The sequence below is a fragment of the Erythrobacter sp. YT30 genome, assembly GCF_001542875.1.
Taxonomy (GTDB): Bacteria; Pseudomonadota; Alphaproteobacteria; order Sphingomonadales; family Sphingomonadaceae; genus Erythrobacter.
Genome location: NZ_LMAF01000003.1, coordinates 284,294 through 335,646, shown reverse-complemented (window position 1 = coordinate 335,646; position 51,353 = coordinate 284,294). Strand labels below are relative to the sequence as shown.

Sequence of the window (51,353 nt, the reverse complement as noted above, 5' to 3'; positions counted from 1 at the left end):
TTTGACACCGGAGCATGATCCGGGTGGAAGGGTGGAGGGCGCGGGTGGCTACGGCACGACAATTATGCCTTCGCCAAGGCCTCTGCGATCAGCTTGCGGGTCGGTTCGATACCATAGAGCGCGATAAAGCTGCCCATGCGCGGGCCTTGTTCTGATCCGAGCAGAGTTTCGTACAAAGCGCGGAACCAATCACGAAGATTTTCAAAGCCGTATTCTTCGTTCTTGCCAATCTCGTACACCATCGTTTGAAGCGCTTCTGCGTCCGCTTCTGATGGGGCTGCGGCGAGTTGCGTATCAAGCTGCGTCAAGGCCAAGATCTCGCCGCCTTGCGGCGCGCGCTTTGCCAATGTGGGCGCGACGAAATCGCGGTTGTAGTTCACTGCGCTTTCAATGAGCGCCATCAGCGCCGGATCTGTCACAGGCTTGCCGGTATAGCTAGCGACATATTCTGCAAGGTTTTCCGCCGTCGCCTCTAGGCCCAAAACGCTGACGAGGTTCAACAAGAGGCTGTAAGGCACCGAAAGGCTATCTCCCGCACCCGGAGCCTGTGCGCCCTCATACCGCTCATTCGCGCGCAGCAAATGCCACACGGCATTGCCGAGCTGCTTGTCGAGAGCCTGATCGGGCAGGCGTTCGCGGAATTGCCAATAATCGTCGATCGCCTTGGGGATAACCCCCTCGTGGAGCTGCTTTGCGCTCTTGGGATTGGAGAAGATGTAAAAGCCAAGGCTCTCCTCGCTGCCATAGGTCAGCCATTCCTCAATGGTGAGGCCATTGCCTTTGGACTTCGAGATTTTCTCGCCCTTGGCATCAAGGAAGAGCTCGTAGATTAGGCCTTCAGGCTTGTTTCCGCCAAGGACGCGCGCAATCTTGCCAGATTGCACGCCGCTATCGGTCAAGTCCTTGCCGTACATTTCATAGTCAACGCCCAGCGCGACCCAGCGCATCGCCCAATCGACTTTCCATTGGCACTTGGCCATTCCGCCGAGCGCTGATTGTTCGACAACGCTGCCATCAGCATCGGTGAAGCGGATCATACCCGCATCGGCGTCAACCACTTCGATTGGCACTTGAAGCACCGCGCCGGTCGTCGGTGAGATCGGCATCAGAGGTGAATATGTCTTGCGCCGTTCCTCGCCGAGCGTGGGAAGCATGATGTCGAGGATCGCCTGAAAGTTCGTCAACACCCCGCGCAGCGCATCATCAAATGCGCCCGAATTATACCGGTCTGATGAGCTCACGAACTCGTAATCGAACCCGAAACGATCAAGAAACTCGCGCAGCATCGCGTTGTTGTGATGCGCGAAACTTTCGTACTTTTCGAATGGATCAGGGATACGCGACAGGGGCTTGCCGAGATTTTCGGTCAGCAATGCCTGATTGGGCACATTGTCAGGCACTTTGCGTAGGCCGTCGAGGTCATCCGAGAATGCAACCAGCCGCGTGGGCGCGCCGCCTGTGAGAGTTTCGTAAGCGCGGCGGACCAAAGTTGTGCGCAGCACCTCTTGGAAAGTGCCGATATGCGGCAGGCCCGATGGGCCGTATCCTGTCTCAAACATAACCGGCTGCGCCTCATCGCGCGGTTTCGAGCCCTTGCCATGCAGACGTTTGTAGAGGCGTTGTGCCTCCTGAAACGGCCAGGCCTTGGATGTTTGGGCTGCTTGGATGAGTTCACTGTCGGTCATAGGGTTTGCGCATTTGCATTAAGGTAGGTCGCTCTTCAAGCGCGAATCCCCGCAGTGTGGTTCCCGAAAGGCGTTGGTCGAAGGTGGGTTGCCGCACGCGTAGCGCTCGCTATGGGATCGCAACCAGACTTTATGCATCACCCTCACCGTCCCTTTCTCTTGGCAATCATGCTGCTTGCGATTGGTCTTCGCACAGCTCTTGGTGCGCCATGTTGCGCCCCGCTTCCGCAGATGGAGGCAGCTGCATTGGCGAGCGACCATGGTGCTCATTCGATCCATGCGCACGCACTTGCAGATGCTGGCGATCACGCAGAACACGCAAATGGTCATGTGAATGGGCATGGCGATGATCCAAGCGCCAATTCGTGTTGTTCCGCTTGTGGCCCAACGATCCCGCCAGAGCCCGGCCAGTTCGCCGCCGCCGCGCTGATCCGCGAAATCCCTGAGCCTGCGCCCATTCGCGCGCTCGCCACTCGTCCCTCCTACCCCGCATACGAAGCGACAGGCCCGCCTCTCCTGATCTGAACGCCAAAAGTTTCAGATTTTCAGGAGAATACCATGTTTTCGCTTCGCAAAGCGGGCGTCTCGCTCGTTGCTATCAGCAGCGCTTTTGCTGCAACGTCAGCCTATGCTGATGAGGGGCACGATGGTGCCAGTTCCGGCATCAATGCCCTCGATCATGCGCCAATCGGTGTGATGGGTGACCACCGCCATGCCAAAGGCGAATGGATGATCAGCTACCGCCTCATGCATATGGATATGGAGGGCATTCAGATCGGCACAGATGACGTGACACCTGAACAGGTGGCGACCACGGTGCCAAATCGATTCTTCGGTGCGCCCGGGCAGCCGCCAACCCTTCGCATTGTGCCCACAAGCATGCGCATGGATATGCACATGGCGGGCGTCATGTATGGGCTATCCGATCAAGTGACGCTGATGGTGATGGGCAATTACATCACCAAGGAGATGGACCACATCACTTTCCAAGGCGGCATGGGCGATACGCGGCTCGGCACGTTCCGCACCCGCACAAGCGATTTTGGCGATACCAAGGTGGCGGCGCTAATCGGCATTACCGAAAATGTGCACCTCAACGCAGGCGTCTCAATCCCCACGGGCACTGTTACGGAAGGGGCCGAAATCCTCACACCCATGGGCATGCGGCCCACTGTGCGCACTCCCTATCCGATGCAGATTGGATCGGGGACATGGGATCTGGAGCCAGGCATAACCTACCGCGATCAGAACGAAGACTACGGCTGGGGAGCTCAGGTTCGCGGCACCATTCGGCTGGGCGATAATGATGAAGGCTATGCCTTTGGCGATACCTACCAGGCAACCGCGTGGCTTGCGGCATCTCTGACGCCAAGCGTCGCGCTGTCCGGCCGCATTCATGCGCAAACCTTGGGCCGAGTTGACGGGATTGATCCCAATATCGTTGGGCCAGTCCAAACGGCAAATCCCGATTTTCAGGGCGGGGATAGCGTCACCTATTTCACCGGGCTGAATTTCGCGGCAACCGGCGGCGCGCTCAAAGGCTGGCGGCTTGGCGTTGAAGCTGGCGTACCCATCGTGCAGGATCTCAATGGCCCACAAATGCCGACGGATTTCACGCTGACGGTGGGCGTTCAGAAAGCCTTTTAACCGGCTCTGCCCATTACCATCCGTTCACATCGATTGGCATGTCGCAATGATGCAATCCAGCACGTCTACACAGAGGCAATTGTCGATCCAACGGTTGCCCTAAGAATTGCCCCTCAATCCCCCGGGGGGCCTTAGGGTCGCAAGGGAGGGGCGGCGCAGCGTCCGTGAGCTGCGTCGTCCCTCTTTGCATTTGTGCTGCAGCGTTGCTGAACCTCAGTTGCTCCAGCCATTCGACGAAAGATACGTGATCTTGCCGTCGATGACTTCGTATTCCGAATAGGAATAGAGCAGTTCCTGGCCGCTTTTGTCGACATAGGCGGCGGTGATGAAGACAAAGGGGCCGCTCATGCCGCTTTCCTTGATCTTGATGCGCGGCGCGCCGGGCGCAAAGTTCAGCGCGTAAAGCGCCCTGATCTGCTTGTGTCCCTTGGCAACCATACCCTCAGCGTAAACTTCCGCATCGCTTGCAAAGGTTGCTACAAACCGATCGAGATCGCGCGCGCGGTAGGCATCGACATTGCGTTGAACGGCCTTGGCCTTGGCTTGAGCATCGGCCTGTTGCTGCGTTTGTTCAACAGGAGCCGCAGCTGGTTCCTCAGCGATGGCGGGCACGGCGCCAAACGCGATGAGGGTGGGCAGAATGGCTTTCCTAATTACGCTCAGCATGTCGCCTCCTCTTTCCTTGTTCTCATCGCCTAATGTTCACAGATCAAGAAAACACGCCCGTGTAAGCGTGGGCTGCTTTGAAACGCCGCATCATTCCTGGAATGAGGAACAGGTCCGCGATGATCCAGATAATCCAAGCAATAATCCCGACTGCGCCGATCGGTGGAAAGACGAATAGCGTCACGAGGCTGCCGATAAACAGCGCGATCTGAAACCATGCGCTCTCTGACTGCCCGCAATAGAACCGATGGATCGACAGCTGGCCGAGGATGAACCACAACACATAGGCGAGCCCAACGCTGCGTCCGCTTGGTTCGCCAAAGACAAAACCTGATGATGAACCGCTGCGCGCTCTTGCCGCACGCTGCATGTCCAATTGCTGCTCCGGTGTCGGCATAGCGGTTGCGCTGGCGCTTGCGTGCGCGCCCATTGGCGCTGCTGGCCGCGCATCATTGCGCAGATGGGCCATCGGATCGCTCGCATATTCGCCGTTTGCATCGGGCAGGCTTCCGCCGCCAATCTCTTCCAACTTGCGTGCACGTTCTGATGCGATGAATGCTTCGCGCTTGGCTGCCATTTCATCATCGGCACTTGGCGCAGCAGGTGCACTCGCTGCGCTAGGCTTCGCTGCGCGGCCAAAGCCGCCAGCTGGTTGAGGTGCTGCCTGCCCGGGCTGCAAACCTTTTCTACCAAAACTCATCGTCTGCGCGCCCCTTCATTTTATCCGCAAAACGCTCACTGTGAGGTATATGTTACAAGGGGTTAAAGAGGTCTTATGGCTTTCTCCGTGCGAGATGCGATTGCAAGTGGTGGGCAGCGCATCACGCGCCGTTTACTTATCGCGTGGTCTTGCGCATCGTGGCTTTCGTAACTGATGCTATGACTTCGCCTGCGCCCCTCCCCCTTCCCGCTTTGCATTCGAGCCATTCGGGCAATTGGCTGTGCGCTGCTGCGGGTGAGACAGAGGCTGTGTCAAAAGGCGATGCGATCATGGCGGCGGCGGATACGCCCGCGCTGTTGATCAACGCGCCCTTGATTGCGAACCGGCTGGGCTATCCTGATCTTTCTGGGCTTGATCTTCTGGAGCTGTTTGCATTCGTCCATCCTGCGCGGTTTTGCGTGCCAACGCCGCGTGGCCTCGCGCAGGCATTGGAAATTGAAGAGCCTTCAAAAGATGCGGATGTGCCCGCCTTTCTGCAACTAGCTGCGGGCGCCTTGGTGGAGATGTGCGAAGAGCCTGAATGGTTCGAACGCGAGGGAGCGTGGAGCGCGCTTCAATCCATGCAGAAGCTTCGGTGGCCTTGGGCTAATGTCTTAAAGCCGCATATCAAACGGCCAGAGCGAGCGGAAAGGTGGCTGTTTTCCGCACTGCGCGAATGGGAGGAGGCAGGCGAACGCCCGCCGCCCCGGCAAGTGGAATTGCCCAATGCCGACGTTTTGTCCCAGCTCGATGATCTGACCGGTGAAGGATCCGAAAAACGCGAAGGACAACGCGATTACGCGCAGGATGCCGCGCGCATCTTTGCCCCGCGCAACCGCGATGAGCAGCCGCATATTGCCTTGGCGCAAGCGGGCACCGGGATCGGCAAGACGCTGGGCTATCTCGCCCCCGCCTCGCTTTGGGCAAGCGCATCGAGCGGCACTGTCTGGGTCTCCACTTTCACGAAAAACCTGCAACGCCAATTGCGCGCCGAAAGCAGGCGAGCCTGGCCTGCCAAGCGCGAGGATGGAACGCGCCCTGTCGTGGTGCGCAAGGGCCGCGAGAATTATCTGTGCCTGCTCAACCTCGAAGACGCGCTGCAAGGCGGTTTTGCAGGCCGCCCCGCGATCCTTGCGCAATTGGTGGCACGCTGGGCCAGCTATACCCGCGATGGCGATATGATTGGCGGCGATCTGCCCGGATGGCTCGGCACGCTTTTTCGCAAACGTGGCATTGCCGCCCTCACCGATCAGCGCGGCGAATGCATTTATGCAGGCTGCCCACATTACCGGAAATGCTTTATCGAACGCGCGGGCAGAGACAGCGCGCAGGCCGATCTCGTCATCGCGAACCACGCGCTGGTGATGATCAACGCGGCGCGCGGAAGAGATCACGCGCAGCGCCCCACTCGCGTTATCTTTGATGAGGGCCACCACGTCTTTGACGCTGCCGACAGCACCTTTGCTGCAACTCTGTCGGGACAAGAGGCGATTGAACTTCGCCGCTGGATTATGGGGCCTGAACGCAAGAACCGGGGGCGAAGGCGGGGCCTATCCGCGCGGCTCGCTGATGTCGCAAGCTACGATGATGAAGGCGGCGAAGCCATTGAGGCGGCATGCGAAGCCGGCCAACTGCTCCCCGCCGATGGCTGGCTCCAACGCGTGGCAGAGGGTGAACCGGCGGGCCCCGTTGAAACCTTGCTCGCCGCGGTGCGCACTGCGACTTATGCGCGCGATGAAAGCGGCGGCCAGGAAGCGGGATATGGCATCGAAACCGAAGCTGCAGGTCTTCCCGGCGAGGTGATTGAGGCAGCAGGTCACGCGGCGCAGGCGCTATCGGATATACGCACGCCATTGATGCGTCTGGGCGCAAGGCTCGAAGCAATCATCGCTGACCCGCCCGATTGGCTGGACGGTCAAGGCCGCGCACGCATTGAAAGCGCCAGGTTCGCGCTTCAGTGGCGGGTTGATCTGATCGCGGCGTGGGAAGCGCTGCTTGCGCGTCTGGGCGGGCCTGCTGATCCCGACTTTGTCGATTGGCTTGCCGTCGACCGTTCCGATGCGCGCGAATTTGATGTCGCAATCCACCGCCGCTGGCTCGATCCGATGAAGCCGTTTGCGCGCACTGTGCTCGAACCCGCCCATGGCGTGATGCTGACAAGCGCAACCCTCACCGACAGGGTCGAAGATGACGAAAAGGCGTGGCAAACCGCCATCGCCCGCTCAGGCGCATCCTATGTCGAAACCCAGCCCATGCTTTCGGCTGCGCAAAGTCCGTTCGATTACAGTTCCTCTGCCGAAGTTCTGATCGTCACCGACATCAAGAAAGGCGATCTCCCCGCACTCGCTGGAGCATACGCCAAGCTGATCGAAGCATCGGGTGGCGGCGTTCTGGGACTTTTCACCGCCATACGCCGCCTACGCGCTGTGCATGGCCGCATTGCAGATCGCTTGGCGCGCGAGGCTCTCCCGCTGTTCGCGCAGCATGTCGATCCCATCGATACCGGCACCTTGGTCGATATCTTCCGCGATGATCCACGTGCTAGCCTGCTGGGCACCGATGCCTTGCGCGATGGCGTTGATGTGCCAGGCCAATCGCTGCGCTGCGTGGTATTGGAAGCCGTGCCATGGCCCCGCCCTGATATCCTCCACAAGGCCCGGCGGTTGGCGGCGAAAAGCGAGGGAGAAACAGCAAGCGCATACGATGACCGGATTATCAGAGCGCGGCTCGCGCAAGGGTTTGGCAGGCTCATCCGCAATCGCGATGACAAGGGACATTTCGTGGTCCTGTCCGCCGCCTTCCCTTCACGCCTTCTTACCGCCTTTCCCGAAGGCACACAGGTCCACCGCGTCACGCTGGATGAAGCGGTACAGCGCATTGCTGACGGGCTGATCGGCGAAAGCGGCACACTACCTGTCGAAACCACTGGAATCCTTGATGACGATATTCCAGATAGGCTGCGATGATTTTGGAGCTCAACTATCTCATCCGGATAATCACGGTCGGCGCTGCTCTCATGTTGCTTGCGCAGATCAGCGCAAATGACATTCGCAAGGCACTAAAATGGCCCATGATCGGGATGATCGTCGGGGCGCTTGCTTACCTTATCAATTCGACTCCGCTTGCAGCATCGCAGGGCATATGGGATCCGTGGGTCGATCTGGTGTCGATTACGACCACAGCCTTCATCTGGCTGTTTGCACGCAACCTGTTTGAACGGGAGCCACCGCGCAATTGGATATTAGGTGTCGCGGCGCTGTTTCTGCTTGGATGGTTCCTGTCGAACTTTGTCGAACCGCGCGTGATGCCGGGGTTCTATATCGGCTTCTTCATCCTGCATATCGCATCGCTCTTACTGATCGCTGATCTTATCCGCGTCGGCTTTTTTGGGCGGGACGATGATCTGATCGAGGAGCGCCGCGCGATCCGGGTCTGGTTGCCGCTTTTGCTGGCGGCGCAGGCTGCCGGCATCTTGATCTTCGAAATCGCCGAAGTGGTGTCTGATATTGATGGCCGCTCACCGGTCGCTGAATTGATCAACTCGTTTCTTATTTTTGTGCTGATCCTTTTCTCCGGCCTCGCCTTCCTGCGCAGCGATGTGCAACTGCTCGTCGAAGAGGGCTCGGAAAACACGAGCGAGGACGAAACTGAGCCGCTTGACCTGTCACCATCGGAAACCGTGCTTCACGAAAAGCTGACCGCTGCCATGGCACAGGGCGTCTACCGCACTCCCGGCCTTTCGATCGCTGGTCTGGCGGATCAATTGGACACGCCTGAACATCGTCTGCGCGCCCTCATCAATCAAAAATTAGGCTACCGCAATTTTTCAGCCTTCCTCAATCGTCATCGTATCTCAGAAGCGCGTGAGCACCTTGTCGATAAGGAACGGGTGGACTTGCCTGTTCTCACAATCGCGATGGATTTGGGATACAATTCGCTACCCACATTCAACCGCGCATTCAAAAGCGAAACCGGTACAACTCCGAGCGATTACAGACGGTTAGGGTTGAGCGAGAGCACTGTTCAAAACTGAAAAACTACGTTCAAATTCAAATTTGACTTAACTTTTTCATCCTCGCGAGGATTAATCGCGCACATCCGGTCATCTCTTTCATCACACCAATGAAGGAGCCCGCACAATGACTGTTTCGGCAAACCAATCCGCCCTTGAATACACCGCCGCACTTGTCGGCCAACATTTCTTCAATGTCCTCTATTTCGATCTCGGTCGATATCTAATCGCCGCTGGAGTTCTGACTGCGATCCTGTTCGTATTTCGCAAATGGGCCAATGCCCGCAAAATCCAGACGCGCACTGCAGGGCGCAAGGATTATGTCCGCGAAACGCTTTCTTCCTTGCGCACTGTTTTCGTCTTTGGCGTCACCACTCTTGCCACTTTGATCGGCAAGGAAACGGGCATCATTAAGCTGTCCTTGGAAAGCACCACACTTATCACTGTCGCATGGCAATTCGCGCTGATCCTCGTGGTGCATGATGCTTACTTTTACTGGATCCACCGCGCGATGCATTCAAAGCGTCTGTTCAAGGCGACGCATCTGCATCACCACAAATCGCGCACGCCAACGCCGTGGGCCGCCTATTCCTTTTCAACCTGGGAAGCCGCAGCTGAGGCAGCCTTCATGCCGCTGTTCCTGCTTGTGACCAGCCTGTTTGGTGTGGCCTATGCTGGATTTGCACTGATGCTGTTTCTTTGGAACATGATCATCCGCAATGTGATGGCGCATGCAGGCCATGAACTGTTTCCTGCAGGCTGGGTCGATACTCCCATTCTGCGCTGGATCAGCACCACGACGCACCACGATCTGCACCATGCCCAAGGGTACAATTACGGCTTCTATTTCACATGGTGGGATAAGTGGATGGGCACGGAGCACCCACGCTATGCCGAGGAATTTCGCAAGAACGCTCAGCCGCTTCGCCTGCCCAATCTCGCGCGGCTCTTGCCCAAGACCAGCGCTGAAAAGGCGAGCATTCTGGTGACCGCCATCCTTGCTTCGAGCATGACATTGGGCGGGCCCACTGCCCTGATGACACTCCCCGTCGCCTGACCCTACTCCAAATCGCCCCTGCGTCGGCGTCCCCAGCGCTGGCGCAGGTTCCGGGCGAAGCGGCAGTCCCTTGCGCCTACATTCGGTCTCCTCACCGAATTGCCCGATTTTGTTGGGCGGAGCGCAACGGGACTGCCGCATTTGCTTCACTCGCGCTTTACACACGCGCGCTGGCCATGCAGTAGGTTGCGCGTCTTTCAGGGAAGCGAACTAGTGAAAATTCTGGGCCTTCTGCGCCATGCAAAATCGGATTGGGACGACACGACGCAGCGCGATTTTGATCGCGGACTGAATGATCGTGGACGCCGCGGCGCAAAGCTGATTGGCGATCATGTTCGTGACCACGGCATCAAATGGGACATGCTGATTGCGAGCCCTGCTGTTCGTGTGAAAGCAACTCTGGAAGAGGGGCTGCCCGATATGCCTGTGATCTATGATGACAGGCTCTATCTTGCGAGTTCCGACACCATCACGGAAGTGGTTGAGGCGCACGCATCAGGCGATGATGAACCCAACGCTGTGTTGATATCAGGGCACAATCCAGGCTTGCAGGAGGTTCTGCTCGATCTGGTGTCCCCTTCGAAAGAGAACGATCTTTTTCGCGAAGCGTCTGCCAAATTTCCGACCGCTGCCTTTGCCGTGCTCGAATGCGATGTCGAAAGCTGGAGGGAGCTCAAGAAGTTTTCGTCAAGCCTCGTGCACTTTGCACGCCCTCGCGATCTTGATCCCGAACTTGGCCCGACCGATTGAGCGCAAATAGTCAGCCGATAATCTGACGCGGGCCTGGCCCTTTTTTGGCGAGTTTGTCATCCGGGTTATAGATCGCGCAATGCTCAAGGCTTAAGCACCCGCAGCCGATACACCCATCCAGCCGATCGCGCGTGCGCTCCATCTCGGCAATCCTGCTATCCAGAACATCGCGAATGCCGGTGCTGATCGAACGCCAGTCTTTTGCCGTCGGCGTGCGGCCATGGGGAAGCGTTGCAAACAGTGCCTCGATCTCGCCAAGGCTCAGCCCCAATTGCTGCGCGATGAGGATAAAACTCAACCGCCGAATGTCAGAGCGCAGGAACCGGCGTTGATTGCCGCTGGTGCGCACCGGCTCGATCAGCCCCTTTTCCTCGTAAAAACGGATCGCTGACACCGATAGACCGGTGCGCCGGGCCATCTCGCCGATGGCGATTAGGTCGCGGGAGGAAAGGCGTTGGGACATGGTGATGTCGGATACTCCAAAAATACCTTGACCTCAAGTTAGGTTGAGATTGCACAGTGTTCTCACAGATGATTCGCAGAACCCCTCCGCTGGATGGCTTTCGCGAACAAGCCCGAAGGAGCAGACACAATGCCAAGCGCAATTCTGGAACACGCCAACCTCTCTGTCACTGACCCAGATCGCAGCGCCGACTTGTTCAAGGCGCTGTGCGGATGGGAAGAGCGCTGGCGGGGAAAATCACAATTTGGAGGCGACACCGTGCATGTCGGTGCGCCCGGCAACGGCGCCGCATATCTTGCGCTCTATACCAGCGAAAAAGTTGCGGGAGATTACTCCAAGGGCCAACCTTTGAACCACATCGGCCTTCTCGTTGATGATCTGAACGAGGCAGAAAAGGCAGTGTCGAAGGCTGGCCTCAAGCCATTTGGTCACGATGATTATGATCCGGGCGAGCGCTTTTACTTCTTCGACTGGGACGGGATTGAGTTTGAAATCGTCTCTTACGCGGGAGAGGCCGCATGAATAAGATCATGCCTCGCGACCCGCTCTTTGAACCGCCGCAGCGCCCCGATCAAAAGAGTGATGCCTGGCTCACCTTCCCACGTGTCCAACTCTCATCGGTTGCATCGATTGTGATGTCGCCCTTCCACGCTGTGCAAAGAGCCTTCGCTTCATCGGGCGATCCCGATAGCCACCCATCGTAATCGGCCTGACTCAAAAGCACCGGCATGCGGCTGTGGATGTCGGCGCTGGCCGAGCCCGCGCTATCTGTCATCACCATTGAATAGCACAGCCCGAACTCGTCGCTTTCGCGCCATACTCCCGCGACCGCGAAAAGCGATTGATCGGGCAGGCTCATCCAGGTGCGGGTCTTTGCCCCTTTTGGCCCTTGCGCTTCTGCCCAGGCGCTGACCGGAATCAGGCAACGGCGCTCTTCGAACGAGTAGCGCCAGAAGAAACTGTCGAGCTTGTCAGTGCGCGCGTTGTTGACGGGCTTTGGCTTGAGCGGCTGACCGTTTTTGCCTTTCATGACCAGCGGAAAGCCCCAGGTCATCTGGCGCACTTCGCCGCCTGCCACGACAAGCCCTGGATAGCCGGGATAGATCTCGTCAGCGAAATTAGCCCCGCCCAAGGTTTCGATCGCGTCAAACCATTTGGCGACCTCATCCTTGCTCTTGGTCATGCGGTAAAGATTGCACATGCTTTGTCAGGCCCCCGCATTGCCGACGATAAAGCACGCCGCCGCCATCAACGCGCCTGCCCAACGATTGGAGCGGAACCGGGCAAGCGGATTGTCGGGATCTGACGGGTTGAGCGTCGCAATCTGCCACAAAAGATGCAGCGCAACGGGCAATAGTGTGAGAACGGCCGCAGGGTCAGGTCGATAGAGCCAGATGCCTGCGCTCCAAAGAGCGATTGTCGCAGCGTAAAACACGCCTACACCCGCATGCACTTTCGCGCCCATTCTCAGGGCGGATGATTTGATCCCGACTAGCGCATCATCTTCGCGATCTTGCAGGGCATAGATCGTATCGTACCCAATCACCCAGCAGATGCAGCCTGCATAAAGGCAGGCGAGCACTTCCCAATTATCCCAGCGCAGTTGCGTCCATCCGACCAGCAATCCCCAGTTGAAGACCATGCCCAGCCAAGCTTGCGGCCACCATGTGATGCGTTTCATAAACGGATAAGCAGCGACAAGTGCGAGGCTGGCAAGAGCAACCAATTGCGCCTCAAGCCTCAACTGCAGAAGGACAACCAGGCCGATCAGGCACAGCGCCAGCAGCCAACCCCAGGCGAGCTTTTTCGATACGCGCCCGCTTGCAACAGGGCGCGCAGCGGTGCGCGCCACTTTTTTGTCGAGATCAGCATCGACGATATCGTTGTAAACGCACCCTGCCCCGCGCATCGCAATCGCGCCTACGAGCAGCCAACCCAGCAGAGCGAACTGAAAGCCAGCGCCGGCAAGCCACACGCCGAAAACACAGGGCCAAAACAGCAGCCACCAGCCAATAGGCCGATCAAACCGTGCCAGTTGCGCCAGATCTCGCGGCAATTGCGGCAGTCGCTGGATGAGCCCGCGATGTTCGCTGTCAGGGACGACGGTTTCAGACGATGGGTTCATGGGCTTGCTCCCTAGCCGTCTCAGCGCTTAGGGGAAAGCCATGCCCGCCACTCCTGCCTGGCCGCCCAAGAGCGCTCCCCGTCTGTTTGTGGAGCAGAAGCTGGAAGCGGAAACGCAAGTCATGATTGATGGCCAGCAAGCTCACTATCTGTCCAAAGTCATGCGCGTGCGCGAAGGCGACATCGTAATCCTGTGCGACAACATAACAGGCGAATGGGCCGCGCGCGTGGGCGATGCTGGGAAACGCAGCGTGAGGCTCGAAATCGCAGAGCATTTGCGCCCGCGCGAAAGCGTGCCGGATCTATGGCTGTGCCCTGCCCTACTAAAAAAGGACCGCTTCGATCTGGTGCTTGAAAAGGCGACAGAGCTTGGCGCAGCGCGCATTCAACCGGTGATCACGAGGCGATGCGTCGCGGATAAGCTCAATCTCGATCGAGCGCGCACCATCACCACTGAAGCGGCTGAACAATGCGCACGCACGGCCTTGCCCGAACTTGCCTCCCCCATAAAATTGGAGGCACTGCTGCGCGACTGGCCAACTGATCGCGCGCTGTTCTTTGCCGATGAGCAAGGGTCGGAAAGCATGGATGAAGCGTTCGCGGAAAACAAAGGGGCAGCCGCTATTCTGATCGGCCCGGAGGGCGGTTTTGACGATGAGGAACGCGCCGCAATCCGCGCGCATCCTCTGGCTCGCCCGCTCTCCCTCGGTCCGCGAATTTTGCGCGGCGAAACCGCTGCAATCACCGCGCTTTCCGTCTGGATGGCGCGCAATGGTGACTGGTAAAGCGATCCACCCGCACAAGAGTGACTTTGCCCTGTCAAATGCAGATTACACTTCCCTCAGCCAAATCAGTTTTATAGGGCAACTTGTGAAAGAGGGGCCTCCCCATGAGCACACGCGAAGCATCCAGCGCTGACGAGCCTGTCATCGAAGGGATCGACCAATTGGTTGCTCCCATGATCGGCGGCGAAAAACCCAAGGCCGATTGGCGCATCGGCACCGAACACGAAAAACTCGTCTACAAGCGCTCTGATCACCGCGCGCCATCCTATGATGAACCATGCGGCATTCGCGATCTTTTGATGAATCTTCGCGAATTTGGCTGGGAGCCAATTGAGGAAAACGGCAAGATCATCGCGATGAAAGGCGGTGACGGGACTGTCAGCCTCGAACCGGCAGGCCAGCTCGAACTTTCCGGCGCTCCGCTCGAAACCTTGCACGAAACCTGCAATGAAACAGGCAGGCACTTGGCGCAGGTCAAAGAGATCGGTGAGAAGTGCGGCGTGGGCTACCTGGGCCTTGGCATGTGGCCCGATAAGACCCGCGATGAACTGCCGATAATGCCCAAGGGTCGCTACAAAATCATGATGGAGCACATGCCCAAGGTCGGCAATCTTGGCCTTGATATGATGCTTCGGACATGCACCATTCAGGTCAATCTCGATTACTCCTCCGAAGCCGACATGGTGCAGAAATTCCGTGTCGGCTTGGCGCTGCAACCGCTGGCGACCGCGTTGTTTGCCAATTCGCCATTTACCGAGGGCAAGCCCAACGGATACCTATCTTACCGCAGCCACATCTGGTCAGACACCGATCCCCATCGCACTGGCATGCTGCCGTTCGTTTTCGAGGATGGCTTTGGCTATGAGCGTTGGGCCGAATACATGCTGGATGTGCCGATGTATTTTGTGTTCCGCGACGGGAAATACATCGATGCGGCAGGCCAATCCTTCCGGGATTTTCTGAAAGGCGAACTGCCCGCCCTGCCCGGCGAACGTCCAACAGCAAGCGATTGGTGGGATCACCTCTCAACCGCGTTTCCCGAAGTGCGACTTAAAAGCTTTCTCGAAATGCGCGGCGCTGATGGCGGTCCGTGGAGCCGAATTTGCGCGCTGCCTGCCCTTTGGGTTGGCTTGCTTTATGATCAGGGCGCGCTTGATGCTGCGTGGCAACTGGTCAAGGACTGGTCGATGGAAGAGCGCGAGAAACTGCGTGGCGATGCGCCCAAACTAGCGCTTGATGCGCCGCTTCCGGGCGGCAGCGGCACGATGCAGGATCTCGGGAAAGAAGTGCTCGAAATCGCGCGGTCAGGGCTTGCCTCGCGCGCAATGCTAAATGCCAGCGGCGACAATGAAACGGGCTATCTCGAAACGCTGGATGAGATCGTGAAGACCGGCAAGGTCCCCGCCCAGCGCCTGCTTGATGCCTACCATGGCGATTGGGCCGGAGACGTCAGCCACGTCTATAAATATTCGTTCTAAATGGAGGGAATGGGATCGTGCTGATCGTTACTGGAACAGCGAAACTTGGCAGCGACGCATTGGATGCAGGGCGCGATGCGCTCACCAAGATGATCACGGCATCGAGAGCCGAGGAAGGCTGCCTGCACTACTCGTATGCTCAGGATGTTCTTGATCCAACGCTCTTGCACATCACCGAAAAGTTTGTGGATGATGCAGCCTTGGCTTTTCATTTTCAAACGCCGCACATGGCGGAGTTTCAAGCAGCTTTGAGCGACCTTGACATCAACGTCATAGAGGTGGCCAAGCATCAAGCAGATGATGGCTCACCGCTGCCGTAATCGGCAAGTTATTCAGCCGGGTGAAGCGATTCAGCCGAGCGCCCGTTGCCCCGTCCCAGAATCCTCCGTTTTATCTGCGCGAGCCGCGCTGTGATAACGCCGTTCTCTTCCATCCAATCGAAATATTCGCGGTATTTCTGATCCTCGGCGAGCAGATGCGCTTCTTCCGTGCGGGCACGCCAGTAATAGATCGCGTTGACTATGAGCAGGAAGAACGTGTTGCGGATGGCATCGACGGCAGAGCCGCTGGTGACGAGAAACGGCATCGCTGAAAACCACCAGAACAGGTTTTTCGACAGATAGGCCGGATGCCGCGTGTAGCGAAACGGACCGTGCGTGATAATCCCGCGATAGGTGAGGTTTGAAAAGCGAATGCCAAAGGCGACTGTCGCCCACGCATAGATAGCGGTGAGAAAAACCAGCCACGCTGCCCACATCCACAAGACCGTATCGCTTCCGGCAAGCCAGTAATCCCATTTCGCGATGTTGCTTTCGTAGCTAAGCACCTGATTGTTGTTGCCAATCAAGCCCCATACAAACGGCGGGTAACACAGCAGCGCCGCCAACCAGCCCGCAACAAACGGATTGCCGGATCGGATATGCGCATCAAGCGGGCGGAGGGTGAAAAGATATCCGACGGTTCCGATCTGCACGTCAATCACGAACAGAAGCGCGATAAGCACACCGCCCATCAGCACCGGATTGGTAAGGAAATCGATCGGCCGCGCCTCGACCACTTCGGCAAAACCGGGCGGCAGGATCGAGATCATGAATGCGCCGAAAAAGCCTTTGATGATCCACGCTCGCCAGTGCTTTTTGACCTGATCAGCGTCCCATCCCTCACGCCCGATCAACATCGCGCCGAAGTGCCAGGTGTGATCGCGCGGCTCTTTCATGTAGCGATCGAGCCAAATGACGTAGGGCACACTCAGCACAATCATCGGGATGACTGCGGTGCCCAGCACTTTCATCGCAAACAGGTAATTGCCGTCCCAATACCAGCGACACAAGAAATAGAGCCCTGCAAGCACCGCCCATGTCGCCCACAACCCGCCAATCTTGACGATGGCGAACGGAATAATCTCCGCTTTTGAGCGTTTAAGGCTCCAATCGAGCCCTGTTGACGGGTTGAGGTGCACTTTGTCGACCAGCACAGACCATGCAGCCATGGGCCCTGCCGTAAACAGCATAGCGGTGAGCGCGGCGTGCGGCCCCGACATGACGCCAACGCCATCCACTCCGAATGCACCTGCAATCGCGGGAAAATTCCGGCAGAAGATGATCCAGATTATCAGCCCTGCAAGCCCGACAAAGCCCACCGCCGGCGATACATCGCTTTGCGGCATCGCAGCAGCTTTTGCTTCTGTAGGGGAAGAAGGCTCAGACATCAGAGCGCCACCTTAGCAGGAAAGCGTTAATGCTGCGATTACCGCGTTTGGTGTGCACTGAAATCCAGCGCTAACACGTTACTTAAACGCGTGGATCGTGCCGCTATCATCAAGAATATAGAGCATATTGTCCGCCACGACCGGAGCAAGGCTGACAGGCTGCTTGATATCGGCAAACATCTGTGCCGACCCTTCGCCCGTGCTCAGACGCCAGATTTCTCCACGCGAACTCGCAACCCACAATTGATTGCCGGCAAGCACCGGGCCAGTCCAGAAGATCGGCCGCTCGCGCTTTTTCTCGTTACGGAATTGCTGCAATTGCGTGATCCAGCGCACTCGCCCGGTTGAACGCGCAATCGCAAGAACGCGCGCGTCATCGGTGAGTGTGAAAATCCATTCGCCTGCAATCGCCGGAGTGGAAATGCCCGCAAGGGTCAATTCCCAGATCCGCTGACCGGTTACCAGCTCATAGGCAGCCATGCGGCCACCTTGCCCCAGCGCGTAAACGCGCCCGGCATCAATAATCGGATCGGCATCAATATCGGTAAGTGAGCTAACCTGCGTCGAGATGTTGGTGCGCGCCAAAGCATCCGCCCACAATGCGCGTCCGTTTTCGTAGCGATAGGCTGAAAGCTCGCCGCTCGAATAGCCGGCAATAACGGTGCCGTTGCCCGCGGCAGGAGCAGCCACGCCAAACACGCCCGATTGCGCGCTTGATCCCGACTCAGACCATTGCAATTCGCCATCTGATGCGTTGAGCGAGATGATCTGGTTGTCCTGCGTCATCACATAGACCTGGCCGAAAGCGACCGTCGGCGAACCGCGCAGCGGGCCCGACGGCTTCACTTTCCAAATCCGTTCACCTGTTTCCGCGTTCTTTGCTTTCACTTCGCCCGCGCCATTTGTCGCGTAGACAACGCCGTTGTCGTAGCTGACCCCCCCGCCAAAGGCAGATGGGCGCATGTCATCGCTCATCTCATCATCGTCGCGGCGCCAGATTTCTCGACCTGTATCCTTGTCAAAGGCATGGATCACGCCTTCGGTATCCTCAACGAAGACCTTTCCGCCTCCCACAACGGGTGCTGCGGCGAGCCGCTCGCGATTGTTGGTTCCGGCAATCTTTGCCGTCCAGACCTTGGTAGGGTTTTCAGCAAGCGACAGATGGCCATAGGATTTGCTGGCAGAGCCACCGACTTGCGCCCATTCAGCATTGGTGCGCTGAGGTGGAAGGACGACGCTGACGCTCGCCAGGGCAGGATCGACCACAGCGCCGCTTTCAATCCGCGATAGGATCGGCATGCGCTCACCCACTGTTGGCGTGGTCCGTTTATCGCCTGCGCAAGCGGTCAACAAAGCGGCCATTCCGCCCGCAATCAGCGCGCCCTTGGTTGGCTTCAGATATTTCATATTCAACTCGTCCAAATCTCTCTCAACTGCTCTGTCAGGCGCATTATTGCCCGGCAGCCCCCGCAGTTTCATTATCAATTGCAGGCGTGTCCTCTTCCAGAACAACACCTTCATCCTCCAGCAGCTTTTCGACATCATCAATCGCATCGACGCCGAGCAGCCCAGCCATTTGGCGCGCGCGCGAACGCAGCGTTTCGGGCAAGTCCTCGTCCTTGGAAATCTGAGCGAACAAGGCGCCCGCTTCTGCATTGTTGCCCGCTTCGAGGTGAGCGATGGCTGTAAGTTCAGCCGCACTGCCAAAGAAGGCGTTGTCTGGCTGGGTTAGACCTTCAAGTTTCTGGATCACTTCGGCTGGATCGCTATCATCGAAAGTCGCGCTGACTTCGCGGATCAAGGCGAGATCGCGAAGGGCCGCTGGCGCATCGGCATCGGCAACGATCTGCCCGTAAATCTCAGCTGCCTTTGCCGTGTCGCCCTGTTCCAGCGCCGTACCAGCCTGAAGCATTCGCGCAGCTGTTCGAACGCCTGCCTCATCGCTTGAGAGAAGCGGCGTTACCTTTTCATCGGCACCGGCAAGATCGCCACCCTGCACCGCGTCCAGCGCTTCAACCAGAGTTTCCGATTGCCCTTCAAGACGGCTTTCATTCTGGCTGTCCCAGAACAGATACCCGCCAAGGCCGAGCAGCAGAACGCCGATAACCGCGCCGATCATCACACCGTATTTCTGCACGAATTGCGCCGCGTCTTCCTTGCGCACGGCTTCATCGATTTCGCGGATGATCACTTCATCTTCTGCAGACGGTTTGCCCGGCTGCGGTGCAGGCGTGTCCGAGGTCGCGTTTGGGTCGTTAGGCTTGAGCGCCACGAGGCTCTTATCCTTCGTCAATTGGGTTTGTTAGCGCGGCTCTTTAGGCGGCTCACAAGAGCTGCGCAATGCCAGTGAGGAAGCCTTCACCGGCCATGTTAGCGCAGCCCGTTTACCTTGTATTGAAAGCGTGGTCGCAAGTTGCGGTTTAACGTTGGATGAAGCGCAAAGTCATTTCGCCGTTCAGAATGGTTTGCCCATCACATCGCTGTAAAGTGAGCGATAAGCCTCTATCATGGTCGCCTCATTATAGTGGGCCGCTGCTTTCGACCGGTTTTCAGCACCAATTTTTGCACGCAATTCAGGGTTTTGTGCCAGTTCTTTGAGGGACTGCCCCAAGGTTTCAGCCGTGTTTGGCCGCGCGATAAAGGGCGCGTTTGAGGATGAAACCATCGTCGCGATATCGCCCACATTGGGCGCAGCAACCGGAAGACCAGCTGCCATCGCCTCCACCACGGAGATCGGGAATTGCTCTGATTTTGACGACAAAGCGAAGATATCGAACAAGCCGATAACATTGGCGGGATCCTTGATCGCGCCGGGTAAATGAACGCGGTGCGCGATTTCTGCTTGGCGCGCTGCTTCAAGGATTGCCTCCTTTTCAGGACCATCGCCAAGGATCACCAAATGCCAATTGTCCGGCAGATGCGTCATCGCTTGCACCAGCATGGGCAATTGCTTCACTGCGCGCAGGCCCGCGAGTGTCCCGACCCAACGTTCGCCATCGCGTTTGACAACCCTCAGAGCGTTGGGATTGGGCTTATTCGCAAAAGCCGCGACATCAATGCCGTTATCGATGCGCCGAACACGCTCACGCGGTTGTTTCCAGGTGTCCAACGCAATTCTCTCGAGCACCCGGCTGGGCACGACCAACCGCTGTGTCCGCCAAAGCGCAATTCGACGATACCAATTGCGGCTGGATTTCAGCTGGACCGCTTCGTCTTCGTTAAAGCCGTCCTCGTGATGGATTAGCGGCGGAAGACCCAAGTTCTGCGCAAAAACCGTGTGCGCCATCACGACATCCATCGCGCCCCAATTGTAGGTGAGGATGAGGTCATAGCCAGCCAAAGCCTTGGCAATAGTGATGAGCCGGCCCGGAGTGGGTGATCCCTTGAGCGAGGGAAAATCAGTCGGAAAAGTCGCTTTCACCTTGCGATCAATCAGCGCGCGAGCCCCCGTCTCTTCAGGCTGACCCGATACGATCCTATGATTGAGCGCCTTTCCAAAAGCGTTCATCAGTTTGACAGTGCGAAGCTCTTTCCCGCCGGGGGAAAAAGTCGATTGGCAATGAAGAATGCGCAAGGGTGCGCTCATGCAAGATCAGCCAGCAGAGCGTCGATTGTGGCGCGGACCTGCGGTTCATCCAATGTCGGCGCATGGCCAACGCGCGGCACATTGAGCGTCGTCATGTTGGGATTGCGCGCTTTCATCTGGGCAACGGTGGCGTCTGAGATAAGATCGGACAGCTCCCCGCGCACCAGCAGCATGGGCACGTCATTCAATGCCTCGAATGCGAGCCACAGATTGGGCGGCGCGGCATTGCCCGCTTCGCTAAACGGCTCTGCGATTGCCATGTCGTAATCATAGCTGATCCGCCCGTTCTGGCTGACCACCATGAACCGTTTGGCAAGCTCTAACCATTGATCGAGCTCGTAATCGGGAAACGCATCGCCGTGCACTTCACACAATGACCGCGCCGCATGCACCCAAGTGGGATAGCTGCGCCCCTGACCCACGTAACCGCTGATGCGCTCAACACCAGCAGCCTCGATTTCTGGGCCGATATCGTTGAGCACAACGCCCGCGATCCGTTCGGGATGATTGGCCGCAAGCAGCATTGTCATGATCCCGCCCATCGATGTGCCAACCGAAATGAAACGGCTTATCCCAAGCTCCGCAAGGAGAAGCTCCACGTCCTCGACGTATTGCTTGGGCTTGTAGGTGTCGGAACTCGGCGCATAATCGCTTTTGCCGCGCCCGCGCATGTCGGGCACGATTACGCGGCGTTTCTCGCTCAGATGCGCGGCAAGGCTTTCAAAATCGCGGGCATTTCGCGTTAGGCCATGCAGACAAAAGACCGGCAAAGCGCCCGTATCCTCGCGCGCTGCATAGTCGCGATAATGCAAACTCAGCCCATCTTCGCTGGACCAGCTTTTATCCTCGTACAATTCAGCCATATCTGGCTCGGTTCCTGTTGCAATCGGCCTGCGCAATGCTTGCACTCCGGCCCTGTGACGGTCACTAGTGCGCCATGCACACCGATGAGCAATTGGGCAAGTATGAGGCTGATCCCGCGATCACTGCGATAGCAGGCTGGCTGGGCGATGAGGTTGCACCTGCAGACTTTCCTGAAACGCGGCTGCGGTTTCGAAACGACAAAGCCGCGAGCAGCGTGGGGCTGGCCAGTCTGACCGATGAGCAGTGGACGAGGCATTTCGGTCGTTTTGAGCCCTTGCCCGATAACCTGCCATCACCGCTCGCGCTCAGATATCATGGCCATCAGTTTCGCGTCTACAATCCTGATATCGGCGATGGGCGCGGGTTTTTGTTCGCTCAGATGCGCGATGAAACCGGGCGGTTGATGGATCTGGGGACCAAAGGTTCGGGGCAGACACCTTATAGCCGAGCGGGTGATGGCCGGTTGACGCTCAAGGGCGCGGTGCGCGAGATCCTAGCCACCGAAATGCTCGAAGCGTTGGGCGTCAACACTTCGAAAACCTTCTCGGTCATTGAAACAGGTGAAGAGCTGTGGCGCGAGGATGAGCCCTCACCTGCTCGCTCTGCCGTGATGGTGCGCCTGTCGCATTCGCATATCCGTATCGGCACATTCCAGCGGCTACTCGCCTTCGAAGCGCGCGACGAAATGGAAGCTCTGATCGGGTACTGCCTCAAGCAATTTCCCGGCCCCATCCCGCCAGAGGAAGCACCCGGGCGCGATGAACCCGCGATCATCCTGATGCATCAAGTCGTCGAACGCATGGCCGACCTCGCTGCCAGCTACATGGTGGCAGGCTTCGTCCACGGCGTGCTCAACACCGACAACATGAACATCACCGGCGAAAGCTTTGATTATGGGCCATGGCGCTGGCTGCCGCGCTGGGATCCTTCTTTTACCGCGGCCTATTTCGATCACGGTGGTCTTTATGCCTTTGGTCGGCAGCCCGAGGCCCTGAACTGGAACTGCGGCCAGCTAGCAGTCGCCCTGCGTCTGGTGGCGGAAAGCGAGCCGCTTATCGCCGCGCTAGGGCGCTTTCCCGAACTCTACATGGAAGCGGTCGCGCGGCGGTGGTGCTGGCGGCTGGGTCTCGTTCCCAAAGGCGCAAAGCGCGATACCGAATTGGTGGCAGGTTGCGAGAAAGCCATGCGCGATGCGGCCTCCTCTCCAGACGCGTTCTTTCATCGCTGCCGTGGCGGGCATGACAAGGAGCTTGCGGACCTCTTCGAAGATTATGAACCTGTCGATGATGCCGAGGGCCAGCATGACTATTGGCGCGAGGACACGCCCCAATCCATGCTGATTGAAGAAGTAGAGGCGATCTGGTCTGCGATTGCCGAAAATGACGATTGGTCAGCGCTAGAGACCAAGGTTGAGAAACTGCGCGATATGAAGGCCGCTCATGGCCCCGCGCCCACACCGCAAGGGCATGCAAACACTCGGTAATGATCGATGTAACAGTTTAACACTTTATTTTCCATGATTGTACGATTACGCCCACCCCGTGACCGAAACAGCAACCAAAAAAGTGACTGACAGTGCACAACTCGTCTCCACCGCGCCCGCCACGGGCGAGGAAATCTGGCGAGGCGATGTCAGCGATGTTGATGCAGCGGTTAGCAGGGCACGGCGCGCCTGGCCCGCATGGGCGGCCAGGCCGATTGCCAACCGCGTCGAAATGGTCCGCCGGTTCGCCAACGAAGTCCGATCCGAAGCGGAAAACCTCACCGATTTGATTGCCAAGGAAGCAGGCAAACCTGTCTGGGAAGCAAAGACCGAAGTCGACGCGGTGATCAACAAGGTCGAGATTTCAATCAACGCCTACACAGAGCGGACGGGCAAGAAAAAGCTCGACAGCGCGATGAACGGGATCGCTGCCGTCCGTCATAAGCCGCACGGTGTGATGGCGGTGCTCGGCCCCTACAATTTCCCCGCGCACCTGCCCAATGGCCACATCATCCCCGCGCTGATTGCGGGCAATGCCATTGTTTTCAAACCATCGGAAAAAACACCAGCCGTGGGTGAAGCTCTCGTCGAATGCTTCGAAAAAGCGAAATTTCCCGAGGGCATCGTCCAACTGGTTATCGGTGGGCCTGACGAAGGGAAGGCTTTGGTCGCGCATCACGGCGTTGATGGCGTGCTGTTTACAGGCTCGGCCCAGGCGGGGATTGCGATCAATCGCAAACTGGCTGCCAATCCGGGCAAGATCGTCGCGCTAGAAATGGGCGGCAACAATCCGATCGTCGTCACCAAAACGCCGAAGGTCAAAGATGCCGCTGTCCTGATTGTGCAAAGCGCGTTCACGACAGCAGGTCAGCGCTGCACTGCTGCGCGCCGATTGATCGTCGTCGAAGAGATGTACGATGCTTTGATGGCGGAACTCATCCCGCTCACGCGCAAATTGATCGTGGGTGATCCCTTCGATGAACCCCAGCCCTTTATGGGTCCTGTGATCGATGTGAAGACCGCAGAATTGCTCGAAGAAAGCTTCCTCGCGCTGGTCAAAGAAGGCGGTAAGCCCTTGGCGCCCTTGCGCATCATCAAGGAAGGCCTGCCTTTCGTCACGCCTGGCATTATCGACACCACAGCGATCGAAGATCGTCCGGATATGGAGCTGTTCGGGCCAGTCCTTCAGGTGATCAAAGTGCCCGATCTCGACGCTGCTATTACCGAAGCGAACAACACCCGGTTTGGTTTGTCGGCATCTTTGATCGGCGGGTCTCCAGAGGATTACAGCCGGTTCTGGGGAAATATCCGCGCAGGGATTATTAACTGGAACCGCCCGACCAATGGTGCTTCTTCGGCAGCTCCTTTTGGAGGCATCGGCCTATCCGGCAATCATCGCCCGGCGGCTTATTACGCGGCGGATTATTGCGCATATCCCGTCGCCAGTACCGAGCTGGAACAGCCGCGCGCCAATATCGGGGTTGGCCTCAAAGACTGATCAGTTGGTCCAGTGGACCAATGTGACGAGGCGCAAGCCACCCGGCGCATCGGCAATATCAGCAAACACCTTTTCGCCCGCTTTCTCACCCTTGATGAGTTCGGACTTGCCGCTTTTGTAGGATGTTTCGAACTGCGCATTGGCAGCTCGCGTATAGTGGTATTGCAGCGCGTCCTGTGCACCTATCTGCGTGAGGTAGCGAACAATGCGCAGCTTGCAGTCGCCGGTATCAGAGCCAGCAGCCTGCTGTACCATTCCGTGCGGGATGATGGATGCTGCCTTCGGCATTTGCGCTGCCCAAGCAAGATCATCGCTCGCCCCTTCCCCACATTCAGCCGGTGCACCCACCGCCTCCAGAATTTCGCGCAGGGTTGAAAGGCCCGTCAGCGATTCGGCGTCATCAAGATTTCCAGCAGCGGGCAATTCCTCAATCGCCCCTTCTTCGGCCAGTTCAATCCGCGCGGCATCTCTCGCCAGCGCGGCGGCCCGCTCATCAGGGGCAAAGACGGGAAGTGCATGATTGCCGTGATAACCGATGGCCGCGTTTGCTTCGTTGATCCAGGCAAGATCGGGATCGATCATCAAAGGGTCGTTGAGCGCGCGCGAAATCACGGGGTCTGCTGCCACACCGTTGGCGTCCGTATCGGCAAGCGGCGCCTCGCTGCATGCCGTGGCGAGGCAAAACGTCGCAAGAATGGGAGCTATTGGGCGAGAAGAGCGCAGCATGATCGTCAGCCCCTTTGCCAGAGCTCGGTTAACATTCCCAGAGCGGGATAGCTGCACCCGATAAGCGCGCTCATAACAAACGCAAAAACGCTCCCACACCTCGGATGAGGCATGGAAGCGCTTTCCGCGACCGGTGGTTGCCGCGCCCGGGCCGTTGGTGGGATTGGCCCAAGTTCATGGAGTGACTGTTACGTCTCTCAAACTGTGCGTTCATCTATAGTGGAGTTTATCTGAACACGCTGCGATCACCCATGACAGCGAACATTCAGAATTTTTGCGCGATGTAAGCGGCCTATCGGTTGATGTTGCTTGGCAAGCAGCGGATGCGCGCCTAACCGCTCGCCATGCGCAATCCCGATCCCGCTGAAGAAACCGGTGAAGCATCCGGATTGCCAGCCGCGCTGGGCGCCTATTTGATCTGGGGTTTTCTGCCGCTCTATTTCCTGCTGGCGGCGGCTGTTCCGCCATTTGAATTTGTCGGCTGGCGGATCATTTTCACGCTGCCTTTCTGTTTCCTGATCGTCGCGATCCGAAAGCAATTCCCAGCATTGCGCCAGGCGCTGTCAACACCGCGCACTCTGCTTGCCCTGTTTGCCAGCGCTTTTTTGATTGCGGCCAATTGGTTTATCTACATCTGGGCGATCACCAACGAACAGGTCTATGCGACGAGCCTTGGCTATTACTTGAACCCACTCCTTAATGTGCTCTTGGGCACCGTGTTGCTGGGTGAGAGGCTTTCAAAATGGCAATGGATTGCGGTTGCAATTGCGAGCCTTGCTGTAGCATTGCTGGCCGCTGGCGCGCTGACATCGCTGTGGATCAGCCTCAGTCTCGCGCTTAGCTTTGGCCTTTATGGCATTGTTCGAAAACAGGTTGATGTGGGTGCGCTCCCAGGTCTCACGATCGAGACCGCCATCCTTTTGCTGCCAGCAATCGGCATTGCTGCATGGTATGCCGCAACGCCCGTGGGCAGCGCGTTCGGCAAGGATGCAGAGCTGAGCGCGATTATCGTATTTTCAGGTGTGGTGACCGCAGTCCCGTTGATGCTGTTCGCAATTGCTGCGCGCCGCATGCCTTATTCAACGCTTGGCTTTATTCAGTACCTGGCGCCTACCATCGTGTTCTTCCTCGGCCTCACCGTTTTTGGCGAAGAGCTGAAACCCGCCCAACTCGGCAGCTTTGTCTTGATCTGGATTGCGGTTGCGATTTTTGTGGGCGATCTGCTGATGCGATCACGCCGGAGCAAGGCGGCTGCTTAACCCCTAAAGCGCCAGCCGAGCGTTTGGCCGCCGTGCCAGGGGACGATGGTTGATCCAGCAAGCGCAAGCTCATCGGGTACTGGGCTTTCGGCGCGCTCAAGCGTGACACTGTCCTCATTCACCGGCAATCCGTAGAATGCGGGGCCATAGAGCGAGGCGAAGCCTTCGAATTGCTCGATTGCCCCCTCTTCATCAAAGACAGTCAGATAGCTTTCGAGCGCCACGGGCGCCCCGAAAATGCCTGCGCACCCGCACGCGCTTTCCTTGTCGTGCCGGAAATGCGGCGCGCTGTCGGTTCCTAGGAAGAATTTGGGCGACCCCGACGTTGCCGCCGCGCGCAGGGCCAAGCGGTGCGTTTCCCGCTTCGCCACGGGAAGGCAGTAATTGTGCGGTTGTATTCCGCCCACCAGCATGGCGTTGCGATTGATGTGAAGGTGCTGCGGGGTGATAGTAGCCGCGACGTTGGGGCCTGAAGCCTTGACGAACTCCACCGCGTCCAATGTCGTGATGTGTTCGAAAACCACTTTAAGCTTTGGGAAATTGGCAATTATCGCGCGCAGATGTCGTTCGATGAATTCAGCCTCGCGGTCGAACACGTCGATATCGTGATCGGTCACTTCACCGTGCACGCACAGGACGATGCCTTCTGCTTCCATCCGTTCCAACACCGGATAGATCAGCTCGACATCGCTGACACCGCTTGCCGAATTTGTCGTCGCATTGGCGGGGTAAAGCTTTGCGGCGGTGAACACGCCCTCGCCTGCTCCGCGCGCCAGATCGTCAACGTTTGTCGTGTCGGTCAGATAGCACGTCATCAGCGGCATGAAATCATGCCCCTCTGGCACCGCAGCCAGGATCCGCTCACGGTAATCGCGGGCCATTTCCGTCGTCGTGATAGGCGGCGTGAGGTTCGGCATCACGATCGCGCGTGCGAACTGGCGCGCGGTATACGGAACAACCGCGCGCATCACATCGCCATCGCGGAAATGGAGATGCCAATCATCGGGGCGGCGAATGGTGAGAGTGTCTGTCATCGCAAAAATGCCTAGCGCCGTGCATCCGCTCTTTCCAGAGCGATGGCCAAGCAATAGACGGCTTCGCCATGGCGAGAATAGGATTTCTGGCGTGTGAGACAACGCTCCCTGGCGCAGGCGAGCGGCGCGAGGATGCGTTCGAGCACGACAATATGATCAAGGCGCTCGCGCCAGCCTTCAAAACGGCGGGGCTCGGTCTCCATGTGATCGACTGGGAGGCGCCGCTCGAGGACTTTGAGGGCCTTGATCTCGTCATGCTGGGCACGGCTTGGAATTATCAGGACAAGGCAGAGGAATTCCTCGAAAAACTTGAAGCGCTGGAGGGACAAGGGATCGCAGTGTGCAATCCGCCAGACATCGTCCGATGGAACATCACGAAGACGTATCTGCGAGAGCTCGAAAGCCTCGGCGCGCAGACCATCCCAACAATCTGGCTCGATTCGGTAAGCCGTAAAAATGCCGATGACGCCATGGAAGCATTCGGATGCGAGAAGCTGGTGGTCAAGCGCCAGATAGGTGCGGGGGCGTTGGGGCAGGAATTGCTGAGCGCAGGCAACATCGCCGATGATTGGCACTTCGATGCGCCGGCTATGCTGCAACCCTATCTCTCCGCGATAGAGCAGCAGGGCGAATTGTCCTTTATCTTCATCGACGGAGAGCTCTCACACGCATTGCGAAAGCGGCCTGCATCGGGCGATTATCGAATCCAATCCATGTATGGCGGTCGCGAGGAAGTGCATGTTCCAACTCGCTCAGAAGCCGATCAGGCCGCCGCGATCATCGCTGCACTACCGTTTGATAAACCGCTTTATGCCCGCGTGGATATGCTGTCCCGGGACGATGATGATCTGGCGCTTATGGAAGCGGAGCTGATCGAACCCTATCTCTATCCCGAACAAGGACCGCAATTTGGCGAACTTATCGCCCGCGCCATTGCCAGAAGAGTGAAAACGACGTGACAGCCACCCGCCTCGCCTCCCGCGCCATCGTCCGCATCGCCCCCCAAGACGCATCGGAGGACTTGCGCGAATTTCTCCAAGGGCTCGTCACCAATGACGTTTCGGCTGGATTGCCCGTCTATGCAGCGCTCTTGTCCGCACAAGGCAAAGCGATGTTCGATTTCTTCGTTTGGGAGGGAGATGACGGCGCGCTGCTGCTCGATTGCGATGCGGACCATGCCGATGACCTTGCAAAACGGCTTTCGCTCTATCGCTTGCGCCGCAAGATCGAGATCGTCCGCGATGACACTCTTGCCGTGCACTGGTCGTCTGATCCGCGCGATGGCGCGCCCCAAGACCCGCGCCTCGCTCGCTTAGGCCATCGCTGGATCGCACCCGCATCTGGTGACGCTACGGCTGATCAGGAGTATCTGGCTCACCGGCTCGCGCTTGGTGTCCCTGAAGGCGAAGACCTGAAGGACATTCTCTGGCTGGAAACCAACGCCGTTGAGCTGAATGGCGTCAATTTCAACAAGGGTTGCTATATCGGTCAGGAGAACACTGCGCGCATGAACTGGCGGCAAAAGGTCAATCGGCGACTGGTGGTCGTGCCGCTGGATCAGTCAGAAGGAAAACGCCGCAAGGCCGCTTATGCCGATCTTGGCCTAGCAGTCGATCATTTGCGAGTGGCCGATCTTGATCCGGCAAGTCTGCCCGAATGGCAGCGCGCCGGAATCACTCAGCCGGATTGACTTCCTCAAGCGAAGCTTCGAGCATTTTTTGCGCCCGATCGCGCGCAGCCGTGTCAGGCAGACCCAGCGAACGTGCGAGCGCTTTACCAATCAACGCATCGCCCATTGCCATGAGCACCAGCGACAATGTGTCTTCGCGCAGATGGCTGACGTCGCGCTCCATCGTCGCTTCTTCCGCGCCAATATCATCCACCAACTGATGGATTGTCTCGACAATTGAGCTCAGCGCATCTTCATTGCCCGTCAGGATCATCCAACTGGCAAGTGCACCTGCTCCCTCTTTGTCAAAGGCATCAAAGGCCAGATCGACGACCTCACGCGGAGAGCCAAGCCCTGCACGGTTGGCATCAACCGCCTGCTTGATCGTTTCGCACACCGTTTCGGACAGGTAGCGAGCAAGCTCTTTTTGCAGCCCCGCTGCCGAACCGAAATGATGCAGCAGATTGGCATGCGTGCGACCTATGCGCCCAGCGACCGCTTTCAGCGTGACCGCCTGAGGGCCGGACTCGATCAGAAGCGCACGAGCCGCCTGCAGAGCGGAATTGCGTGATTCTTCAGGAGATAAGCGTTTGCGTTGTGCCATGAGTGACGAAATAGGCGGATTCGCGGTGGGCGACAAGTCAGCGATTGGTCAATGACTTACCCGCATCACACGAGCGGCCGTGCCGGCTTTCCTACCCGCCAGCAGCATGGCACAGCGCACGTGCTCTTTCGCATCGTCGTTACAACCCAAAAATGCGGGTTTTGAAACTCAGGTCCGATGAGACAAACAGGGACGTGCGCGCGAATGTAAGGCTGCACACCCCTGTCCGTCACCCGGATATTTATCACCATAAACCGATGTAAAAACTATATATTTTACCAAACCTTGTGGGTGACAGGGTGTAACCTTTGTCACCCTAGTCGAGAATGGCTCTCAACTAGGCCGCCTGTGCATCTTGCGAAAAGGCATACGCCGTTGCCGAGAGATCGAGGCGATATTCCGCGCTCTGGGCTTTTACGCCGCGCCCACAAGAATGCCGCTCAACGATCCGGCCGGTTGGCTGAAAACCGAGCTTGGTCAGAACCTTGCCCGATGCGGGATTGTCCAGAAAGTGGGAGCCCATGAGCTCACGGTGGCCCAGCGTCGCCGCCACTTCAAGAACAGCGCGCCCTGCCTCGGTGGCATAGCCCTGCCCCCAATGCGGGCGAGCAATCCAATATCCAAGCTCAACCATTGTTTCATCGCCTGGCACTGGATCGATACCGATACAGCCAATGACCAAAGCGTCCCGAGCCCGTGTGATCATGAAACGCGGATGCAGCGGATCTGTCGGCAGCGCCGTAAATTCGCGTGCGTCTTTTTCTTCGTAGGGCCATGGAGCGCTCGCAAGATTCCGCACGATACCTTCGTCCGCAATCCCGGAAAAGATGCCTGGCCAATCCTCTGGCCATATCGGTCTCAATAAGAGCCTGTCGCTGCGATGAAACACGTGTCCGTCCTCTCTCGCCCCTGCGCCCGGACCCAATAGTCGGCGCAGATGACATATTCATTTCCGCAAAGCCTAAAGACCCGCGAAATGTTTTGAGGGAGAGACGCAAAGAGGGAGAAGGTTCTCCCCGGTAAACTGGGGTGGCCCTTCTCCCTCTTAATGACCGGTCTTGCTCCGGTCGGGACCGCCCCCTTTGGACGATCCTATGTGCAAATCGTCCGGTTATTCGGCTGCTTGCGCAATCATGTCTACCGACACGTATTTGCGACCGAGCTTGCCTTTGTGGAATCGCACCACGCCTTCTTCGAGTGCGAAGAGGGTGTGATCCTTGCCCATGCCGACATTGGTGCCCGGATAGAATTTGGTGCCGCGCTGACGCACGATGATGTTTCCGCCGACCACGTCCTGGCCGCCGAATTTTTTCACACCAAGGCGGCGACCGGCTGAGTCGCGACCGTTACGTGATGAACCACCTGCTTTTTTATGTGCCATTGGTCCTGATCCTTACTTTGTGTCGTCAGCCTTGGGCGCGGCTTTCTTGGCCGGTGCCTTTTTGGCTGGAGCTTTTTTCGCTGCAGGCTTTTTTGCAGCTGCGGTTTTGGGCTCTGCTTTGGCTGCTGGTGCCTTCTTGGCCGGAGCCTTCTTAGCAGGCGCTTTCTTTGCCGGAGCAGCCTTTGCTTCCGTGGCAGCTTCCTTCTTGGGAGCAGCAGCCTTTTTCGCCGGAGCTTTCTTAGCGCCAGCACCCACGTCAGTAATGCGCAGCAGCGTCATCTGCTGACGATGGCCAGCCTTGCGGCGATAGTTGTGACGGCGACGCTTCTTGAAAACGACGACCTTTTCGCTCTTAGCTTGAGCGATGATTTCAGCCGAAACGCTCACTTTGGACGCATCAGCAATGCTGTCACCCTCACCGGCCAGCAGAACGTCATCCAGCGTGATGGTCTCACCGGCTTCTCCGGCGAGCTTTTCAACGGCAATCTTGTCTCCGGCGGCAACCCGATATTGTTTGCCGCCTGTGCGCACTATCGCGAACATGGCTTTTATACTCTCAGTCTTGTGCTTTGCCTGGCACTTGCACACTCACGGCACGCACCCAGCAATATTGCGGCGCTGACATACAGCGCTCGAAAGAAGCGTGCCGTTAAGGGAAACATCGAGGCAAGTCAACGCCCCACACGATACAAAATGCTGTCGGTAGCCTGCAGATTGAAGAGAAGCGGGTTTCCGCCCTAGCCTCATCATGGTAGCAGCATTGGCGATGAGACAAGAGTTGCTTCGAAACGCCGCCGCGGGTCTTTGTGTAGCGATTTTACTGGCCGCATGCGCTGGCGATCCTGACCGATATCCATCGCTTGCCATGCGTGATTTTGAACGAGTGCAAGGACAGTTTGCAACTCCTCCCGCCGAGGCGTCGCAATCGGTAGCTCCCGTAGCCACTGAAGCCGAGATCGGGCAATTGGTCGCCAAAGCTGAGAGTGCGTTCTCAGAGTTTCAGGCGGCCCAACGGGGAGCACGCCAAGCGATTGATGCAGGCCGCGGGCGAGCATCGGATAGCCTTGCATACACCGACGCACTGCTCGAATTGGCGCAGCTTTCGTCGCTGCGCAGCAATACGGCGCTCGTTCTGGGAGAGATCGATCTTTTGGCAATGCAGGCCTCCATACAGTTCGCGCCCGAAGATGAAATCAAGGCGGCGCAAGGACAAGTACTTGAAATAATTTCAAAACAGGATGCGACGTTGAGCGAGTTGGAGCGAGCATTGGGATCATGAATCTGGCTTGTGCGGAATGCCCAGTTCGCGACAGCGCGGCGTGCGCCGTCCTAAGCGAAGAGGAACGCGATGCGCTGGCTGCTGCTGGCCGAACACGCGTTCTTGAAGCTGGCGAGATGTTGTTCGCGGCCGGTGATGAAGATGCAGCCTGTGCCACTCTCGTAAGCGGCGCGCTAAAGGTCGCGGCTTTCGATGCCGAAGGAAACGAGCAGATATTGGCGCTTGTGCATCCATCAGGTTTTGTCGGGGAATTGTTTGCGCCATTCGCACATCACGACGTGATTGCTCTCACCGAAAGCCGACTTTGCACCTTTGCACGTCCCGACATAGAGCGCGCTTTGGAAGACTATCCTGCCCTCGCCCGAGCATTGTTGAGGCGCAGCCAGGAAGACCTTCTCGCCTCACGGGGATTGATGGAGCTGGCAGGTCACGGAAAAGCTGAAGCACGGCTAGCTGCCCTGATCTATGACTTCGCAAGTGCTGCAAGCAAATCATCGTGCCACCCCGCGCAGAATTTTGAACTACCACTTACCCGCGGAGAGATAGCCAATATGCTCAGCCTGACGATCGAGACGGTGAGCCGAAAGCTTGGCCAACTTGAGAAAATGGGTGCAATCAAGCGGACGGGCAAGCGCGGGATCGAGCTGGTCGACCCCGCGATGCTTCAAGACATTTCCGGACGCGTTCTGGTTTAGGCAACAAATGCTGCGATGACGAGAACGCTCAGACCCCACATGACGATCAAGCTGGGCAAGATCAGCATCTGAACACTGGCATCGCGTGCAGTGAGACGACCGGTGTGGGTCATAATCCCTTTCTCTGCGAATTCGCCCATAGTCCGCGGCTCGCTCGAATTGTCCTTGAGCTTGGTCCAGATTGCTGGAACACCAAAACCTGCAGCGATGAAGACACCAAAGATCACCATCGGAAGCGCCAAGCCGGGTGAACTAAAGCCCATCCACATCACGGCGCAGAATGTAAGATAAAGACCCACTGTGGCGGCATACAAAGCTTTGGGTAGTTCAAACTGACGGTCGACTTCAACCTGATGGCGCGGCGCCGATTTGACAACAGGACCCTCAACAATGCGGGCATCGCCGCGGGCAAGGATATCTGTAAAACGTTCGCTCATGGCTTTTCTCCTGTGTTGAGTGAGAATTAGCCTGGCGATTCAATTTCGACTTTGATCGAGATCAAACTGAAGGCGCTATTTCCGCCATCGCGCCAAGTCATGATGATCCGCCTCGCGAGGCTCAATCCATGACCATTCACCGCCGCGCTTTTCACGTTTCCAGAACCATGCGGCGCTCTTCAGGTGGTCCATACAGAAATCCACGGCCTGAATTGCATCGCGCCGATGGCGGGCGGCAGCGGAAACGCAGACAATCGGTTCACCGGGCAGCATTTCGCCAATGCGGTGAACCATCAAAAGACCCATAAGATCAAATCGCGCAAACGCTTGATCAGCCAAGCCCTGCATGCCCGGCAGAGTGATTGGCTCGTAATGCGAGAGCTCCAAAGCCTCGACATCTTCTTCACTGCGCACTTCGCCGACAAAAGTGCAATATCCGCCGAGCCCCGGATTTGCCCGAACAAACGGCTTTGTGAGCGACTCCGGCGCAAATGCTTGATCGAGCAACCGAATGTCACGCATGGCTCGCTCGCTACCCACCCGAGACAGGAGGTAACAGAGCCACTTCGTCGCCGTCCCTAGCGTTAAGCGATGTCTTGTCAGACAAGACACGACCTGCACAGGCGACATTCACACGGTCGCTTTGCAATTGGCCAGCCAGTTCCTCTCCAACGCTTTGAAGCAAGACCGACCAATCAAGCGGCGCAGAGACTTCAATTGCTTCCTTTCCCGCCAAATCGCGTAACGGCCCTAGAAAGAGGATCCTGACTGCCATCAGCCCGTTACCCTCCCGTCATCGACATATGCCGTGGCAAGTGCGGGTCGGCGCCTCGCTTATCCATCCTGAAGTGATGCCTTTCTGGCTTGATATGCATCGCTTGCGACAAAGCGTCCGCCAGTTCCGTTTTGGGATCATCGGATCGAAGAGCAGCGCGTAGATCAACTCGCTCTGCCCCTCCAAGACATGGATATAGCTGCCCGGTCGCCGTCACGCGAAGCCGATTGCAGCCGTCGCAAAAGTTGTGCGTGTGCGGGGTAATCAGGCCAAGTCTGCCGCCAGTCTCCTCAATATCCATGTAGCGCGCCGGACCACCAGTGGTTGCATCAGTCTCACTGAACGTCCAACACTGCTCCAACTGAGCGCGCACATCGCTCAGCGGGAGATATTGGTCCAGCCGCTCCTCCTCCACATCGCCTAGCGGCATCACCTCTATCAGAGTGACATCGTGCCCTTCAGCGTGGCCCCATGCGATCAGATCCGGCAATTCATCTTCATTCACGCCTTTAAGCGCCACCGCATTGAGTTTGACCCTCATCCCAGCTTCGCGCGCTGCGGCAATGCCAGCCAAAACTTGAGGCAAAGCATCGCGCCTCGTGAGTTCAGCAAAGCGTGATCGATCAAGCGTATCTAGCGACACATTGATCCTTTTCACCCCCGCCCTTGCCAGCCGATCGGCGTGATCCGCCAATTGCGTCGCGTTGGTTGTCAGGGTCAGCTCATTCAACCCGTGGCCGAGCCTTTGACCAAGCGCGTCAAACAGATCGCAGATGTCACGCCTTACCAGCGGCTCACCGCCTGTGATGCGGATTTTGATGACACCTCGATCAATGAAGCCTGTCGCGAGCTCGTACAATTCCTCAAGCGTGAGCACCTCACGGCGAGGAAGAAACTTCATCCGCTCGGGCATACAATAGGTGCAGCGCAAATCGCATCGATCCGTCACCGACAGCCGCAAATAAGAAATGCGCCGCTGAAAGGCGTCCACCAGTGGGCGCGTGTGGTTGTCAACCACGATCAGGTCAGGTTTGCGGATCGATCCCTTATTCATGGGTTTGAAGATACTGCCCCGTTACGCCTTTCGCATCCCTCAAATATGCCAGCGTTTTGCCCACTGCATCGGTGTCGTTGGTGCTGATGATATTGATCCGTTTAGGCGCGTATTCACGTGCAAGGTCGAGCGCGATTGCTTTGCGCCAATCGTCCTGCTCAGGAGAGGCACCAGGAAGAATAATCACCAGCTCGCTGACTTCATCATCTGCCAATGCTTCGCGCACGGCGTTCAAATGCTCCTTAATGAACGTGGCGCTCGCTTCCAGACTAGAAGCTGCCAGAGTTTCCACGATCAACAACCTTTGCGTCACTCGCCGCGCCTATCCAGTAGGTCGTTCGCGGTGGAGGGTGATGCCGATCTGCTCATTCGCCTCAGCAATTGCCAGCTTCACAATCTTTACCGTCACAGCCTGAACCCGTGCATCCTGCGTGAACAGCGTCGCACAGATGTGATCGGCGACTGCCTCGATTAGCTTGAAATGAACTCCTTTCGGCAATCCCGAAGCTGCTGCCTCTTTGAGGTCCATGTAGTTCTTGCTCGCTTCAAGCGGCATATCGGGACCGTAGTGGTCCGCCACATCATATCGCGCAGCGATTGAGATGCGCAGCGGCTGGGGTTTGCCGGTTTCTTCCGAATAGATACCGGTCAGGACATCGACTTCGAGTTCGTTGACTTCAAGGATAAGCGAATCAGTGTTTTGCATGACGCGCCCTTAGCCCGGATTGCTCCACCGTGCGAAGATCGCAGTTGGCAGCAGGCGCGCGCTCTCGCCTGTCTCTTGCACACACAGTTCGCCGTGTTCGATTGTACCCGGCAGATTCTGCAGCGCTTCCTCGAGCATTCCCGCGATTGCCAGACTGCTCATGCGCACAGCGTAAACGGTGAGGAAGAGAAAGCGGCTCTCCGCATCCAGCAGCCTTCCGCAATCCCTGGCCAAGGCAGGCAGTCCTTCTTCCAATCGCCACGTTTCGTTCTTCGGCCCTCGACCGAATTTGGGAGGGTCGAGTATGATTCCGTCATACCGCCGCTCTCGCCGCACTTCGCGTGCTGCAAACTTCGCTGCATCATCGACCAGCCAGCGGATGGGTCGATCCTCCATGCCCGATAGTGCCGCGTTTTCCCTCGCCTGCGCCACCGATTTCTTAGACGCATCGACATGCGTTACCCGGCCATGTTCACTGAGCGCGAGTGAGCCGACGCCTGTGTATCCGAACAGGTTCATCGTCTCCGCATTCTCAAGCCCTGCCAGTTGGTCTCCCATCCATTCCCACACCGGCGCCATGTCAGGGAAGAATTGCAAGTGCCGGAATGGCGTTGGCTGGGCAGTGAAGCGGGCATTACCGTATGACAGCTCCCAGCCATCTGCCGGAAGGCCAGCTGTGTCGGACCAGCGCCCGCCGCCATCTTCATCTGATCCCGGCACAAATTCGCTGTCAGCCACCCAATCGGAGAGCCGCGGGGACCACATTGCTTGCGGCTCCGGACGGATAAAACGATAGGGACCGAATTGTTCCAGCTTTCGCCCGTGTCCGCTGTCGAGCAGGCGGTAGGCGTCCCAACCCTCGCCCACCATCAATTGCGGATCGCGAATGAGCTGTGCCATCAGGCCGATGCGGTCGCCGAGCTGAAGGCGCTGTTCGACAGGACAAATTCGCGCGCAGTCTCGTAGTCACCCGCGAGTTCGGCATAGCTTTCTTCGCGGCCAAACAGGTCACCGACACGCGCGGGCAGCGAAGGCCTGACACCCGTTGCCCGCTCCACGGCATCGCGAAACTTTGCCGGATGGGCGGTCGCCAGTGTCACGATCGGCACTACCTCATCGAGCGATGCTTCTTCCAGAGCATCGCGCGCGGCGCTAAGGCCCACGGCGGTGTGTGGATCGATAATCTGCCCACCAGCCTGGTACGCCCATTGCATTGCGCGAGAGGTCTGCTCCTGATCCGCGCTGTAGCTTACAAACAAAGCCTTCATCCCGTCACGCTGGGCATTGGACAGCTGCATGGCGTTGGCACCGTCGAAACCGCGCATCTGGTCACCCAGAGCGGCTCCATCACGGCCGCCGCAGTCAAACAACAACCGTTCGAAATTCGAGCTCACCTGGATGTCCATCGAAGGGGTGATTGTCGGGGTAACTTCGCCTGCTGAATAATCGCCGCTGGTAATCGCGCGGCGCAGGATATCATTCACATTGGTGGCCACAATCAGCGTCTCAACCGGGAGACCCATCTGCGCGGCCACATAGCCCGCAAACACATCACCGAAATTGCCAGTCGGCACGCTGTAGGCGACTTTGCGATCGGGTGCGCCCAGTTGAAGCGCGGAATAGAAATAGTAGACGACCTGCGCCATCAGGCGGGACCAGTTGATTGAGTTGACCGCACCCAATTGCAGCGGCCCACCGACAGGCCCGTTAACCGCAGCATCGCCAAACATGCGCTTCACATGGCGCTGCGCATCGTCGAAGCTGCCATCAATCGCGATGTTGTGCACATTTGGTGCGAGCACCGTTGTCATCTGGCGGCGCTGTACATCGCTGACTTTGCCATGTGGATGGAGCATGAATATCTCGACCCGATCGAGACCTGCCACAGCGCGGATGGCTGCAGAGCCCGTATCGCCACTTGTCGCACCGACAATGGTCAGGCGCTCGCCCCGGCGTTCAAGAAAGGTCTCGAACAGCCGACCAAGCATTTGGAGCGCAATATCCTTGAACGCGAGCGTTGGGCCGTGGAACAATTCAAGCAGCCAGTGCTGTTCATCCAGCTGGATCAGAGGCGTGACAGCTGCATGGCTGAATTCGCCATAGACTTCGGTGCACAGCTTCGTGAGTTCATCTTCAGTGAGGCAATCGCCCACAAAGGGTTTCATAACTTCAACCGCGACAGCCCAATACGGCTTCCCGCGAAGTGCACGGATTTGATCTTCGCTAAACCGTGGCCATTCGCGCGGCAGGTACAATCCGCCATCGCTGGCAAGGCCGGCAAGGGTAACGCCTTCGAAATCGAGAACAGGCGCATTTCCGCGGGTAGATACATATTCCATGACGCTGTGCCGCTTAGCGGTGCGGGCGTGCAGGGGCAATGTTTTGGTTGGCAAGGACCAAACCCTCTGACCGGCCTATAACCCGAAGAATGTCTGCAATCCTCGGTAATCCGCTAAAAAGGGCAAACAGGGTGACAAAGGTTACACCCTGTCACCTTCAGGAATACCCTAATTCTTTATATTTCACAGAGTGTTATCATAGGAAACAGATGGGTGACGGACAGGGGGTGAGAGGCTAAATTGAAGGCGCATGCCGTCAAAAGCGCTGCACGCAGGCTACGCCCCGGGCCGAAGCAATTAGTTTGAGACGGATCAACACTGCGAAAGAACGCGCAAATGTTGGCAGCATGAGCCTGATTAGGAAAGTTTGGCGCACACTTGGCCGTTAGCCGCGTCGCTTGATCCGTGATCTCACAGCGATGCCGTAGATGACCAGAGCTGTGAGCGCGAAAAAGAACCACTGCCCTGCATAGGCAAGGTGATTGTTCGGCAGATCATTGGGGTCAGGTTTTGCCAATGCCTCTAGATCTGCAACCGCCGGATCAGCCACAAGACGCGGCCCAGGCGCGATAACTCCGCTGACGACACCGCCTTCCCATTCGGGCGCTTCGGGAAAGCGGGAAAATCCGATATCGACCGGAACGGCTCCGCCCCGGTGAGTGACGCATTGCGCTCTAAACCCCCAACCTTTGGCGCCAGTCGCAGCATTGCCCACCCTCGCCTCGATATCTGTGACAGACTGGCAGTTGAGCTCACTTTGCCGAAACCACCGATCTCGGCCATCACCTTCCATGGGAAAGTCCACGGGCTGCGTGCTGGCTGCAGCCGCTTCTGCGCGCGCAATCAGTTCCGCTTTTTCATCAGCGCGCCCCAATTGCCAGACGCCAAGCGCAATCATGGTAGCGACTGCGGCAAGCACCAGAATGGTTGGAATGATCGGTAGGCGGCTCATGGCTCTTTATCCGACGCACCTTCGCGTTGCCGCTCATATCCCGCATAGAGGAACAGGGTTTTATAAAACCGCAGCGCATACAAAACGCCGCCCACGGTAAGCGGTGCCCACATCGCAAATTGCAGGGCAATGGGTAGGCGAAATAGCGCATCAAGACCCAGCGCAATCGCGCACAGGATTACGGCGACAATGATCGTGACGAGTCCCGCCAATCGGCCACCACGCTCTATGCTCGCAAAATCATACCCACACGCCCGGCAATGATCGGCAATCTGGGCAGGCGCTCCAAACAGCGTCTTTGCACCGCAATGCGGGCACAAACCGAAAAGGGCAGCCGCGAATATACCGGGCTGCCCTTTCGTATTTTGGGAAGTATCAGGCGGTGCGATCAATGGACCGGAGCGCCCCAGCCACCCCAGATGTAGACGGCGATAAAGAGGAACAGCCACACGACATCGACGAAGTGCCAATACCAGGCCGCCGCTTCAAAGCCGAAGTGCTGGCGCGGAGTGAAGTGACCAAGATATGCGCGATAGAGGCACACCGCTAGGAAGATCGTACCGATTAGGACGTGGAAGCCGTGAAAGCCTGTCGCCATGTAGAAGGCCGATGAATAGGTGTTGGTGCCGAACGCGAACGGAGCAACTGCGTACTCGTAAGCTTGGATCGCGCTGAACACTACGCCAAGGGCGATCGTGGCCCATAGACCTTGCTTCAGGCCTTCACGATCGCCGTGGATCAGAGCGTGGTGCGCCCATGTTACTGTGGTGCCAGAGCAGAGCAGGATCAGCGTATTGAGCAAAGGAAGCGCAAACGGATTGATGACTTCGATACCCTTGGCCGGGAATTGAGTGACGGCAGCTGCGCCTTCCTGTTGGAAGAGCGAGGTCACGGTTCCATCATCGCTCACCACAATCGGTTCAGGAAAAAGGGCGAAATCAAAGAACGCCCAGAACCATCCGACGAAGAACATAACCTCCGATGCGATGAACAGGATCATGCCATAGCGCATGTGAAGCTGGACAACCGGCGTGTGGTCGCCGCCTTCGGCTTCGTTGACGATGTTCTTGAACCACATGAAGAACGTGGCGATGAGCCCAGCAAGGCCGAGATACATAATGATCGGCCCTGCTGTGCCGAACATTTCGTGCATGTTGAACACCAGGCCAGTGGTAAATGTCACCGCGGAGAGCGAGCCCACCAGAGGCCAGATATCCGGCTCTAGAATATGATAATCGTGGTTTACCTTACCGCCCATTTTTTCATTCCCATGGCTTGGTTGTAATCAGTTGTCGCGCGAAAGACCGAATGTCTCTGGCTCTTTAGCACGGTGAAAAGTGTAGCTTAGCGTGATCTGTTCGACATCGGCCATAAACTCATCTTCGAGGATAGCCGGATCGACGTAATAGAGAACGGGCATGGTAACTTCCTGCCCAGCTTCCAGCGTCTGCTCAGTGAAGCAGAAACACTGGATTTTGTGGAAATACTTGCCCGCCTGGCTGGGCTCAACGTTGAAGGTTGCAGTGCCTGTCACCGGCTTGCCTTCGAGGTTCTTCGCCACATAGGTCGCGATATCGCGCTGGCCGATGCGGACGGTGTCGGTCGCCTGCTCAGGGCGAAATTCCCAGCCAATGCCGCTGGACGTCGACGCATCAAAGCGGATCGACATGGTTTCGCTAACGCCGGCCGCTGCCGCATTGGCAGCCGCGCTCTCGCTGGCAACCTGAGTTGTGCCGCCAAAGCCTGTTACCCGGCAGAACAGATCGTAAAGCGGGACGGCTGCAAAACCGAGACCGACCATGGCCCCTGCGAACAGGAGCGCGAGGATGCCGGTGCGCAGATTCTTGCGCTGGGTATCAAGGTCCAGGCTCGCAGCAGTGTTCATTGCGCACCCAGCCTAGCGATGGTGATGAGATAGAACAGCACCACGAAGAAAATGAGCGTGCCGCCAACAACGTAATTGCGCATCTTCTGGCGCCGCTTGATTTCGGCTTCTTCCTCAGGTGTCATGCGAACACACCTCCGCCGATCAAACCGTTGGCAAACAGAACCCGGTCCGCGACCAAAGCGGCGAACAGCGCAAACAGATAGACGATACTGAACTTGAACAGCCGCTTTTCGGGCTGAAGTGGATCTGCGCCCTGACGCTCTTCTGACAGCACCGGCACGGCAAGCATGAGGAACAATGCAGAAAGAACGACAGCCACGCTGCCATAGACCCAGCTTGTTCCGCCAATCAGCCAAGGCGCAATTGCAATCGGTGCGAGCAGCACGGTGTAGATCATGATCTGCTGACGCGTTGCGCGCTCGCCTGCGACGACCGGCAGCATTGGAATTCCGACCTTGGCATAGTCAGACTTCACAAACAGCGCGAGCGCCCAGAAATGCGGCGGCGTCCACATGAAGATGATCGCGAAGAGCAGAATCGGCATGGCGGTGATTTCGCCCGTGACGGCAATCCATCCGATGAAAGGAGGAAATGCGCCTGCGCCTCCGCCGATGACAATGTTTTGAGGCGTACGCGGCTTTAGCCACATCGTGTAGATGACGGCGTAGTAGATGATCGCCGCGAACAAGGAGATCGCCGCAAGCCATCCCACAGCCACACCCATCAGTCCGACCGAAACGGCGGACAGGAAAATACCGAAATCACGCGCATCTTCGCGGCGCAAGCGGCCATCGGGCAGCGGACGGCTGGCCGTGCGTTTCATACCCTTGTCGAGATCCGCTTCCCACCATTGATTAAGGACAGCAGAGCCGCCAGCACCCAGGGCAATCGCGAGAATTGCGGTAAAGCCGATCACTGGATGAATGGTGCCAGGCGCCGCCAACAGGCCGCAGATGCCGGTAAAGATCACCAACGTCATCACGCGCGGTTTCGTCAGCGTGAAAAAATCACGCCAATCGGCCGGCATTATGTTTGTGGTGGTGACAATCGTATTCATCTGTCTTCTTTGATATTCAGGAAGAGCGCCCCTTGCGAAGCGCCCTTCCCTCCTCTCTCACTCGTAATCTGTGAAGCGAGACAGCTTACGCCGGCTTCGCTTCTGGCTGCGAATGATCGTGGTAATCGTGATGATCCTCGATCACAGGCAGCGTTTCGAACTGGTGGTAAGGCGGTGGGCTAGTGAGCGTCCACTCAAGCGTGGTCGCACCTTCGCCCCATGGGTTCTTGCCAGGAGCCTTGCCGGCAACCAGCGACCAACCGATGTTGACGAAGAACACCAGCATCGATGCCGCCATGACGACATAGCCGTAAGAGCTAATCTCGTTCCAGTAAGCGAACGCTTCTGGATAGTCAGGGATACGGCGCGGCATTCCGTTCATACCAAGGAAGTGCTGCGGGAAGAACACGATGTTCACGCCGATGAAGAAGCCCCAGAAGTGGATGTGGCTCAACAGCTCGGAGTGCATTTTTCCGCTCATCTTCGGGAACCAGTAATAGAAGCCCGCGAACAGCGAGAACACTGCGCCCATCGACAGCACGTAGTGGAAGTGAGCAACCACATAATACGTGTCGTGCAGGTTATCATCGATACCACCATTGGCGAGGATCACACCGGTCACACCACCAACGGTGAACAGGAAGATAAAGCCAAGCGCCCAGACCATGGGTGACTTGAACTCCATCGAGCCGCCCCACATCGTCGCGATCCAGCTGAAGATTTTGACGCCCGTCGGGACGGCGATCACCATCGTCGCGGCGGTGAAGTACATCTTAGTGTTCACGTCGAGGCCGACAGTGTACATGTGGTGCGCCCACACGATGAAGCCGACGACGCCAATCGCAACCATAGCGTAGGCCATGCCGAGATAGCCGAACACGGGCTTGCGGCTGAAAGTCGCAACGATCTGGCTGATCATACCGAAGCCCGGCAGGATCATGATGTACACTTCGGGGTGGCCGAAGAACCAGAACAAGTGCTGGTAGAGAACCGGGTCACCACCGCCAGCAGGATCGAAGAAGGTCGTACCGAAATTACGATCCGTCAAAAGCATGGTGATAGCAGCAGCAAGCACTGGAAGCGCGAGCAGCAGCAGGAATGCGGTGACGAGCACCGACCATACGAACAGCGGCATTTTGTGCAGGGTCATACCCGGCGCGCGCATGTTGAAAATGGTGGTGATGAAGTTGGTTGCACCAAGGATCGAGCCGGCGCCCGCCAAGTGCAGCGAGAAGATCGCAAAGTCGACCGCAGGGCCGACATTGCCCGTAGTCGATAGCGGTGCATAGACCGTCCAGCCGACACCTGCGCCCAGTGCATCAGGCCCAGTACCGGGCACAAACAGCGAGAAACACAGGCTGATAAAGCCAGCAACCGTCAACCAGAACGACACGTTGTTCATACGCGGGAACGCCATATCCGGCGCACCAATCATGAGCGGAACGAACCAGTTGCCGAACCCGCCAATCATGGCCGGCATGACCATGAAGAAAACCATGATCAGGCCGTGAGCCGTGATGAACACATTCCACATATGCAGGTTGGCACTCTCAGAGGCATTGCCGCCGAAGAATTCAACCGCTGCACCCAGATGCTGAATGCCTGGCTCAGCAAGCTCCAGACGCATGACGCCTGACATCGCGCCACCAATGATCCCCGCGAAGATCGCAAAGATCAAATACAGTGTGCCGATATCTTTGTGGTTGGTCGACATAAACCAGCGAGCAAAAAAGCCCGGCTTGTGATCCGCCTCGTGTGCGTGATCCTCGGTGTGAATGTCGAAACCTTCTGCGGTGGTAGCCATCGTTCAGCTTCTCTCTGTGTCGTATTCGTTCAAAATTATCTTATTCAGCAAGAGCGACTTCGGTCGCTTCTGCTTCGACTTCTTCGCCTTCAGCGGCAGGCGCCGCCTCGGCAGCACCGGGCATTTCACCGCCTTGCTCAGCCACCCACGCGGCGAACTTTTCAGGCGGGAGTGCTTCGACAGCAATCGGCATGTAGCCGTGCTTTGCGCCGCACAATTCCGAACATTGTCCGTAATAAACGCCCTCCGGAATTCCCTCGATCATCTTCTCATTGAGACGACCCGGAATGGCATCTTGCTTGAACCAAAGCGAAGGTACCGAGAATGCATGAATTACGTCAGCCGCGGTGGTTTGGATGCGCAGCGGTGTGTCCGCTGGGACGACCATGCGATTGTCGACAGCCAGCAGCGCAGGTTCGCCATTGGCGATCGCGTCGTCATTGCTGAGCATGTTCGAAACAATCTCAATCTCGCCATGATCGGGATAGGTGTAAGTCCAATACCACTGATAACCGGTCGCCTTGATCGTCACGGCATCTTCTGGCGGCGTTTCATACTGCGCTGCGAGAAGAGTGATCGACGGAACCGCGATTACAACAAGGATAAGCGCCGGGATAATCGTCCAGACAACCTCAATCATCGTGTTGTGAGTGGTTTTTGAAGGAACTGGGTTGGCGCGCTTGTTATAGCGCACGATGACGTAAATCAGCAGCCCGAGAACAAACAGGCTGATCAGCGTGATCACCGGAAGCAGGATATAATCATGCATCCACAAGGCATATTGCCCGGTTTCAGAGTACTGCTCCTGAAAGGTCATGCTGGCGAGCATGTCATCCTGAGGCGCAGTTGGCATGCCAACACCATCAGTGGGCGCCATTGGCGAGTACGCGCCTTCTTGTTCCGGCACGGCCTGCGTCACTTCCTCCGCAACCTCACCAACGGGCGATTCTGGCGCAATGCCATCTTGCGCTACCAGCGCACCGGGTACTGCAACAGCGAACATTGCTACCACAGCAAGCCAAACAAGTTTCAAACGGGCAAAAGCCTGACCCATAATCATGTGCCTACACATTCCAGATTGTAATCCCATACTGTTTGAACACCGTTCTGCGACGCGCGTTCCACCAGTGCTTTACTGACATTTCTACCAGATTTGCCGCCCTATTAGCCGCGCTTGCCCAGCGCCTCAAGCGCTTCTAGGGAGAATTTTATGCAATTAGGCATGATACCCACGCAAGATTGCGCCATTTCCCTCACGACAGTGGACAATTCCATCTGATGAATTCAACAACGCGTCATACCATGAATCTCGATCAAGTGCTTGAAGAATTTCGAAACTCGGGTGCTTTGCTCGAAGGGCACTTCAAACTCTCTTCAGGCAAACATAGCGGACATTACCTGCAATGCGCGCGTGTTTTGATGCGGCCTGATCGGGCGGCGAGACTGGCTGAAGCGGTTGTTGCGGGCATTCCTGCCGAGATCATCGAAGCAGTCGATGTGGTGGTCTCTCCGGCGATGGGTGGAATCATAATCGGTCAAGAAGTGGCGCGCGTTTTGGACAAGGACGCGATGTTCCTCGAACGACCCGATGGCGTTTTTCATTTGCGACGTGGATTCGCCCTGGAATCCGGGGCCAAGGTGCTGATGGTCGAAGATGTTGTCACAACAGGGCTATCCAGCCGCGAAGCAATTGCGGCGGTGGCGCGCGAAGGCGGCGAGGTTATCGCCGAATGTTCGCTGATTGATCGGTCTATGGGCAATGTCGATCTCGGTGTTCCTTTCTTCCCCCTCGCTGCGTTTGATTTCCCAACTTACGACGAGGCCGACATCCCGGCAGCTCTCGCCGCCGTAACTGTGACGAAACCGGGAAGCAGGAAAGAATGACAGCACCACTACGTTTAGGCGTGAATATTGATCACGTCGCCACGATCCGCAATGCGCGCGGCGGCGATCACCCCGATCCTGTGCGCGCGGCTGAAATTGTGGCGAGTGTCGGGGGCGACGGTATCACCGCTCACCTGCGCGAAGATCGCCGCCATATCCGCGACGAAGATTTGGCGCGCATTCAGGAAGCGACCGATCTGCCACTCAATCTTGAGATGGCAGCGACGCAAGAAATGCTGGAGATTGCGCTGCGCCACAAACCGCACGCTGCCTGCATCGTCCCCGAAAAACGCGAAGAGCGCACCACTGAAGGCGGGCTGGACGCAGCAGGCCTTCACAACACACTGGTTCCCATTGTTGATGCCTTGCGCGAGCAGGACATTCGCGTCTCGCTGTTTATCGAGGCTAATGAACGACAATTGGACGCAGCACTGCGTCTAGGCGCGCCAGTGGTGGAGTTTCATACAGGCGAATACGCGCATGCAATTCTGGATGGCGACAGCGAGAAGACTGCAAGCGAGGTAAAGCGAATCTCCGACATGGCAGCGCTTGCTGCGAAAAACGGGATTGAGCCGCACGCAGGCCACGGCCTGACATTTGAAAACGTCCAGCCCATTGCCGCGATCCCTCAGATAGCAGAGCTTAACATCGGACATTATCTGATTGGAGAAGCTGTGTTTATCGGGCTTGAGGCTGCAATCCGTAAAATGCGCGATCTGATGGACGACGCGCGATGAACGGTGAACCGCTTCCTGAATTATCGCGTTCGCAAAAGCTAGCGGCCGGAGCTGCCGCGGCCTTGTTCCTGATCGCTGTCGGCTTTCTTGGATTTGCGCTGGCAAACCAGGTGCTCGTTCCATTTGCGATTGGTTGGGTCGCTCTGCAGATCTTCGGCTATGTCGGCGCGCTCAAATTCGCCAAGGGCGATTTTGCGCATCCCCTCTTTATGAACCAGGTTCTGCTGCATGTGATCGCCCTCGCCCTTCTTTCCATGGCACTTATGAAGGCGCTTTCATGATAATCGGCACCGGATCAGACCTCTGCAATATTGAGCGTATTGCCAACTCGCTCGACAGATTTGGCGAACGGTTCGAAAACCGGGTGTTCACAGAAATTGAAAGGGCCAAGGCTCGCAGGCGCCCGTTCACCATTGCGGGAACCTACGCGAAGAGATTCGCTGCAAAAGAAGCGTTCAGCAAGGCGGTGGGGACAGGATTTCGGCGCGGCGTCTTTATGAAAGACATTGGCGTTGTGAACGCAGCATCGGGCGCTCCAACGCTTGCATTAACAGGCGGAGCTGCATCGCGACTTGAAGAAATGCTGCCGCAAGGCCATGAAGCGGTCATTCATCTCACCCTAACCGATGATCATCCATGGGCGCAGGCCTTCGTCATTATTGAGGCCCGCACCTTTTGAGCAGTCTAACAGGCACACACAGCGTGATACAAAGCAACGATGCGGCTGATGCCGCCATGGCGGATATGGCCGACGACACAACAGGCGAGAGCGCCGAAGACAACAAGGTAAACTGGTTTGCAGAATTGCGCGGACTGGCTTTGATGCTGCTTGCCGTGCTGATTTTTCACAGCCTTGTTGCAAAGCCTTTCTATATCCCGTCCACTTCGATGATGCCGACCCTTTACGTTGGCGATCGTCTGGTGGTGAGCAAATATCCATACGGCTGGTCATGGGCCTCGGCGAGCTTTCACCTGCTCCCCCGCAGCGATTGGCGGGTTTGGCCGGCAACCCCAGAATACGGCGATATCGTGATCCCGGTGCATCCAGACCGTAACGAGGATTACATCAAGCGCGTCGTTGCCCGCCCCGGCGACACAATCGAGGTCAAGGATGGGCGCATCATCCTCAATGGCACCATGGTGCCGCGCGAGATGGTACCAGCCGTCCAGATCCCATTCGAACCGGAGTTGATGTGCGCCAGTTCTATGGGACAGCGCGCCTGTCTTGATGATTTTGAGGGTTTTCGCCGAATTGGGGAAGACGGCCAAGAATTCTTCGAACCGGATACCTATCGTGAAACCCTGCCGAATGGCGCGACCTATTTGATCATCGATCACATGGATCAAGGCCTGGACAATTTCCCGGCTTATACCGTTCCTGACGGTCATGTCTTCGTGATGGGTGACAACCGCGATCATTCAGCAGACAGCCGCGCTCCTGCTAAAGACAAAGGTCTGGGCAAAGGCATCCCGCTCGAAAATATCGGCGGGCGCGCTGAATTCATCACCTTCTCGTTGGATGGATCGACAACCTGGAACCCGATTACGTGGTACACATCGCTTCGCGGTGATCGCGCGTGGACAACATTGCGCCCTCCATTGGTCGAAACCGTCCCTGCCGAGCCATCGCCTGCGGAACAAACCCCGGCAGAGGCGGATTGATAGCGGGCAAGCTCGCTTACCGATCAGCAGGATAACATTCGCCCCATGGCAAAGAAGTTTCTTTACGTCGTCGCTTTCTGTCTCGTCGCCTTTATCGTCGGGCGCATCGGGTATGAGATGTTCCAAGAAGACATCGCCAGAATTGCGCTCGTCCCTTCTACCGAATTCGAACCGCAAGAGGCGCTGGAAGAGAACGCGTATGAAGACCCCGCCATGTGGTATTCGCGCCCCGGCATGGGAGAAAGCGACCCCGCGCGTTGGGAGCCATCATTTGCTCCACCGGCAGAACCAAGCGAGGCCGCAATCGATCAAGAATCAGCCCGAGCTGAGCTAATCCCCCTGCCCGAAGCGCCCGATTACGCGGTCTTCTTCATCCATCCCACCAGCTATCTTAATCGCGCTCGCTGGAACGCACCGATCGGTGAAAACGCCGATGAGGAAGCCGAGCGCATCGCAAAAGTCTTTGTGCGCGGGATGGCGAGCCCGTTCAACGGAGCGAGCGAGATTTGGGCGCCAAAATACCGGCAGGCGACCTTTGGGGCGTTTCTGACAGATGCTCCCGAGGGTCAGCAGGCCATAGATGCCGCTTATGAGGACGTGAAAGAGGCCTATGCCTATTTTCTATCATCGCTCGATGATGACACGCCCATCGTTCTTGCCGGGCACAGCCAGGGTGCGCTGCATCTCAACCGGCTTTTGCTCGAAGAAGTGAACGGATCGCCTGCAGCAGAGCGCCTTATTGCCGCCTATGCGATCGGTTGGCCTATCTCAGTGGAGCATGACCTGCCCGCCATGGGCTTTCCGGCGTGCGCCACCGCCCAGCAGACGCGGTGCATCCTTTCTTGGTCAAGCTATGCCGAACCCGCTGATCCATCCTCTGTGATGGAAACCTATGCCGCATCAATCGGCTTTGACGGCGAACCGCGCGGAGACAGCGAAATTCTGTGCACCAATCCGCTGACGGGCAAGTATGACGACACTGCCGAAATGTCGCTCAACCTTGGGACTTTGGTGCCTGATGATGATCTGCAAAACGGTTTCCTGGTGCCGGATGCCGTCCCAGCACGCTGCGATGATCGCGGACTGCTGTTGATTGGCGACCCGCCAGAGCTTGGGCCATACGTCCTGCCCGGCAACAATTATCACGTTTATGACATCCCGCTGTTCTGGGCGAACACGCGAGCCGACGTAAACCGCAGAGCGCGTGCGTTTGCTGGGATGGACAATGCGTCTGCGCAGGGCACCGCCTCCTGATTACCGAGAACGCTCTCGATTTCGCAGAAGCGCTCCCCGATGGCGGCGCGCTGCTGGGGCTTGATCTTGGGACAAAGACGATCGGCACCGCTTTGTGCGATGCAGGTTGGCGATTTGCGACCAATGGAAAGACATTGCCGCGCGGCAAGTGGGGCCGCGACAAGGGCGCTCTCGAAACTCTCATCAAGGATCGCGCGATCAAGGGGATCGTGATCGGTCTGCCGCGAAACATGGACGGCAGCGAGGGTCCGCGCGCCCAATCCTCTCGCGGCTACGCTCGTAACCTGTCTGAGGCTTTCGATTTGCCAGTAATGCTTTGGGATGAACGTTGGTCAACCCAGAGCGCAGAGGCCGCGATGATTTGCCAGGATATGAGCCGAGCCAAACGTGCTGAAGCCATCGACAGCCATGCCGCCGCGATCATTCTGCAAGGCGCAATTGATAGGCTGGCTGGCGGAGTGATTTGAACCGCGCCTAGCAAGGCCGCAGCGCAGCCCTGCGCTTCTTCGCGACCTTCGCGATCATCTGACTGCCGCAATCCTCCCCTTCTCGCCACAAGGCATCGCGCGCTTCCGGCGTTTGATAGACCGCAGCGCGCGCTTCGAAACTCGCCAGCCGCAGCCGCTCGCTTGGATGCGTATCGCCGACCCACTCCGCAAAATCGAGCGCGTCGTCTGCTCCGCTCGCAACGGCCACCCGCAGGAAAACCTCGCTCGCATTGGGGCTTAGCACGCGGCTAATCTCGCGCCGTTCAAGATCAAATCCGTATTGATCAAACCAGCATTGCGATGGGTCGACATGCATGATGTTCAGCGAAACAGAAAGGCTTTCAGGCGGCAATTGCGAATGAACATCGCGGTGCGCGCGGTAAAGCTGGATATGCCCTTCACCCAGGGCCGTGCGGCCAGTGTAGTGCATTTCTACTGCTTCACCTGGCAACCCTTTGACGTCTTCATATTCGTACTCGAAATGATCGCTGCGATAGCCAGGGCCGAGATACCCGCTCGTTAGAAACGAGAAATTATGATCGTGCGGGATGCCATAGACGAAGTTTTCGGCACCACTATTCTTGAAGCAGAGATCGTGTTCAGCAGGCCAGATATTGGCGCGTAGGAACATGTTGCCTCGCACAGGGCTGAGCACGATGGCCTGCGGACCGTATCCCGAAGCGATCGAATTATCCTCGCGGCTTGCCAGTTTCGCGATCAGTATGTCCGCCAGGAAGGATCTGTTGGCGGTAAGCTTTGCCAGCCATGCCGATGCTTCAAGCACACCATCCGGATCGGTGGGATCGAAATGCAATTCCTCGAGCGCACTTATACACTGCTCGAGCGAGCAGGAAGACTGGTGTTCCGCGTTTCGTTGGGGGACCTGCTCGATAGTCAGCGGCATGCAAAAAGGTGTTCCAATTCGGGCTGATCGGATCGCAGAAGATCGCGTAGATGCAGCGCTGGCAGAGTGAGCGGATCACTGGTGTTGGCGGCGATCATTTCGAGGAGCGCAATGCCCTGTGCGGGATTGCAGGCAAGCGTTTGGCGCACTGCCTCCCACCGCGCATCAGCATCTTCGTTCAGATCATTCGCGCATCTGACCATTGCTTGTAATGCACCCGGCGCTTCACCCCTTGCCGCCATTGCGCCCAACACCGAAA

The 51,353-nt window shown here is 57.4% G+C and carries 59 protein-coding genes (1 of these 59 cut by a window edge); 24 read left to right on the top strand and 35 right to left on the bottom strand.

From position 1 onward, the window contains the following. Window positions 1-62 precede the first annotated feature (62 nt). Entirely contained in the window at window positions 63-1,685 is a 1,623-nt protein-coding gene (locus tag AUC45_RS15435; protein ID WP_067604507.1) for a lysine--tRNA ligase, read from the bottom strand. A gap of 111 nt (window positions 1,686-1,796) precedes the next feature. On the opposite strand from AUC45_RS15435, the gene AUC45_RS15430 reads away from it, so the two are divergent. Both AUC45_RS15430 and AUC45_RS15425 read left to right on the top strand, forming a co-directional pair. After that, entirely contained in the window at window positions 1,797-2,210 is a 414-nt protein-coding gene (locus AUC45_RS15430; protein WP_156423909.1) for a hypothetical protein, read from the top strand. A 33-nt stretch (window positions 2,211-2,243) separates the two neighbouring features. Further along, entirely contained in the window at window positions 2,244-3,332 is a 1,089-nt protein-coding gene (locus tag AUC45_RS15425; protein ID WP_067604503.1) for an alpha-amylase, read from the top strand. Window positions 3,333-3,545: 213 nt separating this feature from the next. Here AUC45_RS15425 and AUC45_RS15420 read toward each other — a convergent pair whose 3' ends face one another. Further along, window positions 3,546-3,998 carry a nuclear transport factor 2 family protein gene (locus tag AUC45_RS15420; protein ID WP_067604501.1) on the bottom strand — a complete coding sequence of 151 codons (453 nt, stop codon included), beginning with the start codon at window positions 3,996-3,998 and terminating at the stop codon, window positions 3,546-3,548. A 43-nt stretch (window positions 3,999-4,041) separates the two neighbouring features. Next, window positions 4,042-4,698: a TM2 domain-containing protein gene (locus AUC45_RS15935; protein ID WP_197409603.1), complete on the bottom strand. Its 657-nt coding sequence runs from the start codon at window positions 4,696-4,698 to the stop codon at window positions 4,042-4,044. Between the two features lie 179 nt (window positions 4,699-4,877). Between AUC45_RS15935 and AUC45_RS15410 the strand changes: the two genes are divergently transcribed. From AUC45_RS15410 to AUC45_RS15395, 4 genes are all read left to right on the top strand, one after another. After that, window positions 4,878-7,664: an ATP-dependent DNA helicase gene (locus AUC45_RS15410; RefSeq protein ID WP_067604499.1), complete on the top strand. Its 2,787-nt coding sequence runs from the start codon at window positions 4,878-4,880 to the stop codon at window positions 7,662-7,664. After that, window positions 7,661-8,731 carry a helix-turn-helix domain-containing protein gene (locus AUC45_RS16150; RefSeq protein WP_067604497.1) on the top strand — a complete coding sequence of 357 codons (1,071 nt, stop codon included), beginning with the start codon at window positions 7,661-7,663 and terminating at the stop codon, window positions 8,729-8,731. The genes AUC45_RS15410 and AUC45_RS16150 overlap by 4 nt, the downstream gene beginning before the upstream one ends. A gap of 106 nt (window positions 8,732-8,837) precedes the next feature. Then, the gene (locus AUC45_RS15400) at window positions 8,838-9,767 is read left to right on the top strand and encodes a sterol desaturase family protein (protein WP_082701217.1); all 930 of its coding nucleotides are present in this window, start codon (window positions 8,838-8,840) and stop codon (window positions 9,765-9,767) included. Between the two features lie 213 nt (window positions 9,768-9,980). Beyond that, complete coding sequence (locus AUC45_RS15395) at window positions 9,981-10,517, top strand: histidine phosphatase family protein (protein WP_067604495.1); 537 nt, start codon at window positions 9,981-9,983, stop codon at window positions 10,515-10,517. A gap of 10 nt (window positions 10,518-10,527) precedes the next feature. Here the strand turns inward: AUC45_RS15395 and soxR are convergent, their stop codons facing one another. Further along, window positions 10,528-10,980 carry a redox-sensitive transcriptional activator SoxR gene (gene soxR / locus AUC45_RS15390; RefSeq protein WP_067604493.1) on the bottom strand — a complete coding sequence of 151 codons (453 nt, stop codon included), beginning with the start codon at window positions 10,978-10,980 and terminating at the stop codon, window positions 10,528-10,530. Between the two features lie 129 nt (window positions 10,981-11,109). On the opposite strand from soxR, the gene AUC45_RS15385 reads away from it, so the two are divergent. Continuing rightward, window positions 11,110-11,502 carry a VOC family protein gene (locus AUC45_RS15385; RefSeq protein ID WP_067604616.1) on the top strand — a complete coding sequence of 131 codons (393 nt, stop codon included), beginning with the start codon at window positions 11,110-11,112 and terminating at the stop codon, window positions 11,500-11,502. A gap of 49 nt (window positions 11,503-11,551) precedes the next feature. Here the strand turns inward: AUC45_RS15385 and AUC45_RS15380 are convergent, their stop codons facing one another. Together AUC45_RS15380 and ubiA are read right to left on the bottom strand one after the other, a co-directional pair. Beyond that, the gene (locus AUC45_RS15380) at window positions 11,552-12,181 is read right to left on the bottom strand and encodes an SOS response-associated peptidase (protein ID WP_067604491.1); all 630 of its coding nucleotides are present in this window, start codon (window positions 12,179-12,181) and stop codon (window positions 11,552-11,554) included. 6 nt (window positions 12,182-12,187) lie between these two features. Beyond that, a complete protein-coding gene (gene ubiA, locus AUC45_RS15375) occupies window positions 12,188-13,105 on the bottom strand; it encodes a 4-hydroxybenzoate octaprenyltransferase (RefSeq protein ID WP_067604489.1) in 918 nt (305 codons plus the stop codon). Window positions 13,106-13,145: 40 nt separating this feature from the next. Between ubiA and AUC45_RS15370 the strand changes: the two genes are divergently transcribed. From AUC45_RS15370 to AUC45_RS15360, 3 genes are all read left to right on the top strand, one after another. Next, a complete protein-coding gene (locus AUC45_RS15370; protein WP_067604487.1) occupies window positions 13,146-13,889 on the top strand; it encodes a 16S rRNA (uracil(1498)-N(3))-methyltransferase in 744 nt (247 codons plus the stop codon). Between the two features lie 104 nt (window positions 13,890-13,993). Beyond that, window positions 13,994-15,367: a glutamate--cysteine ligase gene (locus AUC45_RS15365; protein WP_067604485.1), complete on the top strand. Its 1,374-nt coding sequence runs from the start codon at window positions 13,994-13,996 to the stop codon at window positions 15,365-15,367. Between the two features lie 17 nt (window positions 15,368-15,384). Next, complete coding sequence (locus AUC45_RS15360; protein ID WP_067604484.1) at window positions 15,385-15,687, top strand: putative quinol monooxygenase; 303 nt, start codon at window positions 15,385-15,387, stop codon at window positions 15,685-15,687. An 8-nt stretch (window positions 15,688-15,695) separates the two neighbouring features. Here the strand turns inward: AUC45_RS15360 and AUC45_RS15355 are convergent, their stop codons facing one another. The 5 genes from AUC45_RS15355 to AUC45_RS15335 all read right to left on the bottom strand — a co-directional run bounded on the left by AUC45_RS15355 (window position 15,696) and on the right by AUC45_RS15335 (window position 21,524). Then, window positions 15,696-17,075, bottom strand: a complete 1,380-nt coding sequence (locus AUC45_RS15355) for an isoprenylcysteine carboxylmethyltransferase family protein (RefSeq protein WP_082701216.1) — start codon at window positions 17,073-17,075, stop codon at window positions 15,696-15,698. Window positions 17,076-17,153: 78 nt separating this feature from the next. Then, entirely contained in the window at window positions 17,154-18,482 is a 1,329-nt protein-coding gene (locus tag AUC45_RS15350; RefSeq protein WP_067604612.1) for a PQQ-binding-like beta-propeller repeat protein, read from the bottom strand. Window positions 18,483-18,525: 43 nt separating this feature from the next. Beyond that, window positions 18,526-19,347 (bottom strand): tetratricopeptide repeat protein, encoded by an 822-nt coding sequence (locus AUC45_RS15345; protein WP_067604482.1) that lies wholly within the window; start codon window positions 19,345-19,347, stop codon window positions 18,526-18,528. A 183-nt stretch (window positions 19,348-19,530) separates the two neighbouring features. Next, a complete protein-coding gene (locus tag AUC45_RS15340; RefSeq protein WP_067604480.1) occupies window positions 19,531-20,661 on the bottom strand; it encodes a glycosyltransferase family 4 protein in 1,131 nt (376 codons plus the stop codon). Beyond that, the gene (locus AUC45_RS15335) at window positions 20,658-21,524 is read right to left on the bottom strand and encodes an alpha/beta fold hydrolase (protein ID WP_067604478.1); all 867 of its coding nucleotides are present in this window, start codon (window positions 21,522-21,524) and stop codon (window positions 20,658-20,660) included. The genes AUC45_RS15340 and AUC45_RS15335 overlap by 4 nt, the downstream gene beginning before the upstream one ends. Before the next feature lie 74 nt (window positions 21,525-21,598). On the opposite strand from AUC45_RS15335, the gene AUC45_RS15330 reads away from it, so the two are divergent. After that, entirely contained in the window at window positions 21,599-23,008 is a 1,410-nt protein-coding gene (locus tag AUC45_RS15330) for a protein adenylyltransferase SelO family protein (RefSeq protein WP_067604476.1), read from the top strand. 58 nt (window positions 23,009-23,066) lie between these two features. Then, window positions 23,067-24,506 carry a succinylglutamate-semialdehyde dehydrogenase gene (gene astD / locus AUC45_RS15325; RefSeq protein WP_233998908.1) on the top strand — a complete coding sequence of 480 codons (1,440 nt, stop codon included), beginning with the start codon at window positions 23,067-23,069 and terminating at the stop codon, window positions 24,504-24,506. Here the strand turns inward: astD and AUC45_RS15320 are convergent, their stop codons facing one another. Further along, window positions 24,507-25,232 carry a hypothetical protein gene (locus AUC45_RS15320; protein WP_156423907.1) on the bottom strand — a complete coding sequence of 242 codons (726 nt, stop codon included), beginning with the start codon at window positions 25,230-25,232 and terminating at the stop codon, window positions 24,507-24,509. Window positions 25,233-25,576: 344 nt separating this feature from the next. On the opposite strand from AUC45_RS15320, the gene rarD reads away from it, so the two are divergent. After that, window positions 25,577-26,491: an EamA family transporter RarD gene (gene rarD / locus AUC45_RS15315; protein ID WP_067604472.1), complete on the top strand. Its 915-nt coding sequence runs from the start codon at window positions 25,577-25,579 to the stop codon at window positions 26,489-26,491. Here the strand turns inward: rarD and pyrC are convergent. Then, window positions 26,488-27,525 carry a dihydroorotase gene (pyrC, locus tag AUC45_RS15310; protein ID WP_067604470.1) on the bottom strand — a complete coding sequence of 346 codons (1,038 nt, stop codon included), beginning with the start codon at window positions 27,523-27,525 and terminating at the stop codon, window positions 26,488-26,490. The two genes, rarD and pyrC, sit on opposite strands and share 4 nt — an antisense overlap. Window positions 27,526-27,593: 68 nt before the next feature. On the opposite strand from pyrC, the gene AUC45_RS15305 reads away from it, so the two are divergent. Continuing rightward, window positions 27,594-28,484, top strand: coding sequence for a RimK family alpha-L-glutamate ligase (locus AUC45_RS15305; protein ID WP_067604468.1), 891 nt, complete (start codon window positions 27,594-27,596; stop codon window positions 28,482-28,484). After that, window positions 28,481-29,215 carry a folate-binding protein YgfZ gene (locus tag AUC45_RS15300; protein ID WP_067604467.1) on the top strand — a complete coding sequence of 245 codons (735 nt, stop codon included), beginning with the start codon at window positions 28,481-28,483 and terminating at the stop codon, window positions 29,213-29,215. The genes AUC45_RS15305 and AUC45_RS15300 overlap by 4 nt, the downstream gene beginning before the upstream one ends. On the opposite strand, the gene AUC45_RS15295 is transcribed toward AUC45_RS15300, so the two are convergent. The 4 genes from AUC45_RS15295 to rplU all read right to left on the bottom strand — a co-directional run bounded on the left by AUC45_RS15295 (window position 29,199) and on the right by rplU (window position 31,722). Further along, complete coding sequence (locus AUC45_RS15295; RefSeq protein WP_067604465.1) at window positions 29,199-29,798, bottom strand: TetR/AcrR family transcriptional regulator; 600 nt, start codon at window positions 29,796-29,798, stop codon at window positions 29,199-29,201. The genes AUC45_RS15300 and AUC45_RS15295 overlap by 17 nt on opposite strands. A 337-nt stretch (window positions 29,799-30,135) precedes the next feature. After that, window positions 30,136-30,687, bottom strand: coding sequence for a GNAT family N-acetyltransferase (locus AUC45_RS15290; RefSeq protein ID WP_067604463.1), 552 nt, complete (start codon window positions 30,685-30,687; stop codon window positions 30,136-30,138). A 222-nt stretch (window positions 30,688-30,909) separates the two neighbouring features. Then, window positions 30,910-31,179: a 50S ribosomal protein L27 gene (gene rpmA, locus AUC45_RS15285; RefSeq protein WP_067604461.1), complete on the bottom strand. Its 270-nt coding sequence runs from the start codon at window positions 31,177-31,179 to the stop codon at window positions 30,910-30,912. A 12-nt stretch (window positions 31,180-31,191) separates the two neighbouring features. Continuing rightward, entirely contained in the window at window positions 31,192-31,722 is a 531-nt protein-coding gene (rplU, locus tag AUC45_RS15280; RefSeq protein WP_067604459.1) for a 50S ribosomal protein L21, read from the bottom strand. Window positions 31,723-31,945: 223 nt separating this feature from the next. Between rplU and AUC45_RS15275 the strand changes: the two genes are divergently transcribed. Then, window positions 31,946-32,458: a hypothetical protein gene (locus AUC45_RS15275; protein ID WP_156423906.1), complete on the top strand. Its 513-nt coding sequence runs from the start codon at window positions 31,946-31,948 to the stop codon at window positions 32,456-32,458. Continuing rightward, the gene (locus AUC45_RS15270; RefSeq protein ID WP_067604455.1) at window positions 32,455-33,153 is read left to right on the top strand and encodes a Crp/Fnr family transcriptional regulator; all 699 of its coding nucleotides are present in this window, start codon (window positions 32,455-32,457) and stop codon (window positions 33,151-33,153) included. The genes AUC45_RS15275 and AUC45_RS15270 overlap by 4 nt, the downstream gene beginning before the upstream one ends. Here the strand turns inward: AUC45_RS15270 and AUC45_RS15265 are convergent. The 16 genes from AUC45_RS15265 to coxB all read right to left on the bottom strand — a co-directional run bounded on the left by AUC45_RS15265 (window position 33,150) and on the right by coxB (window position 45,219). Then, the gene (locus AUC45_RS15265; protein ID WP_067604453.1) at window positions 33,150-33,590 is read right to left on the bottom strand and encodes a hypothetical protein; all 441 of its coding nucleotides are present in this window, start codon (window positions 33,588-33,590) and stop codon (window positions 33,150-33,152) included. The two genes, AUC45_RS15270 and AUC45_RS15265, sit on opposite strands and share 4 nt — an antisense overlap. Window positions 33,591-33,665: 75 nt before the next feature. After that, window positions 33,666-34,112: a molybdenum cofactor biosynthesis protein MoaE gene (locus AUC45_RS15260; RefSeq protein WP_067604451.1), complete on the bottom strand. Its 447-nt coding sequence runs from the start codon at window positions 34,110-34,112 to the stop codon at window positions 33,666-33,668. A 10-nt stretch (window positions 34,113-34,122) separates the two neighbouring features. Continuing rightward, complete coding sequence (locus AUC45_RS15640) at window positions 34,123-34,365, bottom strand: MoaD/ThiS family protein (protein ID WP_082701214.1); 243 nt, start codon at window positions 34,363-34,365, stop codon at window positions 34,123-34,125. Between the two features lie 7 nt (window positions 34,366-34,372). Then, window positions 34,373-35,419, bottom strand: coding sequence for a GTP 3',8-cyclase MoaA (gene moaA, locus AUC45_RS15255; protein ID WP_067604449.1), 1,047 nt, complete (start codon window positions 35,417-35,419; stop codon window positions 34,373-34,375). Next, window positions 35,412-35,732, bottom strand: coding sequence for a Rossmann fold domain-containing protein (locus tag AUC45_RS15250; RefSeq protein WP_156423905.1), 321 nt, complete (start codon window positions 35,730-35,732; stop codon window positions 35,412-35,414). Before AUC45_RS15250 ends, moaA begins: the two co-directional genes overlap by 8 nt. 9 nt (window positions 35,733-35,741) lie before the next feature. Further along, window positions 35,742-36,125: a dihydroneopterin aldolase gene (locus AUC45_RS15245; RefSeq protein ID WP_067604446.1), complete on the bottom strand. Its 384-nt coding sequence runs from the start codon at window positions 36,123-36,125 to the stop codon at window positions 35,742-35,744. 9 nt (window positions 36,126-36,134) lie between these two features. After that, the gene (locus AUC45_RS15240) at window positions 36,135-37,025 is read right to left on the bottom strand and encodes a class I SAM-dependent methyltransferase (RefSeq protein WP_067604444.1); all 891 of its coding nucleotides are present in this window, start codon (window positions 37,023-37,025) and stop codon (window positions 36,135-36,137) included. Beyond that, complete coding sequence (gene thrC / locus AUC45_RS15235) at window positions 37,025-38,464, bottom strand: threonine synthase (protein WP_067604442.1); 1,440 nt, start codon at window positions 38,462-38,464, stop codon at window positions 37,025-37,027. The genes AUC45_RS15240 and thrC overlap by 1 nt, the downstream gene beginning before the upstream one ends. Window positions 38,465-38,849: 385 nt before the next feature. After that, on the bottom strand, window positions 38,850-39,416 hold the full coding sequence (locus AUC45_RS15230; protein WP_067604440.1) for an SURF1 family cytochrome oxidase biogenesis protein: 567 nt from the start codon (window positions 39,414-39,416) through the stop codon (window positions 38,850-38,852). Then, entirely contained in the window at window positions 39,413-39,808 is a 396-nt protein-coding gene (locus AUC45_RS15225; protein ID WP_233998905.1) for a DUF983 domain-containing protein, read from the bottom strand. Before AUC45_RS15225 ends, AUC45_RS15230 begins: the two co-directional genes overlap by 4 nt. After that, a complete protein-coding gene (locus AUC45_RS15220; protein ID WP_067604438.1) occupies window positions 39,805-40,674 on the bottom strand; it encodes a cytochrome c oxidase subunit 3 in 870 nt (289 codons plus the stop codon). Before AUC45_RS15220 ends, AUC45_RS15225 begins: the two co-directional genes overlap by 4 nt. Window positions 40,675-40,701: 27 nt before the next feature. Continuing rightward, on the bottom strand, window positions 40,702-41,301 hold the full coding sequence (locus AUC45_RS15215) for a cytochrome c oxidase assembly protein (RefSeq protein WP_067604436.1): 600 nt from the start codon (window positions 41,299-41,301) through the stop codon (window positions 40,702-40,704). Then, the gene (locus tag AUC45_RS16135; RefSeq protein ID WP_067604434.1) at window positions 41,298-41,426 is read right to left on the bottom strand and encodes a cytochrome C oxidase assembly protein; all 129 of its coding nucleotides are present in this window, start codon (window positions 41,424-41,426) and stop codon (window positions 41,298-41,300) included. Before AUC45_RS16135 ends, AUC45_RS15215 begins: the two co-directional genes overlap by 4 nt. Beyond that, the gene (locus AUC45_RS15205) at window positions 41,423-42,361 is read right to left on the bottom strand and encodes a heme o synthase (RefSeq protein WP_067604432.1); all 939 of its coding nucleotides are present in this window, start codon (window positions 42,359-42,361) and stop codon (window positions 41,423-41,425) included. Before AUC45_RS15205 ends, AUC45_RS16135 begins: the two co-directional genes overlap by 4 nt. 85 nt (window positions 42,362-42,446) lie before the next feature. Then, window positions 42,447-44,165 carry a cytochrome c oxidase subunit I gene (gene ctaD / locus AUC45_RS15200; protein WP_067604430.1) on the bottom strand — a complete coding sequence of 573 codons (1,719 nt, stop codon included), beginning with the start codon at window positions 44,163-44,165 and terminating at the stop codon, window positions 42,447-42,449. Between the two features lie 40 nt (window positions 44,166-44,205). Beyond that, complete coding sequence (gene coxB / locus AUC45_RS15195) at window positions 44,206-45,219, bottom strand: cytochrome c oxidase subunit II (RefSeq protein ID WP_369815255.1); 1,014 nt, start codon at window positions 45,217-45,219, stop codon at window positions 44,206-44,208. A gap of 248 nt (window positions 45,220-45,467) precedes the next feature. Here coxB and pyrE point away from each other — a divergent pair, with 248 nt between their 5' ends. From pyrE to ruvX, 7 genes are read left to right on the top strand one after another with little or no spacing between them, the layout of a single operon-like run. Further along, entirely contained in the window at window positions 45,468-46,049 is a 582-nt protein-coding gene (gene pyrE, locus AUC45_RS15190; RefSeq protein ID WP_067604604.1) for an orotate phosphoribosyltransferase, read from the top strand. Next, a complete protein-coding gene (locus AUC45_RS15185) occupies window positions 46,046-46,786 on the top strand; it encodes a pyridoxine 5'-phosphate synthase (protein WP_067604428.1) in 741 nt (246 codons plus the stop codon). The genes pyrE and AUC45_RS15185 overlap by 4 nt, the downstream gene beginning before the upstream one ends. After that, window positions 46,783-47,067: a pyridoxal phosphate biosynthetic protein gene (locus AUC45_RS15180; RefSeq protein WP_067604426.1), complete on the top strand. Its 285-nt coding sequence runs from the start codon at window positions 46,783-46,785 to the stop codon at window positions 47,065-47,067. Before AUC45_RS15185 ends, AUC45_RS15180 begins: the two co-directional genes overlap by 4 nt. Further along, a complete protein-coding gene (acpS, locus tag AUC45_RS15175; protein ID WP_067604424.1) occupies window positions 47,064-47,465 on the top strand; it encodes a holo-ACP synthase in 402 nt (133 codons plus the stop codon). The genes AUC45_RS15180 and acpS overlap by 4 nt, the downstream gene beginning before the upstream one ends. A gap of 56 nt (window positions 47,466-47,521) precedes the next feature. Further along, window positions 47,522-48,448 (top strand): signal peptidase I, encoded by a 927-nt coding sequence (lepB, locus tag AUC45_RS15170; protein ID WP_067604602.1) that lies wholly within the window; start codon window positions 47,522-47,524, stop codon window positions 48,446-48,448. 45 nt (window positions 48,449-48,493) lie between these two features. Beyond that, window positions 48,494-49,702, top strand: a complete 1,209-nt coding sequence (locus AUC45_RS15165; RefSeq protein WP_067604422.1) for a DUF3089 domain-containing protein — start codon at window positions 48,494-48,496, stop codon at window positions 49,700-49,702. Then, entirely contained in the window at window positions 49,699-50,169 is a 471-nt protein-coding gene (gene ruvX, locus AUC45_RS15160) for a Holliday junction resolvase RuvX (RefSeq protein ID WP_067604420.1), read from the top strand. The genes AUC45_RS15165 and ruvX overlap by 4 nt, the downstream gene beginning before the upstream one ends. Before the next feature lie 7 nt (window positions 50,170-50,176). Here ruvX and AUC45_RS15155 read toward each other — a convergent pair whose 3' ends face one another. Together AUC45_RS15155 and AUC45_RS15150 are read right to left on the bottom strand one after the other, a co-directional pair. Continuing rightward, the gene (locus tag AUC45_RS15155) at window positions 50,177-51,094 is read right to left on the bottom strand and encodes a hypothetical protein (protein ID WP_082701212.1); all 918 of its coding nucleotides are present in this window, start codon (window positions 51,092-51,094) and stop codon (window positions 50,177-50,179) included. After that, window positions 51,085-51,353, bottom strand: the end of a protein-coding gene (locus AUC45_RS15150) for a hypothetical protein (protein WP_067604418.1). It continues 712 nt past the right edge of the window; 269 of the gene's 981 nt are visible here — the last part of the coding sequence; the start codon falls outside the window, past its right edge; the stop codon is at window positions 51,085-51,087. Before AUC45_RS15150 ends, AUC45_RS15155 begins: the two co-directional genes overlap by 10 nt.

Excerpts from the sequence above, each read along its gene's own strand:
- AUC45_RS15385 (WP_067604616.1), top strand. The coding sequence starts at position 11,110 with ATGCCAAGCGCAATTCTGGAACACGCCAACCTCTCTGTCACTGACCCA.
- AUC45_RS15205 (WP_067604432.1), bottom strand. The coding sequence starts at position 42,361 with ATGAATACGATTGTCACCACCACAAACATAATGCCGGCCGATTGGCGT.
- ubiA (WP_067604489.1), bottom strand. The coding sequence starts at position 13,105 with ATGAACCCATCGTCTGAAACCGTCGTCCCTGACAGCGAACATCGCGGG.
- AUC45_RS15370 (WP_067604487.1), top strand. The coding sequence starts at position 13,146 with ATGCCCGCCACTCCTGCCTGGCCGCCCAAGAGCGCTCCCCGTCTGTTT.
- AUC45_RS15155 (WP_082701212.1), bottom strand. The coding sequence starts at position 51,094 with ATGCCGCTGACTATCGAGCAGGTCCCCCAACGAAACGCGGAACACCAG.
- moaA (WP_067604449.1), bottom strand. The coding sequence starts at position 35,419 with ATGAATAAGGGATCGATCCGCAAACCTGACCTGATCGTGGTTGACAAC.
- AUC45_RS15330 (WP_067604476.1), top strand. The coding sequence starts at position 21,599 with ATGCACACCGATGAGCAATTGGGCAAGTATGAGGCTGATCCCGCGATC.
- AUC45_RS15220 (WP_067604438.1), bottom strand. The coding sequence starts at position 40,674 with ATGGGCGGTAAGGTAAACCACGATTATCATATTCTAGAGCCGGATATC.
- AUC45_RS15380 (WP_067604491.1), bottom strand. The coding sequence starts at position 12,181 with ATGTGCAATCTTTACCGCATGACCAAGAGCAAGGATGAGGTCGCCAAA.
- AUC45_RS15245 (WP_067604446.1), bottom strand. The coding sequence starts at position 36,125 with ATGCAAAACACTGATTCGCTTATCCTTGAAGTCAACGAACTCGAAGTC.
- rplU (WP_067604459.1), bottom strand. The coding sequence starts at position 31,722 with ATGTTCGCGATAGTGCGCACAGGCGGCAAACAATATCGGGTTGCCGCC.
- pyrE (WP_067604604.1), top strand. The coding sequence starts at position 45,468 with ATGAATCTCGATCAAGTGCTTGAAGAATTTCGAAACTCGGGTGCTTTG.
- AUC45_RS15270 (WP_067604455.1), top strand. The coding sequence starts at position 32,455 with ATGAATCTGGCTTGTGCGGAATGCCCAGTTCGCGACAGCGCGGCGTGC.
- AUC45_RS15215 (WP_067604436.1), bottom strand. The coding sequence starts at position 41,301 with ATGAACACTGCTGCGAGCCTGGACCTTGATACCCAGCGCAAGAATCTG.
- AUC45_RS15305 (WP_067604468.1), top strand. The coding sequence starts at position 27,594 with ATGGCGAGAATAGGATTTCTGGCGTGTGAGACAACGCTCCCTGGCGCA.
- rpmA (WP_067604461.1), bottom strand. The coding sequence starts at position 31,179 with ATGGCACATAAAAAAGCAGGTGGTTCATCACGTAACGGTCGCGACTCA.
- AUC45_RS15265 (WP_067604453.1), bottom strand. The coding sequence starts at position 33,590 with ATGAGCGAACGTTTTACAGATATCCTTGCCCGCGGCGATGCCCGCATT.
- lepB (WP_067604602.1), top strand. The coding sequence starts at position 47,522 with ATGGCGGATATGGCCGACGACACAACAGGCGAGAGCGCCGAAGACAAC.
- AUC45_RS15275 (WP_156423906.1), top strand. The coding sequence starts at position 31,946 with ATGAGACAAGAGTTGCTTCGAAACGCCGCCGCGGGTCTTTGTGTAGCG.
- AUC45_RS15355 (WP_082701216.1), bottom strand. The coding sequence starts at position 17,075 with ATGTCTGAGCCTTCTTCCCCTACAGAAGCAAAAGCTGCTGCGATGCCG.
- AUC45_RS15185 (WP_067604428.1), top strand. The coding sequence starts at position 46,046 with ATGACAGCACCACTACGTTTAGGCGTGAATATTGATCACGTCGCCACG.
- AUC45_RS15350 (WP_067604612.1), bottom strand. The coding sequence starts at position 18,482 with ATGAAATATCTGAAGCCAACCAAGGGCGCGCTGATTGCGGGCGGAATG.
- AUC45_RS16150 (WP_067604497.1), top strand. The coding sequence starts at position 7,661 with ATGATTTTGGAGCTCAACTATCTCATCCGGATAATCACGGTCGGCGCT.
- AUC45_RS15425 (WP_067604503.1), top strand. The coding sequence starts at position 2,244 with ATGTTTTCGCTTCGCAAAGCGGGCGTCTCGCTCGTTGCTATCAGCAGC.
- AUC45_RS15260 (WP_067604451.1), bottom strand. The coding sequence starts at position 34,112 with ATGCGTGACATTCGGTTGCTCGATCAAGCATTTGCGCCGGAGTCGCTC.
- pyrC (WP_067604470.1), bottom strand. The coding sequence starts at position 27,525 with ATGACAGACACTCTCACCATTCGCCGCCCCGATGATTGGCATCTCCAT.
- AUC45_RS15400 (WP_082701217.1), top strand. The coding sequence starts at position 8,838 with ATGACTGTTTCGGCAAACCAATCCGCCCTTGAATACACCGCCGCACTT.
- AUC45_RS15430 (WP_156423909.1), top strand. The coding sequence starts at position 1,797 with ATGGGATCGCAACCAGACTTTATGCATCACCCTCACCGTCCCTTTCTC.
- AUC45_RS15165 (WP_067604422.1), top strand. The coding sequence starts at position 48,494 with ATGGCAAAGAAGTTTCTTTACGTCGTCGCTTTCTGTCTCGTCGCCTTT.
- soxR (WP_067604493.1), bottom strand. The coding sequence starts at position 10,980 with ATGTCCCAACGCCTTTCCTCCCGCGACCTAATCGCCATCGGCGAGATG.
- AUC45_RS15295 (WP_067604465.1), bottom strand. The coding sequence starts at position 29,798 with ATGGCACAACGCAAACGCTTATCTCCTGAAGAATCACGCAATTCCGCT.
- AUC45_RS15435 (WP_067604507.1), bottom strand. The coding sequence starts at position 1,685 with ATGACCGACAGTGAACTCATCCAAGCAGCCCAAACATCCAAGGCCTGG.
- AUC45_RS15180 (WP_067604426.1), top strand. The coding sequence starts at position 46,783 with ATGAACGGTGAACCGCTTCCTGAATTATCGCGTTCGCAAAAGCTAGCG.
- AUC45_RS15230 (WP_067604440.1), bottom strand. The coding sequence starts at position 39,416 with ATGAGCCGCCTACCGATCATTCCAACCATTCTGGTGCTTGCCGCAGTC.
- AUC45_RS15320 (WP_156423907.1), bottom strand. The coding sequence starts at position 25,232 with ATGCTGCGCTCTTCTCGCCCAATAGCTCCCATTCTTGCGACGTTTTGC.
- AUC45_RS15420 (WP_067604501.1), bottom strand. The coding sequence starts at position 3,998 with ATGCTGAGCGTAATTAGGAAAGCCATTCTGCCCACCCTCATCGCGTTT.
- coxB (WP_369815255.1), bottom strand. The coding sequence starts at position 45,219 with ATGGGTCAGGCTTTTGCCCGTTTGAAACTTGTTTGGCTTGCTGTGGTA.
- AUC45_RS15935 (WP_197409603.1), bottom strand. The coding sequence starts at position 4,698 with ATGAGTTTTGGTAGAAAAGGTTTGCAGCCCGGGCAGGCAGCACCTCAA.
- acpS (WP_067604424.1), top strand. The coding sequence starts at position 47,064 with ATGATAATCGGCACCGGATCAGACCTCTGCAATATTGAGCGTATTGCC.
- AUC45_RS15365 (WP_067604485.1), top strand. The coding sequence starts at position 13,994 with ATGAGCACACGCGAAGCATCCAGCGCTGACGAGCCTGTCATCGAAGGG.
- AUC45_RS15640 (WP_082701214.1), bottom strand. The coding sequence starts at position 34,365 with ATGGCAGTCAGGATCCTCTTTCTAGGGCCGTTACGCGATTTGGCGGGA.
- AUC45_RS15410 (WP_067604499.1), top strand. The coding sequence starts at position 4,878 with ATGACTTCGCCTGCGCCCCTCCCCCTTCCCGCTTTGCATTCGAGCCAT.
- rarD (WP_067604472.1), top strand. The coding sequence starts at position 25,577 with ATGCGCAATCCCGATCCCGCTGAAGAAACCGGTGAAGCATCCGGATTG.
- thrC (WP_067604442.1), bottom strand. The coding sequence starts at position 38,464 with ATGGAATATGTATCTACCCGCGGAAATGCGCCTGTTCTCGATTTCGAA.
- AUC45_RS15340 (WP_067604480.1), bottom strand. The coding sequence starts at position 20,661 with ATGAGCGCACCCTTGCGCATTCTTCATTGCCAATCGACTTTTTCCCCC.
- AUC45_RS16135 (WP_067604434.1), bottom strand. The coding sequence starts at position 41,426 with ATGACACCTGAGGAAGAAGCCGAAATCAAGCGGCGCCAGAAGATGCGC.
- AUC45_RS15240 (WP_067604444.1), bottom strand. The coding sequence starts at position 37,025 with ATGGCACAGCTCATTCGCGATCCGCAATTGATGGTGGGCGAGGGTTGG.
- AUC45_RS15335 (WP_067604478.1), bottom strand. The coding sequence starts at position 21,524 with ATGGCTGAATTGTACGAGGATAAAAGCTGGTCCAGCGAAGATGGGCTG.
- ctaD (WP_067604430.1), bottom strand. The coding sequence starts at position 44,165 with ATGGCTACCACCGCAGAAGGTTTCGACATTCACACCGAGGATCACGCA.